Raw genomic sequence first — 55,471 nt, 5'->3', positions numbered from 1 at the left:
GTGATCATGGTGGCGGGCGTGAACGGCGCGGGCAAAACCACTTCCATTGGCAAGCTCACGCGCCACCTGGCCAACGAGGGCGCCACCGTGCTGCTGGCTGCGGCCGACACCTTTCGCGCCGCTGCCCGCGAGCAATTGGCCGTGTGGGCCGACCGCAACACGGTCGACATCATCACGCAGGAAGGCGGCGACCCCGCTGCGGTGAGCTTTGACGCCGTGACCGCCGGCCGCGCCCGCGGACGCGACGTGGTGCTGGTGGACACCGCCGGGCGCCTACCCACCCAGCTGCATTTGATGGAAGAGCTGCGCAAGATCAAGCGGGTGGTGCAAAAGGCCGACGCCACGGCGCCCCACGAGGTGTTGCTGGTGATCGACGGCAACACCGGGCAAAACGCGCTGATGCAGGTGAAGGCGTTTGACGATGCGCTGCAACTCACCGGCCTGGTGATCACCAAGCTCGACGGCACGGCCAAGGGCGGCGTGTTGTGTGCGATTGCGCGCGAAAAACCGGTGCCGGTCTACTTCATCGGCGTGGGTGAAAAGCTGGAAGACCTGGAGACCTTTGACGCCCGCGAATTTGCCCAGGCGCTGCTGAGCTGAGCGAACAGACGCACCGGGCGTCAGCGCTCGTCGTCTGTGTAGTGGCGCCAGTTTTTCATGGCGTTGCGCATGCTGAGCACCTGACGCTCAAAGGTGGGGCAGGCCTTGCACATGGCCATGTGCATACGCAAAGCCAATTGTTCGGCCACAGGCAACGCCCGGTCTTCGCGGGCAATGACCAGCGCCGTCACCTCCTTGCAGGAGCGCATCAGGGGGAGTTTTCTGAGCCAGGCGTTCATCGTGCGGCAAACCAGTTGAGTTCCAGACATTCACGCAAGCGCAGACGGGCGCGGTGCAACTGAACGTACAAGTTGGTCGGCGTCAAACCGAGTTCCTTACAGATTTCTTCGCTGGACAGCTCCAGCCACTCGCGCATGAGAAACAGCCGGCCTTGCACCGCCGGCAACTTGTCGGTGCACGCTTCCAGAATGACAAAAAACTGGCGGCTGTTCAGGTCTTGCTCCGGGTTGCCCCAGTCGGCGGGTTTTTCGGCAAAGTGGCCGTCGCGCTTGAAAGCCATGTGCTCCAGCGGGTCGGTGCTGTCATCGTCTGAGCCACTGTCCAGCACCACCTCGCGCTGCCGCTGGCGCATGGAGTCGATGATTTTGTGTTTGAGGATGCCCACCAGCCAGGTCTTGAGCTGCGAGCGCGCCTCGAACGCCAAGGGCTTGGCCAGGGCAGCCAGCAAGGTCTCGGAAACGGCGTCTTCCGCCCAGGCCTCGTTGCGCAGTTGCAGGCGCGCAAAGCGCATGAGGTAACTGCGCAGGGCGACCAGTTGATGCTCGAATTCGGCGGGTTGATCTTTGTGCATGTGGACGATTTGGAATCGGATGCGAGTGTAAGAAATCGAAGATCTCTGCGACAAAAAGTATTAGTCCTTGAAGGAGATACCCGATGACGCACCCGCATACCGCTCTTGGAGGCCTCCAGCGCCGACAGTTCATGTCGATCGCTTTGCTGTGCGCTGCCGGGCCCGCGGCGGCACAGTTCACGGCACCAGCTGGCACCGCCCTGCCAGCCCTGCAAGGCACCACGGCCGAGGGGCAACCGCTGCAGTTGGCGGCATTTCAAGGCCGCGTGGTGCTGGTGTTTTACTGGGCCACGGGTTGCCCGGTGTGCCGCGACAAAATGAAAGAGCTGCGCGCAAACCTGTTGGGCTGGCGCAGCCAACCGTTCACCTTGATGGGTGTGAACATGGACGCCCAGCGACAGGACTGGCTGGACTACGAGCGCCTGGTGGCCCAGACCACCCCAGCGCCTCAGCGGTTTGCCTCTGTGTGGGCCGGCGGCAGCGACTTCAGTGACACCATGGGTCGGCCACTCCAGTTGCCCAGCGCCCGCCTGATCGACAAACGAGGCCAGTTGGTCGAAGCGTACCAAGGGCGCATACCCGTTGAGGCCTGGGACCGCATTGCCGACGTTCTTTGAAAGACCGAGCATTTTTTTGCATGCCGGTCTGTAAGAACCGCCCGCCCCGACAGACTCACTCCCAACCACCAGGCGCTGCGCCGCAGGCCAGTGGTTTCAACCCCTCCATGGAGTCACTGAAATGAACCAACGCACCCTGATCACCTCTGCCGCCGCTTCGCTGATGTCGCTGGCCCTGCTGTCTTCGCCAGCTTTGGCGCAAACAACCGCCAAAGAGAAGTGCTACGGCGTCGCCAAGGCCGGGCAAAACGACTGCGGCAACCTCGCCGGCACGCATTCCTGCGCCGGCCAGTCCAAAGTGGACAACGACAAAGGCGAGTGGAAGTACGTGGCGGCTGGCACCTGCAAGACGCTGGGCGGTCTGTCGGCAGACGAAGCCAAGAAGGCCATGAAGTCCTGAACCGCCTTCGCTCTTCGAATCAAAAAAAGCCCGCCACCATGACCGCACCCGCTCATCGGACTTCAGCCGCAGCGCCTCAGGTGGGCATCGGTTGGCGGCACACCCATTACGCGGCCTTGCTGGAACAGCAGCCCGCCCTGGACTTCATTGAAGTCCATTCCGAAAACTTCTTCGCGCCCGGCGGTGCTGCGCTCGCGGTGTTGCGCGAAGGCCGCGAGCACTACCCCGTCAGTCTGCACGGCGTGGGCCTGTCGCTGGGCTCTGCTGCGGGCATCGACCCCTGGCACCTCGACCAGCTGGCGCGTCTGGCGAAAGCCATTGATCCGGTGCGCGTGAGCGACCACGCCAGCTTCGCGCGCGGCCCTGGCCAGCACGCGGCCGACCTGCTGCCCGTGCCCATGAGCCACGCGGCGCTCAACGCCCTGTGTGCCAACGTGAACCAGGTGCAAGACCGCTTGCAGCGCACCATCGCGGTGGAAAACCTGTCGGCCTATGTGCGATGGCGAGAAGCCGACATGGATGAACCCGGCTTTCTGAATGCGCTCGCGCAGCGCACGGGCTGCCAGCTGCTGGTGGATGTGAACAACGTGTATGTGAACGCGCTCAACGCGCAACTGCGCGGCGAGACCACAGACCCCTTGGGCGACTGCAGGCGCTGGCTCGACGCGGTGCAACCCCACCATGTGGCCGAAATGCACCTGGCGGGCCATGTGCACTGCGGCGACATCGTCATTGACGACCACGGCAGCCGCGTCCATGAGGCCGTGTGGTCGCTCTACCAGCACGCCGTTCGCCGCTTGGGTGCCGTGCCCACGCTGATCGAGTGGGACATCGACCTGCCCGCGCTTCAGGTGCTGCTGGACGAAGCCGAGCGCGCCCGCACCACGGCCCAGCGCTGCCTGGACGCTGCTGCTTTGCAGGCGGTCACCGCATGAGCGCGCAGGCGCTGCACGCATTGGGCACTCAGCAGCAGGCGCTGCTGCAAGCGCTGCTGGCCAGGCCCGGCAGTGCCCAGGCCCGCGAAGCGGCCGCGCACCTACCCGACTTTCTCGACACGCGCCAAATCCAGACGACACGCGGCCTGGCCGTGTACCAGGCCAACGGCCATGCCATGGCCGAGCGGGCTTTGCTCAGCGCCTACCCCGTGGTGGCGGCACTGATCGGTGCTGACAACTTCGCGCTGCTGGCGCGCGATCTGTGGCACCAGCATCCGCCGCAGCGGGGCGATCTGGCCCAGTGGGGCAACGCCCTGCCCGGCTTTTTGCAGCACAACGCGCAACTGGCCGATGTGCCGTACCTGAGCGATGTGGCGAGCACCGAATGGGCGCTGCACGCAGCCGCTGGCGCCGCCGATATTGCACCCGACCCCGCCAGCTTCTCGCGCCTCGCACATGAAGCGCCCGAAGGCCTGACGCTCATCCTGGCGCCCGGCACCACCGTGGTGTGCAGCGCCTTCCCGGTGGCCAGCCTGATCGGGGCGCATCTGCACGCAACGCCCCGGCTGGACGAGGCCGCCCAGCGCCTGCGCGACGGCCAGGGCGAACACGCACTCGTGTGGCGCCAGGGCCACCGTCCGCGCCTGCAAGGCATTCACCCCAGCGCATCGGCCCTGTTGCAGACGCTGCTGAAAGGTGCCGACCTGACCCAGGCGCTGGACGCCGCCTTCGCTGTGGCCGATTCAACCACCGCCTTTGACTTTTCTGCCTGGCTGAGTGCCGCCGTCGCGGACGCGCTGGTCACAGGCGTGCACAGCCTGCCGCCCACAGTCCAGCCCCAAAAACCCAGCCCATGAGCCCCATCGGCCCATGAATTAAGCTCAGCCAACCCTTTTTCGGAGACCTCACTTTGACAACCTTCAGCCTGTCCCGCCGCGAAATGCTCACGATCGCTGGCAGCGCCACGGGTGCGGCCTTGACACCCGCCTGGGCGCAATCCCCCACCCCCGCCTGGTCCACCCTGGAAAAAGCCGCCCGGGGGCAAACCGTGTACTTCAATGCCTGGGCCGGTAGCGAAACCACCAACGCCTACCTGCAATGGGTGGCGGCTGAGGTGAAAGCCGCTTACGGGATCCAGCTGGAGCACGTGAAGATCACCGACACCGCCGACGTGGTCAAGCGCGTACGGGCCGAAAAAGCCGCTGGCCGCCAGGCCGGTGGCGGCACTGTGGACCTGGTGTGGATCAACGGTGAGAACTTTGCCGCCATGAAGCGCGACAGCCTGCTGCTCGCCCCATGGGCCGAGGCGCTGCCCAACTTCAAATACGTGGACACGGTGGGCAAGCCCACCACCTTGAACGACTTTTCGGTGCCCACCGACGGGCAAGAGTCGCCCTGGGGCATGGCGCAGTTCACCCTGTTTGCCGACAGCAAGCGCCTGCCCCAGCCGCCGCAAAGCATGGCCGAGCTGCTGGCCCTGGCACGGCGCCAGCCCGGGCGCATCAGCTACCCGCGCCTGCCCGACTTCACCGGCACCACGTTTGTGAAGCAGGCGCTGCTGGAACATGTGGCCGACGTCCGCGTGTTGGCCAAACCGCCTGTGGCGGCCGACTTCGCCCAGGTCACCGCGCCGCTGTGGCAGTTTCTGGACGCACTGCACCCGCACCTGTGGCGCGGCGGCAAGCAGTTTCCGCAAAACCCGGCTGCCGTGCGCCAGATGATGGCCGACGGCGAACTGCTGCTGGCGCTCACCTTCAACCCCAACGAACCGGCCAACGAGATCGCGGCCAAGCGCCTGCCGGCCTCGGTGGTCAGCTGGCAGTTCGCCAAAGGCACCATTGGCAACACCCACTTTGTGGCCATTCCGTACAACGCCAAAGCCGCCGCCGGTGCCCAGGTGGTGGCCAACTTCCTGCTTTCGGCCAAGGCTCAGGCGCGCAAGGCCGACATCAGCCACTGGGGCGACCCCACCGTGCTTGACCTGGCCAAACTCCCCCCCGCCGAACGGGCCTTGTTCCCCAGCCAGCCGCTGCCGGGCCAGGTGGCCAAGCCCGCCCCCACGCTACCTGAGCCGCACGCGGCCTGGGTGGAGCCGGTGGAGAAGGAGTGGGCCAAAAGGTACCTGTGACGCCACCTCGCTTGTTTTGGGCAACCGCCCTGCTGCTGATCGCAGGCGGGCCGTTGCTGGCCGTGGCTGCGCTGGCGCTGGCCAGTTTGTTTGACGCCGCTGCCTGGCAAGCGCTGTGGCAAGACCCCCACTGGCTGCACGCGCTGACGCTGACGCTCTGGACCGGCCTGGCCTCCACCGCGCTGGCATGGTGGCTGGCGGCCGCGTTGCTGGCGCAGGGCTTTGTGCGCCAGTCGCTGGGGCGGCTGCTGCGCGGTTTGCCGGTGATGCTGGCCACGCCCCACGCCGCGTTGGCCATTGGTCTGGTGTTTTTGCTGGCGCCCAGCGGCTGGGTGCTGCGGGCGCTGTCGCCCTGGCTCACGGGTTTTGAATTTCCCCCTCCCTGGCCGACCACGCAAGACCCGTGGGGGCTGGGTCTGATCGCGGCGCTCACCGCCAAAGAAGTTCCATTTTTGCTCTGGACCGCCGCCACCCAGCTGCAGCGCGACGACGTGCGCCAGCGCTGGCGCAACGAACACGCGCTGGCCCAGACGCTGGGCTACAGCCCGCAGCGCGCGTTTTGGCGCGTGGTGTGGCCACAGCTGAGCGCGCGCCTGTGGTGGCCACTGCTGGCGGTGCTGGCCTATGGCCTCACGGTGGTGGATATGGCGCTGGTGATCGGCCCAGCCTCGCCGCCCACGCTGGCTGTGCTGGCCTGGCAGTGGTTGCAAGACGCCGACCTGGCCGTGAACGCGCAAGGTGCCGCCGCGGGTGGCGCCCTGGCGCTGGCCCTGTTGGCGGCGGCGCTGGTGTGGCGGGCCCTGCAGAGCTTGCACCTGCGCAGCGGCCAGCGGCTGAACGGCCGGCGCGGTACTGGCTCACAAGCCACCCACAAAGACCCATCAGGCGCTTTGCCCGCCAGCTACCTGCTGCTGGCTGGGCTTTACGGCGCCGTGCTGCTGGCCCTGGCCGTGGGCAGCGTTGCCGGCGTGTGGCCGTTCCCGCAGGTGTGGCCCGAAGCCGTCACCTGGCAGGCCTGGGCACGCGTGTGGGACAGCCGCGACACCGTGGGCACCACGCTCGGGCTGGCGCTGGCGTCTACCGCGCTGGCGCTGGCCTGGAGCGTGGCCTGGCTGGAACTGGCCCCGCGCCACTGGGACACCGCCCTGCGCCCTGTGCTCTACCTGCCGCTGGTGCTGCCCGCCGTGCTGTGGGTGGTGGGCCTGTACAGCCTGGCGCTGCAGTGGCGGCTGGAAGGCCAGTGGCTCGGACTGTTGCTGGCGCACACCGCCATGGTGCTGCCGTATGTGTTGCTGGCGCTCAGCCCGGCCTACCTGGGTTTTGATGTGCGCTACGCCCAGCTCAACGCCAGCCTGGGCCACGGCCCCTGGCATTTTTTGTGGCGCATCAAGTGGCCGCTGCTGCGCCGCGCACTGGCGGCCAGCGCCGCCGTGGGCTTTGCCGTGAGCGTGGCCCAGTACCTGCCCACGCTCTACATCGGGGCCGGGCGTTTCAGCAGCGTCACCACCGAAGCCGTCACCCTGGCGGCCGGCGCGCAGCGCTCGCTCACCAGCGCTTACGCGGGGCTGCAATTTGTATTGCCCGTTCTGGCGTTTGGCCTGGCCGCCTGGCTGGGCGCGCCCCGCCGTTTTAAAGTCACCCGTTCATGACGCTACAGGTCCATATCACACAGCTGGGCAGCGCGCAGCGCGTGCTGTTGAAAGACCTGCGCTTTACCGTGCGGCCCGGCCATGTCCTCACGCTCATGGGCCCCAGCGGCAGCGGCAAAAGCTCGGTGCTGGCGGCCATTGCCGGCACGCTGGACAGCGTGGCCGAAGGCACGCAGGCGCTGCGCGCACAAGCCAGTGTGCGGCTCAACGGCGAAGACATCAGCCAGCGCCCCACCGCACAACGCGGCGTGGGCCTGCTGTTTCAGGACCCGCTGCTGTTTGCCCACCTCACAGTGGCAGAAAACCTGCTGTTTGCCGTGCCACCCGGCCCGCGCGCGCAGCGCCTGGCCCAGGTGCAGCAGGCGCTGGCTGAGGCAGGCCTACAGGGCTATGGCGAACGCGACCCGGCTACCTTGTCGGGCGGGCAGCGTGCCCGCGTGGCGCTCATGCGCGCCTTGCTGGCCCAGCCGCGGGCCCTGCTGCTGGACGAACCTTTTTCCAAGCTCGACGCCGCGCTGCGCGACCAGTTTCGCGCCTTTGTTTTTGAGCACATCCGCGCTCGGCAGATACCGGCGGTGCTGGTCACGCACGACGCTGCCGATGTGGCCGACCCCGATCAACTGATCGCGCTGACCCATGCTGGATAAAGCCATCCAACGGGCGCTGAAGCCGCTCATGACCCGCGCCGCGCGCGGGCTGGTGCGCCTGGGCGTGGGGGCAGACGCGATCAGCCTCGCCGGTTTTGCCGTGGGCATGGGCGCCGCCACGGCCATTGCCTTGCAGCATGACTGGGTGGGCCTGGCGTTGCTGCTGATTTCGCGCCTCATGGACGGGCTGGACGGTGCCGTGGCCCGCGCCACCCAACCCACCGACCGAGGCGGGTTCCTGGACATCACGCTCGACTTTTTGTTTTACGCATCCATTCCGCTCGCTTTCGCCATCGCCGAGCCGGCCCAGAATGCCCTGCCCGCCGCCGTGCTGCTGGCGGCTTTCATCGGCACCGGCAGCAGCTTTCTGGCGTTTGCCGCCGTGGCCGAAAAACGCAAGCTGCAGTCGCTGGCGTTCCCCGACAAAAGCTTCTACTTTTTGGGCGGCCTCACGGAAGCCACCGAAACCATCCTCGCCTTCACCGCCATGTGCCTGTGGCCGCAGTGGTTCCCGTACATCGCCTACGGCTTTGCAGTGCTGTGCGGCATCACCATCGCCATGCGCATCGTGTGGGGATGGCAGCGGTTTGGTTGACGGTGTACGCCTGACACGGGGCATGCGGCGCGCGACCGCAGACGGGTTCAGGGCAGCAATGGCTTGCTTTTGGGCACATCCCGGGTCAACCGCCAGAAGCGCGCGGTGAGCACCACGGCCGCCACCGCCAGACCGCCCACCAAACCCACCCACAGGCCGACCGGGCCCAAGGGGCCGAAAACACCCAGGCCGAGGCTCAGGCCCATGCCAATCACCCAGTAACAAAACACGGTGACGAACATCGGCACTTTGGTGTCTTTGTAGCCGCGCAGCACCCCCATGGCACCCACCTGCAGGCCGTCAACCAGCTGGAACACGGCCGCGAACACCAGAAACTGCGCTGCCACCGCCACCACCTGCGCGTTCGCCGTGTAGAGGCCGGCCAGGAATTCATTGGCGCTCCAGAGCACCCCGGCAGACACGGCCATGAAGCCGGTGCACAGCGCAATGCCCAGGCGGCCCCGGTAGCGCGCCGCCAGCGGGTCGCCCGCGCCCAGCGCCTGGCCCACCCGTACCGTGAGCGCAATGGATATGCCCAGTGGAACCATGAAAGCGATGGAAGCGATGTTGATGGCGATCTGGTGGCCCGCCACCGCGTCGACGCCAAAGCGCCCCATGAGCAGCGCGGTGGCGGTGAACATGCCGGACTCCATGGCCATGCCAATGGAAATGGGCAGGCCCAGGCGCACGATGCGGCCGATGTGCGCCCAGTCGGGCCGGGTCCAGGTCTGGCGCAGCCGGTGCGCGGCGTAGCGCGGTGCGCGCAGGGTGTAGGTAAACAGTGCCAGGCAGCCGAGGGTCTGGGCGATGCCGGTGGACAGCGCCGCGCCGGCACCGCCCATGGCGGGCCAGCCGAAATGGCCGTACATGAACACGTAGTTGCCCAGCACGTTGAGCGGCAGCATCAGGAGCTGGGTCCACAGCATGGGCATGGTGTGGCCCATGGACTCGTTGAGAAAACGCGGCACCAAGTAGAGGCAGGTGAACGGCAGGCTCCAGCCCACCCACAGCAGGTAGCGGCGCGTCTCGCTCACGATCTCGGGCGATATGCCCAGGTGCGGCATGAGCAGGGCCAGAGCGAACAGTGTGGCGATTTGCACCAGCGACAGCCCCAGCGCCAGCCAGAGGCCTTGTCGCCATTCGTCACCGATCAGGTGGTGGCGGTTGGCCCCCACGTGGTGGGCCATGATGGGCGTGAGCGCCAGCATCAGGCCCAGGCCAGCGATGAAGGTGAAAAACCACATGGCCGAGCCCATCGCCACCGCCGCCAGGGCCAGCGGGCTGATGCGCCCAGCCATCACCGTGTCGGCCACGCCCATACCCATCTGCAGCAGCTGCGCGGTGATGACAGGCAAGGCGATGAGGGCAATGGCGCGCAGCTCGGTGCGCGCTTTCAGGAAGCTGGGGGAGATCACGAAGACACAAAAGAAAAAAGGCGCCGCCCCAAAGGGCCACGGCGCCGAACACATTCAAGGATGAAAGGGCTGGACTATACCGGCGCCCGGCGCCCGATCAAGCCAGGCGCCGGGCGCTACGCCGCGTTGCGCTGGCGCAGCACCCACTTTTCCAGCTCCAGCAGCACCAGCACCGCCAGGCCCGCCAGCGCGCACAGCAGCACATCGGCGGGGTGAAGCGCCCGGGTGTTGAACCAGCTCTGCATGAAAGGCGCATAGGTAAACAAAGCCTGCAGCAGCACCACCACACCCACCGCCAGCAGCACCCACGGTGTGCCCTGCACACCCGCCCCGGTGAACGAGGGCGCCTTGAGGTAGCGCACGCTGAACAGGTAAAAAACCTCCATCGCCACCAGGGTGTTGACGGCCATGGTGCGCGCTTCTTCCAGCGAGGCGTCCGTGGACAAGGACCACTGAAACATGCCGAAAATACCCAGCGTGAACAGGGTGGACACCAACACGATGCGCCAGATCACGAACGGACTGAGCATGGCCTCGCCGGGTGGGCGCGGGGCACGTTTCATCACATCGGGCTCGGTGGGCTCAAACGCCAGCACCATGGCCAGCGCCACCGAGCTGACCATGTTCACCCACAAGATTTGCACCGGCATGATGGGCAAGGCCAGGCCCAGCAGCACAGCCGCCAGCAGCGACATGGACTCGCCACCGTTGATGGGCAGCAGAAAGGTGATGGTCTTGCGCAGGTTGTCGTAGACCGTGCGGCCCTCTTCCACCGCGTGGGCAATGGACGCAAAGTTGTCGTCGGCCAGCACGATGGCACCGGCCTGTTTGGCCGCTTCGGTGCCTTTACGGCCCATGGCCACGCCCACGTCGGCCTGCTTGAGCGCCGGTGCGTCATTCACGCCGTCGCCCGTCATGGCCACCACCTCGCCGCGCGCCTGCAAGGCCTGCACCAGGCGCAGCTTGTGCTCGGGGCTGGCGCGGGCAAACACATCGGCGTCCTGCACCACCTGCTGCAAAGCCACGTCGTCCAAAGCCTCGATGTCGGGGCCGGTCACTGCGCGCAGGTGCTCGCCCATGCCCAGCTGCGTGGCAATGGCACTGGCCGTCACGCCGTGGTCGCCGGTGATCATCTTCACGCGAATGCCGGCCGCCCGGCACTGGGCCACCGCCTCGATGGCCTCCTGGCGCGGCGGGTCGATGATGGCCACCAGACCCAGCAGCGTCAGTCCCTCGACGCCGCTGCGGCTGTCCAGCGCCGTGGCGGTGTTCACATGCCCGCGCGCCAGCGCCAGCACTCGGCGCCCAGCGCGGGCTTGCTGATCGATCGCCTGCTGCCAATGCACTTCGTCGATGGGTGCGGCGCGTCCGTCGCCGGCCAGCTGGTGGCTGCACATGCCCAGCACCCGCTCAGGCGCGCCCTTGAGCAGCAGCTCGTGGCCCGCCGGCAGGTCTGTTTCGGTGGCATGGGCCGTGGCCATGTAGCGGTGCTCCGATTCGAACGGAATGCCCCCGGTGCGTGGGCGCTCGCGGGCCAATTCTTGCGGGTCAAGGCCGGCCTTCATGGCCAAGGTCAGCAGCGCGCCTTCGGTCGGGTCGCCCACCAGCTGCCACTGGCCGCCCTCCAGGTGCAGGCTGGCGTCGTTGCACAGCGCTGCGGCCTCGGCCAGGGCCAGCAGTGCCGCCGCTTCGCGAAACAGTTCGGCCGGTTGCAGCTGATGGCCATGGCAACACAGCTTGCCCTCGGGCGCGTAGCCGGCGCCCTCCACGTCGACCACGCGGTCGGCCAGCACCACCTGCTGCACCGTCATCTCGTTGCGGGTCAGCGTGCCGGTTTTGTCGGAACAGATGACCGTGACCGACCCCAGGGTTTCAACCGCGGGCAGGCGGCGGATCACCGCATGGCGGGCGGCCATGCGCTGCACGCCAATGGCCAATGTGATGGACATGATGGCCGGCAAACCTTCGGGGATGGCCGCCACCGCCAGGCCCACAGCGGTCATGAACATCTCGGCCGCCGGCATGCCACGCACCAGCGTGCCAAAGGCAAACAGCGCGGCAGCAGCGGCCACCACGGCGAGCGTGATCCAGCGCGCCAGCTGGGCCATGTTGCGCACCAGCGGCGTGGTCACCTGCTCCACCGACTCCAGCAGGTGGCCAATGCGCCCCATTTCGGTGGCACCAGCGGTCGCCACCACCACACCCCGCGCCTGGCCCTGCGTCACCAGGGTGCCAGCGTAGCCCATGCACAGGCGGTCGCCCAGCGCAGCGTCTGGCTCCACCGAGGCCAGCGTCTTTTCCACCGGCATCGATTCGCCGGTCAGGGCCGACTCATCGACCCGCAGGTTGTTGAGCTGCAGCCAGCGCAGGTCGGCTGGCAGGCTGTCGCCCGAAGCGACCTGCACCACATCGCCGGGCACCAGGTCGGCGGCGTCGATGTCTTTCAGGCGGCCGTCGCGCAACACCATGGCATGCGGGGCCAGCAGGTGGCGTATGGCTTGCAGCGCTTTTTCAGCCTTGCCCTCTTGCAACACCCCAATGAGCACGTTGAACAACACCACCGCCAGGATCACGCCAGCATCCAGCGTGTGGCCAATCAGCGCGGTGACGACCACCGCAGCCAGCAGCACCATGATCAGCAGGTTGTTGAACTGCGCCAGCACCCGCCGCCACAGGCCGGGGCCCTCCACCATCTCCAGCCGGTTGGGGCCGTGTTGCTGCAGGCGCTCGGCGGCCTCTCGGCTGCTCAGGCCCGCAAGCGAGGCGTGCAGCGCAGCCAGCGCCTGCTCGGTTTCGCGGGCATGCCAGGGCACGGCGGGTGCTGATGGGGTTTCGGTGCGGCTCGGTGGTGGTGGCAGGGACATGGTTGCGTGAACCTCTCATGGGATATGAAAACCATACCCCAGTCAGACGCGCCGGCAACCCATGGTTCAGCCAACAGGCGCAGACGTTGACCACGGTCAATGTCTGGATACCGCCCGGACCCAGCGCTGCCAGTCGGCAGGCTCGTCCACATCCCACAGGGCGGGCAACTCCATGCAGCTGGCACCTGCTTCATGCAGACGCTCCAGGGTTTGCTCCAACACCCGTTCGGTGCTCCAGTCGATGCGTTCAAACACGCCGGCCAGCGGGCGCCGCAGGCCCAGCAGCACGTAACCGCCGTCTTCGGCCGGTATCAGCACGGCGTCGTGTGTTTGCAGGGCATCGGCGGCCTGCTGCAGGTGGGCGGGGGTGAGCGCCGGGCAGTCGGTGCCCACCACCAGCCAGGGCATGTGGGGCTGGGCGGCAAAGTGCGCGGCCATGGCCGCCGCCATGCGCTGGCCCAGGTCGCCCGGGGGCTGCGGTTGACACACCACGCCGTGGCGCAGGCGCAGGGCGCGAAAGAAGCGGTGCCGGGTATCGGGCGCGCACCACAGCGTGAGCGGCCCCGTGCTGGCCGAGCGCACGGTGGCCAGGGTTTGCAGGGCAAAACCGCGCTGCGCGCGGGCGGCACCGGCGGCACCCAACACCGGCATCAGCCGCGTTTTGGCCAGGCCGGGCACCGGTGCCTTGGCCACCACGGCCACGCCAGCCGGGGCGCGCGGCGTATAGCCGTAGCGCAAGGCCAGGGCGTGCGGATCGGCCCCGGCGGCATAAGCGGCGCGCAGGCGCCACATCAAAGCAATAGTGCGCCACAGGCCGTGCTGGTCCCAGCGCCGCCCGGCGGTGGTGACGCGCTGCGGCACGCAGGCCGGCGGTGAACAGCGCTTGAGCCGGGCGCTGAGGTCAATGTCTTCCATGAGCGGCAGGGGCGCAAAGCTGCCGAGCGCTTCAAACACGCGGCGGCGCACAAACAGGGCCTGGTCGCCGGTGGCGATGCCACTGAGGCGCGAGCGCAGGTTCATGAACGCAGCGACCATGGGCAGCAAGGGGTGCACGCCGTCGATGCGCACGTCAAAGCGCCCCCAGGCCGCGCCTCGGGCCAACGCGGTTTCTATCAGCCGATCGGCATCGGGCGGCAACTGGGTGTCCGCGTGCAGAAACAGCAACACGTCGGCCCCGGCCCTCGCCGCTGCCGCAGCCCCGGCGTTCATTTGCGCAGCGCGCCCGCGCGGCGCCACCCGCACGGCATCGCACCACGGCTGTGCCGTGGCGCAGGTGCCGTCGGTGCTGCCGCCGTCCACCAGCACCACCCAGGCCCCGCGTGCGCGCAGCGGTGCCAGCGCCTGCAGCCGGGGCTGCAGGGCCGCGCCCTCGTTCAGTACCGGCAACACCACGGCCAGCTTCATGGGCGCAGTGCCTCGTTCAAGGCGTGCAGTTCGTGCAGCAAGCGCTCCACCACGCCGGGGCTGAGGTAGTGGTCCACCCGCTCGCGCACATGGCGCACCAGCTCGGCCTGGCTGCGCTGGACCGACCAGTCTTCGCCGTCACCGCCGGGCTGGGCGGCAGCCCCCTCCAGCACGCGCCACTTGGCGCACCAGGTGAGCGACCACAGTGCCATGGCGCTACGCAAGGGCACATGCCAGGCGGCGGCCGCTTCGGCAGCCGGCCCGGCGGCAGTGGCCCAGTCGCGGTAGAGGCCGGCCACGGCGTCCACGCTGAGCACGGCGTGGGTGTCCACGTCCCAGGTGGTCGAGGTGTAGAGCGTAGCGTGGGCCAGGTCGAGCCCGGGGTGGCTGTAGCGGCATTTCTCCAGGTCCACCAGCATGGCGCGGCCGTCGGCACGCACGATGAAGTTGCCCGGGTGCGCGTCAAACGCGATCAGGCTGCGCGGTGGGCGGGGCGCTGCGGTGCACAAGGCCTTGAGCTGCTGCAGCTGATGCGCCACCGCCTGCGCCACGACCGGCGCCACACGGGCGGCCGGCAGGTGGCTGGCCTGGGCTTCAATCTCGTCGCACAGCGCTTGCAGCGGGTCGGGTGGCCACAGCAACGGCGCCCCGGCGGCGGGGCTGGGCAGTGCCAGCGTGTGCAACGCCGCCAGGCTGCGCGCGATGGCGGGCAGGTCGTGGGGCAGGCGCGCAGGCCGGCCCACCACTTCCTCCACCAGCAAGGCACCGCGTGGCAGGTGGGCGCTGGGCGCCAGCCAGCCGTGCAGCGCGGGCGTGTGGCCGCCGGCGGCGGCGCGCTCGAAACAGGCGCGCTGGTAGGTCAGGTTGTGGGCCGCATCCAGCCCCATCTGGCTTTGTTTGGGGATGCGCGCCAGCAGCCCGGTGCCCACCAGGCGCACATGGTCGTGCGCCAGGCCTTTGTCGGGCAGGGGCTCCAGTGGCTGCTGGGCGCCCAGGTGGTGTGCGTCGGCCAGGGCGGCGCGCAGGGCGCTGCACAGGGCTTGCGTCCGGTTGGGCGGCGAAGGGGCGAGCGCGTTGTGTTTGGAATCCGTGGGGTTCATGGGCTGGGCGCGGTGTGTCGGCAGGGTCCGAGTGTAAGAATGGTCGGCCTGCTGCGACTCACACGCAACAGAACCTACAAGGAACAGTCTTGAATCTCCGCAAAGTCTTACTCCTCATCGCGGTGCTGCTGGGCATCGTGGCCTTTTTTGCCTTGGGGCTGGACCGCTATTTCAGCTTGGCGTTTTTGAAAGAAAGTCAGGCCAGCTTGGCTGCGTTGCGCGAACAGCAGCCGGTGCAACTGGCGCTGGGCTTCTTTCTGGTCTACGTGGCGGTCACCGCGCTCTCGTTGCCCGGTGCGGTCATCGTCACACTGGCGGGCGGTGCCATTTTTGGCCTGGGCTGGGGTTTGCTGCTGGTGTCGTTTGCGTCCAGCATCGGCGCCACGCTGGCTTTTTTGACCGCCCGATTTTTGCTGCGCGACTCGGTGCAAAGCCGCTTTGGTCAGCGCCTGGCCGATGTGAACAAGGGCATCCAGAAAGACGGCGCTTTTTACCTGTTCACGCTGCGGCTGATTCCGGTGGTGCCGTTTTTCGTCATCAATTTGCTGATGGGCCTGACCAGCATGAAGACCCGGACGTACTACTGGGTGAGCCAGCTGGGCATGCTGGCCGGCACCGCCGTGTATGTGAACGCGGGCACGCAGCTGGGCAAGCTCGACTCGTTGCAAGGTATTTTGAGCCCCACGCTGCTGGGCAGTTTTGTGCTGCTGGGCCTGTTTCCGTTGATCGCCCGCAAGATCGTTGAAGCGGTGCAAGAACGCAAGGTCTATGCCCAATGGGCGAGCGTGCGACCCAAGACCTTCGACCGCAACCTGATCGTGATCGGCGCGGGCGCGGGTGGTCTGGTGTCGGCCTACATCGCTGCGGCCGTCAAGGCCAAGGTCACGTTGATCGAGGCGCACAAGATGGGCGGTGACTGTCTGAACTACGGCTGCGTGCCGAGCAAGGCGCTGATCAAGAGCGCCAAGCTCGCGCACCAGATGCGCCACGGCGCGAACTACGGTCTGAACGACACCACGCCCACCTTCAGCTTCAAGGCGGTGATGCAGCGCATCCACGACGTCATCAAAGCCATCGAGCCACATGACAGCGTCGAGCGCTACACCGGCCTGGGCGTGGAGGTGCTGCAGGGCTACGCCAAACTGGTGAACCCGTGGACGGTGGAGGTTGCCCTGAACGGTGGTGGCACGCAGCGACTCACTGCGCGCAGCATCGTGATCGCCGCCGGTGCGCGCCCCTTCGTGCCGCCACTGCCGGGACTCGATGACGTCGGCTACGTGACCAGCGACACGCTGTGGGATGAGTTCGCCAAGCTGGACGAGGTGCCCCGGCGCCTGGTCGTGCTGGGCGGTGGCCCCATCGGTTCGGAACTGGCGCAAAGCTTTGCCCGCCTGGGCTCGCAGGTGACGCAGGTGGAAATGGGCGCGCGCATCATGGTGCGCGAAGACGAAGAAGTGAGCGCGCTGGCCAAGGCCTCGCTGGAGGCCGATGGTGTGGCGGTGCTGACCGGGCACAAGGCGCTGCGCTGCGAGCTGGTGAACGGCGAAAAGACCCTGGTGGTGGAACACGGCGGGACTGAAAAGCGCATTGCGTTCGACCAGTTGCTCTGCGCCGTGGGCCGCGTGGCGCGCCTGACCGGCTACGGCCTGGAAGACCTGGGCATTCCGACGAACCGCACGGTCGAGACCAACGAATACCTGCAGACGATCTACCCCAACATCTATGCCGCCGGCGACGTGGCCGGGCCCTACCAGTTCACCCACGTGGCCGCGCACCAGGCCTGGTACGCAGCGGTGAACGCGCTGTTCGGCGACTTCAAGAAGTTCAAGGCCGACTACTCGGTCATTCCCTGGGCGACCTTCATCGACCCCGAGGTGGCGCGCGTGGGACTGAACGAGCAGGAAGCGAAAGAAAAGAACATTCCCTACGAGGTCACCAAATACGGCATCGACGACCTGGACCGCGCGATCGCCGACAGCGAGGCCCACGGCTTCGTCAAGGTGCTCACTGTGCCGGGCAAAGACACCATTTTGGGCGTCACCATCGTTGGCACCCACGCAGGCGACCTGCTGGCCGAGTACGTGCTGGCCATGAAACACGGGCTGGGCCTGAACAAGATCCTGGGCACCATCCACACCTACCCTACGCTGGCCGAGGCCAACAAGTACGCGGCCGGTGAGTGGAAGCGCGCCCACCAGCCGCACCAGTTGCTGGCCTGGGTGAAGAAGTTCCACGACTGGAAGCGCGGTTGAACCCGACCGCACCAACGGAGTCCACACCCCATGCACCCACGCCGCCACTTCATCACCCTGCTCGCTGCTGCACTGACCGTGCCGCTCGCGGCGCAAGCCCAAGCCGGTTTTGACCACAGCCACGCCGCCTGGAACGCCCTGCTGAAAAAACACGTGCGCTGGTTGCCCGACGGCAAACAGTCGCGCGCCCACTACAAAGGCTTTGCCGCCGACCGCGCCGCACTCAAAACCGTGCTGGACGCCATGAGCGCCGTGCCCAAAGCCAGCTTTGAAGGCTGGAGCCGGCCACAGCAGATGGCTTTTTTGATCAACGCCTACAACGCCTTCACGGTTGAGCTGATCCTGACGAAATACCCGGATCTCAAGTCCATCAAGGAACTGGGTTCGTTTGTGCAGTCGGCCTGGAAAAAGAAGTTTTTCACCCTGCTGGGTGAAGAGCGCCACCTGGACTGGATCGAACACGAGCAGCTGCGCCCGCGCTACAACGAGCCGCGCATCCACGCCGCGGTCAACTGCGCCAGCATCGGCTGCCCGGCGCTGCGAGACGAAGCCTTCACCGCCGACAAGCTGGACGCGCAACTGGAAGACGGCATGCGCCGTTTCATGGCCGACCGCACGCGCAACCGGGTGCAGGGCAACCAGGTGGCGGTGAGCCAGATCTTCAAGTGGTTCAAGGAAGATTTTGAAAAAGGCCACGGCGGCTTCAAGCAGGTGGAAGACGTGTTTGCCGCCTACGCCGAGCTGCTGAGCAACCAACCTGCCGAGCGGGCCGCGTTGAAAGCGAAGACCCTGCGCGTGGGCTTTCTCGACTACGACTGGTCGCTCAACGACACCGGGCGATGAGCACACGCACGCTGCTGGCGCTGTGTGCGCTGTGGCCCTTGGCTGCGGCCGCCCAAGCGTTACCACCCCTGCTGAAAGCCGACGGTGCGCTCAACCCGGCCTGGCGTTTTGTGGGCTTTCCCAAGAAACACGCCGACCTACCGGCCACGCGCTTCGAAGCGGGCACCGTAGACGGCCAGGCTGCCCTGAAGGTGAGCACCGCGTCGTCGTACGGCACGCTGGTGCACGACCCCAAAGACGCGCTGCCAGCCCAACTGCAGTGGCGCTGGCGGCTGGACCAGCCGCTCAGCGGCGGCAAAGCTCCACCCGACCTGCTGACCAAGGCCGGCGACGACGCGGCGCTCAAGGTCTGCGTGATGTTTGACCACCCGCTGGAGCGCGTGCCATTTGTCGAGCGCACCGTGCTGCGCTTGGCCCGCAGCGTGAGCGGCGAGGCCCTGCCAGCGGCCACGCTGTGCTACGTGTGGGACAGCGCCGCGCCGGCGGGCCTGCAAGGCGCCAACCCCTACACGCGGCGCGTGCGCTTCATCAGCCTGCAAGGCCAGGGCGCCGCCCTGGGCCAGTGGGTCACCGAAACCCGCGACGTGGCCCAAGACTTCGCCACGCTGTTTGCCGACGAACTGCCCGCCAACGCCAGCGCGCCCCGCGTGAACACGGTGCTGATCGGCGCGGACAGCGACAACACCGCCAGCCGCAGCACCGGCTGGGTGGCCGGTCTGCGCTGGCTGGCTGTGGCGCCCTGACGCCAGGCAACCGTTTGGTTGTCAGCAGCCCCATGCCGCTGGCGGGCTGGGGCACCCGGCGGCCCACATGGGCGACAGCCCATAAAATTCCCTCGCATCTCAAGGCGGTTCGCATGGACCGACACTCCACCGACCGACCACACCGACATGCCCACCACACCATCCACGCGCAAGCTTCCCTTGCTTCTTTTGGCTGCCGTTTTCTCGCTACCGGCCCACACGCAAACACCGGGCGCGCCCGCCCCACAGCCGCACCCGTGGGAGGTTCCGACACCCCGCCTGGAAGCCGAGGCCTATTTCACCAACCTGCAAGATGGCGACAAGATCGAGACACCGTATCTGCTGAAGTTTGGACTCTCGGGTGGCTGGGGGCTGGCGCCCATCAGCAGCTCGGCACGGACCAAAAGCGGTCACCACCACCTGCTGATCAACCGCGACCTGCCCCTGAATTTCAAGCAAGCGCTGCCCTTCAACGAGCAATACATCCACTTTGGCAAAGGCCAGATGGAAACGGTGTTGAACCTGGCCCCCGGCACCTACACCCTGCGCATGCTGCTGGCCGATCAAAACCACCTGCCCCACTTCGTTTACAGCAAACCGGCCAGCATCACCGTCACGAAAAAGAACGCCACCGACCCGAAGCTTCTCGCGGTCAAAGGCATCAGCGTGGCGGTCAATGGGGGCGCTGAGGTTCGGCGGCCCTTCCGTGTGCAGTTCCATGCTTCGGCGCTGAACGTGGCGCACCAGTCGCAACAGGAAAAGGACACCGGCCACTTTCGCCTGACCGTCATACCCCGCAGTGGCGGCACCCCCGCGGTGATGAATTTCAACCAGGGGCAGACCGAAACCTGGCTCTCGCCGCCCGTGGGCAACTACGACCTGAAACTGGAACTGCTGGACAACCTGAACCCCGGCCAAACGCTCACGGCGGCCGTGAACACCAGCGTCACGGTGCGGTAACGGCAACGAGCGCTGGCTGGGTTCAATGTTTGGCCGGCACCGTGGCCTTGGCCGCAGCCTCAAACCCGCCCTTGGCCTTCCACTCTTCCATGCCGCCTTGCAAGATACGCAGGTTGTCCCAACCCGCCACGCGCAGGGCAAAACCGGCCTGGGCCGACAGCGAGCCGGTGTTGCAATAAATCAGCACCGGCTTGTCTTTGGGGATGGTGTTGCGCTTGGCCAGCACCTGGCGCCAGTCCATGTTGATGGCGCCCGGAATGTGGCCCTTGGCAAACTGGCCGGCATCGCGGGCGTCGATGACGATCATTTTTTTCCACTCGTCGGCCGGAATTTGCTCGGCAAAAATCACGCCGCCGCCGTAATCCACAAACTCCAGGTAGGCCTCCATCTCGTCCACGGCAAGGGCCTTGTTGTCGGCGTGTGCCAGCGGTGCGGCGGCCAGCACGGCGGCAGCCAGGGCGGTTTGAAGAAAGCGGTTCATGTTCAGGGCTCCATGCAGGTGGCACGGACAGCGCCACGGAGCACTAAATATAAGCGAACAATGATTTATTGATCCGATCGCTTTCCCGCACAGCCGCCCGACCCGGCTCAGCAGCCGAGCACAGTGGCCAGGTCGGTCAAGTCGCGGGCGTGCAGTGTGTTGCTCGGGTCGGGCGACACGTCTTTGGGCTGCGCAGCGCCGAATTCGAGCGGGCGCTCAATGTAGGCCGTGCCCAGGCCGCAGGCGCGAGCGGCAGCCAGGTCATCCTGGTGGGCAGCCACCAGCATCACGTCGGCGGGCGCCACGTCAAAGGTGTGGGCCACGCCCAGGTAGGTGCGCGGGTCGGGCTTGTAGGCGCGAAACACCTCGGCCGACAAGATGCAGTCCCACGGCAGCCCGGCGCGTTTGGCCATGTTCGTCAGCAACCCAATGTTGCCGTTGGACAGGGTGCAGAGGGTGAAGCGGGTCTTGAGCCGCGTCAGCCCTTGCACCGTGTCGGGCCAGGGGTCCAGGCGGTGCCAGACGCGGTTGAGGTGCTGGCGCTCGGCCTCGCCCAGGTGGTCCAGGCCAAAGCGAGGCAACAGACCGTCCAGGATGAGCCGGTGCAACTCATCAATGCGCGTCCAGCCCAGCTCACCCGAGCGCACCCGCGCCATGGCCGGCTGGTAGCCCGCACGCCAGGCGAGCGCGAAGGCGTCAGCGTCCACCGCCGGGTACAGCGCCTGCACCTCGCGTTGGATGCTGCCGTGCCAGTCGACCACGGTGCCAAAAATGTCAAAGGCCAGGATGTGTGGTGTTTGCATGGATAGACCCGATCTGGACAGCGAATGTGTGTTGAACAATCAAACAAGCTCGGCCAGCACCCCCAGCAGCGCTGCCCGCTCGGCATGGGGCGAAAACAGCGGTGCCCGGGCGGCGCATTGGGCCTGCAGCGATGCCAGCGCGCCGCCTCCTTGAGCAGGCTCGCTGCGGCAGCGGCGTAACAGGGCCACCAGCGCGCCAGCGTCGCCGGGCGCAAAGTAGCCCGCGTAGCCGCTGCCCAGCATGCCCACATTGCCCGGCACCCGCGAGGCCAGCACCGGCGTGCCACACAACACCGCTTCCATGATGACGTGGGCGCCGCCTTCCATGCGGCTGGGGTGCACCAGCAGGTGTGCGCGCTGGATGCGCCCGCGCGTGGCGGCGTGCGGCTGCCCGCCGAGCCAGCGGTAGTGTGGGCAGTCGCGCTGGGTCTGGCGTGCAGCTTCACCCAGGGCCGGGTCCAGCGCATGACCCACATGGTCCAGGTAAATCCCCTCGTCGGGCTGAATCCGGCGCGCCGCTTCAAACAGGGTTTGCGGCGATTTTTCTTCCCGCAGGTGGCCCACCATCACCGCGCGCAGGTGCGCGTGGGTTTTGGGCAGTGTCTGGCGCGCGGTGCTGGACTGAAACACCACGCGGCACTTGCTGCGCAGGGCTTCGGGCAGCTCGTGCGGGCCTTGCTCTTGCAGCACAACGAGGCGGTGCGCCAGCGCCAAAGACTGCTGGGCACTGGCATCGGTGGCAATGTCGCGGTAAAGGTCGGTGCCGGTGAGCGCCAGCACCAGCGGTTTGGCCGGGTAGGCCTTTGCCCAGGCGGCCACCGAAGCGGCCGAGCGGCGCGCGTGCAACGCGAGCAAGATGTCCGTGCCGTCGTCGGTGGTGGTTGAATCGGGCCACTGTTTGGCCAACCGAACCCGATAATGGCCCGCCAGCATGTGCGCCCAACGGCGGGCGGTTTGCCAGTTGCCGTTGTTGGCGTCGGCCAGAGCCGGCGTGACGATACAGAGTGAAGGTTTTTTCATGGGAGCAGTGAGTGTCTGACATTGTGTTCGAACCCACCGGGGAAGCCGAACAAGCCCGCTGCGCGGGCAAGGCTGCGCTGGCCCTGGCGCTCACCGACGCCCGGGCGCGCACGCTGGCGCTGTTTGACGCCTACGAAGCTGCGCTGGGCGCTGGCTTGCGCGTGCCTTGCACCCCCGAGCTGAACCTGCCGTTGTGGGAACTGGGCCATGTGGGCTGGTTTGCCGACTGGTGGTTGGCCCGCAACCCCGAGCGCCAGCGTGGCCTGCAAGCCAACCCCCACGCAGCGCGCCACCCGGCCCGGCAAGCGCTGCGCGGGCTTGACGTGGACAGCCTGTTCAATTCCAGCACAGTAGCCCACGACCTGCGCTGGGCCTTGAACCTGCCCTGCGCCAACGAACTGCGCACCGACCTGACCGAGAGCCTGCAACACACGCTGGCGCTGCTGGAGGACGCGGAAGAAACCGACACCGGCCTGTATTTCTTTCGCCTGGCGCTGTTCCATGAAGACATGCACGCCGAAGCGGCGGTGTACATGGCGCAAAACCTGGGTTTTGACCCGGGCCTTGGCGCAGGCGTGGCCAGCGCCGGAACAGCCAACACCCCAGCACTGCACACCATGGCCGTGCCCGCCACCACCTGGCAACTGGGCCGCAGCGGCCCAGGCTTTGCGTTTGACAACGAGCTGGGCGTCCACCCGGTGGCGGTGGACGCGTTTGAGATCGACGCGCGTGCGGTGACCTGGGCGCAGTACCTGCCGTTTGTTGAAAGCGGCAGCGCGGCACAGCGCACTTTTTGGAGCGAAGCCGGCTGGGCCTGGCGCAGCCGCACGGGCGCTGGCGTGCCGCGCTACCTGCGGCGCACCGACCAAGGCTGGGAACAGCTGCACCACGGCCAGTGGCAGCCGCTGGACCTGAGCGCCACCGCCTGCCACCTCAGTGCTTTTGAAGCCCAGGCCTGGTGCCAATGGGCGGGGCGGCGCCTGCCCACCGAAGCCGAATGGGAACTGGCCGCGCACACGCTGCCCGGCTTTGCCTGGGGCGCTGTGTGGGAATGGACGGCCAGCGCCTTTGCACCCTTCCCCGGCTTCACGCCACACCCTTACCTGGACTATTCGGCACCGTGGTTCGACGGGCGCCCGGTGCTCAAAGGCGCCAGCCCCGCGACGGTGGCTCGCATGCGCCACCCGAAATACCGCAACTACTTCACGCCCGAGCGCAACGACACCGTGGCGGGATTCAGGAGTGTGGTGGCTTGAGTGGTGGTGCTCGCGCCCCCTCTGGGGGAGGGCTGGGGAGGGGGCTCTTCACCCGGCTTTTCGCTGTCGGCTGCGGTTTCTCACGTTCGCCCCCGTCCCAACCTTACCCCAGAGGGGGAAGGCGCCAAGCGGGATCAGGGGGAACGAATTGACGCGTTTACACAGGTGCCCAAAAAACACTGAACCAACCCTTCTCGTCCGTCCAGTGGCTGGAGGCGCCAAAACCCGCCTCGCGCAGCAGCGCGTCGAAGTCTGCGGGCTGCCATTTGTAGGAGTTTTCGGTGTGCATCTGCTCGCCGTCGGCAAAGGTGCGCTCGCCGCCGGGCCAGCGCACAGTTTGCGTGCCCGCCGACTGCAAATGCATTTCAATGCGCGAATCGGTTTCGTTGAAAAACGCCACATGGCGCCAGCGCGCGGGGGCGAAGTCGGTGCCCAGCAGGGCGTTGGTGTGCAGCAGCAGGTTGCGGTTGAAGGCAGCGGTCACGCCCAGCGGGTCGTCGTAGGCGGGCTCCAGGACGGCCTTGTCTTTCACGCGGTCCACGCCGATCAGGATGCCGCCGCCAGGCCCGCCGGCGGCGCACACCGCATGCGCTTGGCGCAGCAGAGCCAGCGCTTCGGTGGGGTTGAAGTTGCCGATGCTGGAGCCCGGGTAGAACACGCAGCGCGCCGCGCTGGCCGCCCCCTGAGCGGCCAGCCAGTCGGTGGCTGCGGGTGGCAAAGCCAGCTCGGCAGAAAAGTCCATACCCAGACCCAGCATGGGCAGGCCGGTGTGGCGCTGCTGTAGCGGGCCCATGGTGTCGCGCAGGTAGTCCACCGAAATGTCCACCGCCACATAAGCGGCCGGGCGCAGCACCTGGAACAGGCTGGCCGCCTTGGCGCAGCTGCCAGCGCCCAGATCCACCAGCACCGCTCCCGAAGGCACCTGCTGCGCCAGGGCCTCGCCGTGCTCGCGGAAGATGGCGGCCTCGGTGCGGGTGGGGTAGTACTCGACCAGCTCGGTGATGGCGTCGAACAGGCGCGAACCCAAGGCGTCGTAGAAAAACTTGGGCGCCACATGCGCGGGCTGCGCCTGCAGGCCAGCAGCCAGTTCGGCGCGCACAGCGGCGTGGTTGGTTTGGTGCAACTGCACAAAAGAGGGAGCAACGGATGGGTGGTGCATGGGTGCTGGGTAGGGTTGCAGGGGCGCAAAGCGTTATCGGCGTTATAAACCAGCGCGCCATCAGAACTGGGTCGAACGGGCCGGACGCTTCTTACAGGGACATATCCCAAGGCCCCTCAAAACCAAAACGTCGCTGTTGCGCGGTTTAATACAGGCCTCTCATCCCTTTTTATCGGATACCCATGCAAGCCACTTTCTCCCGCACCAAGCGCGCACTCTTGACCTGCGCCGTGCTCGCCGCAGGCACCGCCTTCACCGGCCTGGCCCAGGCGCAAAACGTCTTCCGCGTCACCACCATCCCCGAAGAAGCCGCCACCGAGCAGGTGCGCAAGTTCACCCCGCTGGCCAACTACCTGGAAAAAGCCCTGGGCGTGAAGGTGGAGTTCACCCCGGTGAGCGACTACCCCGCCGCCGTGGAAACGCTGGTGAACAAAAAAGTGGACCTGGTGTGGTTTGGCGGCTTCACCTTTGTGCAAGCCAACCTGCGCTCGGGCGGCAAAGTGGTGCCCCTGGCCCAACGCGAAGAAGACACGAAATTCCAGTCGGTCTTCATTGCCAAGACGGACTCGGGCATCAAAAGCCTGGCCGACATGAAGGGCAAGCAGATTTCCTTTGGCTCGCAAAGCAGCACCTCGGGCCACCTCATGCCCCGCAGCTTTTTGCTGCAAGCCAACATCAACCCGGAAAAAGATTTCCGCCGCATCGCTTACAGCGGCGCACACGACGCCACCATCGCTTCGGTGGTGAGCGGCAAGGTGGACGCGGCCGCGCTGGACATCACCGTGTGGAAGAAGTTTGTGAACGAAAACAAGGTGGACACACAAGCGGTGAACGTGTTCTTCACCACGCCGGGTTACTTCAACTACAACTGGTCGGTGCACGCCGACATGCCGGCCGCCATGCAGGCCAAGGTGAAAGCCGCCCTGCTGGCGCTGGACCCAGCCAACCCCGAGCACGCCGAAATCCTGCGTCTCAACCGCGCCACGCGCTACATCGCCACCACGCCCGAGAACTACAAGGGTCTGGAAACCGCTGCACGCAGCGCCGGCCTGCTCTGACCTGAACCCGAAGCTTCGTTTTGAAGATTGAACTGCTGGGCGCCAGCGCGCGCCACCCGGCCGCCCGCCCCGGGGCGGCGCCCGCGCTCAAAGGCTTGAACCTGCAACTCGCGGCTGGCGAACAGGTGGCAGTGATCGGCCCGTCAGGCGCCGGCAAAACCACGCTGCTGCAGGTGCTGGCCTGTGCCATGCCACCCACGGCGGGCACGCTGGCGCTGGACGGCGTGAACCCCTGGCAACTGCGGCGCAGCGCTTTGCAGCGCCTGCGCGGCGGCTTGTTTCTGGCACCCCAGGTGCCGCCGCTGCCGCCGCGCCAGCGTGTGGTCACGGCGGTGCTGGCCGGGCGTTTGCCGGCCATGGGTTTGCTGGCCAGCCTGCGTTCGCTGTTTTATCCCGCTGACATTCCCGCCGCGTTTGACGCGCTGGACCAATTTGACCTGGCCGACAAGTTGTTTGAGCGGGTCGACCGCCTCTCGGGCGGCGAGCGCCAGCGCGTGGGCCTGGCGCGCGCGCTGCTGGCGCCAGCCCGGCTCTGGCTGATTGATGAGCCGTTGTCCGCCCTCGACCCCACCCGCTCGCGCCAGGCCATCAGCACCTTGCTGGCGGGCGCGCGCGAACGCGGCACCGCCCTGGTGGCCACGCTGCACCAGGTGGACGTGGCGCTGGCGCACTTCCCGCGCATCATTGGCCTGCGCGACGGCGCGCTGGCCTTTGACCTGCCCGCCGCCGAGGTCACGCGCGCACGCCTGGCCCGGCTGTACGACCAGTTTGAACACGAACTGCGCGGCGATGCCCCCGCAGCCCCGCTGGACGCACCAGACCCCGGCCCGCAGCCGGTGGTGATGCACTGCAGGTAACCATGAGCCCCACCGCGCCGCTTCGCGTCACCCCCCGGCCAGGGGGGCGCAGCCAGCAACCCGGCCAAGCCGGTTCTGCGGCTGCTGCTGGGTAAAGGCGCCCCTCCATGGCTGAATTGCTTCTTCATCCTGCCCCCACCCGCGACCCGGCCTGGCTGGGCCGCGTGTTTTGGGCCAGCCTGTGCCTGGTGCTGCTGTGGCCGCTGGGCGTGGCCACCGAGTTCAAGCCCTGGGTGCTGCTGGAGCCTGAGAACGTCAAGATCAGTGCGCAGTTCATCGGCAGTTTCTGGCCGCTGGTTTTTGATGCCGAATTTCTGGCCATGGTCGCGCGCGAAACCTGGCGCACCGTGGCCATGGCCACCGCGGGCGTCACGCTGGCGCTGGTGGTGGCGGTGCCGCTCACGCTGCTCAACACGCGGGTGCTGTCCATTTCGGCGCTCTCGGGCCGCATGGCGCGCGGGCCTTACTGGCTGCGCCAGAGCGTGCGCTGGTTGCTGATTGTGTTGCGCAGCATTCCCGAGCTGGTGTGGGCGCTGGTGTTTGTGCGCGTGGTGGGCCTGGGGCCCACAGCGGGCGTGCTCGCCATTGCCCTCACCTACGGCGGCATGCTGGGCAAGGTGTACGGCGAGATTCTGGAAAGCGGCGAAACCCACGCGACTGAGACGCTGCTGCGCAACGGCAGCGGGCGCCTGCAAGCGTTTTTTTACGGCTTGCTGCCCACCAGCGCGGCCGAACTCACCAGCTACACCGTGTACCGCTGGGAATGCGCCATCCGCAGTTCGGTGGTGCTGGGGTTTGTGGGCGCGGGCGGCCTGGGGCAGCAGCTGGACAACTCCATGAAAATGTTTGAAGGCGGCGAAGTGGCCAGCATGCTGCTGGTGTTCATCGCGCTGGTGGCGCTGGCCGACCGGGTGAGCGCGTGGCTCAGGAAAGCACTCGGATGACCCGACCCCGCGCCGCCAACGACACCCACAAGCTGCCGCCGCCGCTGTTTGACGCGCGGTGCAAGGCCTGCTGGTTCACGGCTGCCCTGCTGGTGTTGGTGGTGGCCAGCTTCTGGTCGCTCGACCTGCAGTGGGGCCAGTTCTTTTCAATGGACGCGGCACGCAGCATGGGCCGCTTTCTGGCCGAGTTTTTTCCGCCCGACACCTCGCCCGAGTTTCTGAGCAAAGTGGCACTGGGTGCCTGGGAAACGCTGGCCATGTCGGCCCTGGGCACGGTGCTGGCCGCTGGGGCCGGGCTGGCGCTGGCGCTGCCGGCCAGCCGTCTGCACCAGGACGACACCGCCTGGGCCCGCGCGCCCACCCGCCTGGTGCTGAACGCGCTGCGCAGCATCCCCGAGCTGGTGTGGGCCGCGCTGCTGCTCATTTCTGCCGGACTGGGCCCATTTGCCGGCACGCTGGCGCTCGCCTTTCACACCACCGGCGTGCTGGGCCGGCTGTTTGCCGAGGCCATTGAAAACACACCGCCTGGCCCCGGCGCGGCGCTGCGGGTGCAAGGTGTGGGCAATTTCAGGGTGTTCGTTTATGCCACCTTGCCGCAGGTGCTGCCCCAGCTGATGAGCTACACGCTGTACCGCTGGGAAAACAACATACGCGCCGCGGCCGTGCTGGGCGTGGTGGGCGCAGGCGGCCTGGGCCAGTTGCTGGCGTTTCACATGGGCCTGTTTCAGATGAACAAGACCGCCACCATCCTGGGCGCCATGCTGCTCATGGTGGCGGTGGTGGACGCAGCCAGCCACACGTCGCGCCGGCTGCTCACGCGCTGAACCCACGCCACACCGCCCATGGCCCTGCCGCTGCTCACCCATAGCCAAGCCTGGGCCCTGCTGGGGCTGGCCATTTTGATGGAGGTGGCGGGCACCACCTCGATGCGCCTGGCCGAAGGTTTCACGCGGCTCACCCCTTCGGTGATGATTTTTGTTTTCTACGGCATTTCCTTTGGCCTCAACACCATGATCATCCGCACGCTGGGCTTGAGCGTGGTGTACGGCGTGTGGTCTGGTGTGGGCACGGTGCTCACCGCGCTGATCGGCATTTACTACTTCAAAGAGCCGGCCACAGCCATCAAGATGGTGAGCATCGGGCTGATCGTGATCGGGGTGATGGGGCTGCATTCGGCCTCGCGGCTGCCTGCCGCATGAGGTTTCTGCCATGACCACCCTGCAACACAACCATCCCAACGAAACCGCGCAACGCTTTTTGGCCATCCGCGCCCAGACGCGGGCACTGGCAGCGCCCTTGAGCGAGGCCGACTGCCAGGTGCAGTCCTTACCCGATGCCAGCCCAACCAAATGGCACCTGGCCCACGTGACCTGGTTCTTTGAGACATTTGTACTGGAACCATTTGAGCCGGACTTTCAGCCCTTTCACCCGGCTTTTCGCGTGCTGTTCAACAGCTATTACCAGGGCGTGGGCGATCAGCACCCCCGGCTCCAGCGCGGCCTGATCACGCGGCCCAGCCTGGCCGAGGTGCTCGCCTACCGGGACAACGTGGACGCACGCATCACCGCGCTACTCACCAGCGGCGCCGAAAGCGCTGAACTGCTCGAGCGGGTGGCCCTGGGCCTGCAACACGAACAGCAGCACCAGGAGCTGCTGCTGACCGATATCAAGCACCTGCTTTCATGCAACCCGCTGGCGCCCATGTACCGCTCGCCCTGTGAACAGGTGAGCGCAGCGCCAGCGCCGCATGCCTGGGTGGGCTCTGCAGGCGGTGCCGCCACCGTGGGCCATGGTGGCGACGGCTTTTCTTTTGACAACGAGGGCCCGCAACATGCTGTGTTGTTGCCAACCTATGCGCTGGGCAACCGGCTGGTGACGCACGCCGAGTGGCTGGCCTTCATGGCCGATGGCGGCTACGCCCACCCGCGCTGGTGGATGGCCGCCGGCTGGGACTGGGTGCGCACCCACGGTGTGGCCGCACCGCTGTCTTGGCAGCAGGACGGCAACCCGGCGCTGCTCAGCGGCTGGACCCAATTCACCCTGCACGGACGGCTGCCCATCGACCCGCACAGCCCGGTGGTCCATGTCAGCTGGTTTGAGGCCGACGCGAATGCGCGCTGGCGCGCAGCACAAGACAGCGAACCGATCCGCTTGCCCACCGAAGCCGAATGGGAACACGCCGCGCAGTCGCTGGGCGAAGCGCTGCAGACACGGGGCAACTTTCTGGAAAGCGGCGCCCTACACCCCTTGCCGCAGACGCGCACCGATGCCGGGCTGCAGCAGATGGGCGGTGATGTGTGGGAATGGACCGGCAGCAGCTACCTGCCTTACCCCGGCTTCCGCGCCTGGACCGGTGCCGTGGGCGAATACAACGGCAAGTTCATGGTGAACCAGATGGTGCTGCGCGGCGGCTCCTGCGCCACACCGCGCTCGCACATCCGCACCAGCTACCGCAACTTTTTCCCCACCGAAGCGCGCTGGCAGTTCAGCGGCCTGCGCCTAGCAAAAGACCTGTGAGCGAGGCTTCAGGCGGCGTGCAAAGCACGCAGCGCCGTGGCCTGAGACAGGGTGTGCTGGTAGCCCGCTTCGATGGTGCGCTCACGAAATTCGAGCGACATACCGGCCCAGTAACCAAAGTCGGGCTTGAGCACGAGGTCGGCCAACGCGCCGTCGGCGTTCACCAGCGCCTGCTTGCGCAGGTCGTCGGCGTGGTAGCGCTCGGCGCCCTGTGGGGTTTGGGTGATGTGGGCCGAGGCGTCCACCGCCAGCACGCGCTGGGCGCCCAACGCGCGCGCCACGCGCACCGGCAGCGGGTTGATCCAGTCGGCGTCCACGTATTGCTGCCCCCGGATGCGCACGGGCGCAAACTGGCCTTCAATAGCGGCTGAAGCCTGCACCGCCAGGCCGACGTCGCCGGCGGTAAACGCGACCGCCACACGGCCGGTGCGCCGCGCCGCAACGCAGGCCATGGGCACGGGCATGGCTTCGAGCCGCTGCACCGGGCAGCGCTCGCGCACCAGCCCGGCAATGGCGCTGCCGCTGAGGTAGCCGTCGCCCCCCAGCGCCAGCCGCAGCAAGCGCCAGGGCTGCAGTTCCAGCGCAAGGGTTTCAATTTCGCTGGCACGCAGACCGGCCGCACACAGACTTCCCAAGAGCGCACCGGCGGAGGCGCCCACGATGAGGTCGGGCGCCAGGCCCAGTTCTTCCAGCGCCTTGAGCACGCCCACATGCACAAAGCCTCGCGGCCCACCGGAGCTGAACACCCAGGCCGTGCGCACCGGCTGGCGCAGGGGCTCGGCGCGCGGTGCGTCGGGGCCGTTGTGGTCTTGGTCGGGTCTGAAACTGCAGCCCGCCAGACCGGCCATGCCGGCTGCAGCGGCCAGCACAACGTGGCGTCGCAGCATCGGCATGGCGGGCTCTTGGGGCCGGGCCGTCAGGGCTGGCGCGCTTTGGCTTCGGCCACCGCCTTGGCCAGCGCTTCGCCGCTTTGGTAGTGCGGCACGCGCACCACCATGCGCTTGGCGCGTTGCACAAAGCTGTTGCTGCCTTTGACTTCTTCGTTCCAGTATTTTTCAGCCAGCGCCAGGTTGGCTTTTTCATCGAGTTCGAAGCCGTCTTTGCTGCCCTGGCCGCCAAAGATGTAGAGCTTGCCGTCGATCAGCTTCCAGGTGTCGGCGTCGCCGCCCCAGGGGATGCCATACACCACGCCGTTGGCGCAATAGCCGCCGTACTGCGGCAGGTACCGCGCAGGGGCTTGGTCAAACGCGGCCTTGTGCTCGGCACTGGCGAAATAAAAGCTCACGCCCTCGTAGGTGCTCTTGAAGGACGGATTGCCCTGCACATAGGCGTTTTGGGTGAAATAGGCCACCACGTCGGCGCCCTTGAGCATGACGCGCGCATCGGGCGGTATCTCGACCGCGTTGACGGGCTTGAGCGTGGACGATGGGTTTTGGGCCGACATGGCACCACAACCAGCCAGCGAGAACAGGCCCAGTGACAGCGCAGCGGCCACAAGCGGGCGTTGCAGGTGGTGAAGAGCAGAGGTTTTCATGCGGGGATCTCTTGGTTGCAAAGGGGGGAAAGCGGCGGGTGCGTGGGCGCCGGTGCCGCAGCATTGTTGAGAGCCGGAAGGGGTGGCGCGGGTTCCTGGCAGGGTGCGGGCCAGCCCAGCAGCGCGCTCGCAGCGGTGCAGCGCTGGTACAGATCGGCCTGGTCGCGCCCGCCCAGGTGCAAGATGCCATAGCGGTAACTGCCCAGCCACTTGAAGTCGCGTTCCATGGAGCCGCGCGGCTTGGGGTAGGCAAACAGCAGCGCGTCGGGAAACGCTTGAGCCAAGGCTTGCCGGCGGTGGGCGTCGGGCATGGCCACGGGCTGCAGGGCATCGAACACACGGTAGACAAAGCTGGGGGCCGCACCGGCCGTGGGCGCTGTGCGCGGCACGCTGGCCGGGTCTTGTCCGTGGGCCAGCGCCAGCGAAACGGCGTGCAGATCGAGGCCTTGTGTGCGCAGGTAGAGGTCGGAAAACTGCGCGGCCATGCGCGGGTTGAACTCGATCACCGTCAGCCGGTCGGTGGGTGCGTCGTAAAAAAACTCCATGTTGAACAAGCCGTGGGTGAAGCCCACGGTCTGCAAAAAGCGGCACGCCACGTCCAGCGCCCGGGCCTGCACGCTGGCCGGCAGCTTGCTGGGCAGTTCAAAGCGCATGAAGGCCTGGGTGTTCGGGTACATCACCGCGTCCACCACGCCAATGGCGTGCACGTCGCCGTTGAAAACGTAACCGTCCAGATTGAACTGATCGGCCTGCACCGGCGCTTCCAGCAGCATGCGGTGGGCGCTGGGCAACCCGGGCCCCAGGCGCTGCTGCGCCATGCGTTCAAACGGCTCCACCAGGCGGCGGATCACCCACAGCTCCCAGGCGCCAAAGCGGGTGTGGCCGTGCAGTTCGGCGTGGTTGCGCACCTCGCGCGCCAGCACGGAAAAAGCGGCCTTCACCGGCTTGACGAACCGCGGGTACGCAATGCCCGGTGGAATGGGCGCGCCGTATTCGGCGTGCAACAAGTCGAATTCGAGGTTGGCCTCGGGCGCCACGCGCTGCAGCACCTGGCGCGCGTGCAGCTTGTGCTGGCAAGCCAGGATGGCGGCCACCGGCGTGCCGGGCCAGCCCATGCGCTCGGCCAGCAAGGCGGCAGCCAGTGCACCAAACTGCTCGTGGTTGGAGGTGACCGCCGTCCAGCCCTTGGCCTGGGCTTGACGGGCCAGGCGCTGCACGAAGCGGGCCATGTCAAACCAGGCCAGGCGCGCGTTGCTGGGAAAAGAAAACAGGTCAAACCCCGCCTCGTCAAATGCCATGCCCCGCGCAGCGCCAGCGCGTTGGTGGCCCACAGCGTCCCAGTCGTAATTGAAAAGCAGCAGGGTGCGTGGGCTTGAGGACATGCGGTCAGCGGGAGGGTATGGATACACCAGGGGGTAGTTTAGTCAGACGGCTGACCTCCCCGCTCCACTGGCACGCCACAGTATGTCGCACCACCGTCCTTTTTCTTACAGGGCAGTCCTGCCGGTCCTACCGGGGCACCAGGCGCAGCAGTTGGCCGTTGCGGTCGTCGGTCACCAAATAGATGAAGCCGTCGGGGCCTTCGCGCACATCACGCACGCGCTGGCCCAGGTCGGGCAGCAGCTTGTCTTCCTTCACCACGCGGGCGCCGTCCAGCTCCAGGCGAGCCAGGTAGCGAAACTTGAGCGAACCCACCAGCAGGCTGCCCTGCCAGGCTTTGCCGTAGCGCTCGCTGGTCACAAACGCCATGCCCGAGGGCGCAATGGACGGCGTCCACTGGTGCAGGGGTTGTTCCATGCCAGCTTTTTCGGTCAAGCCCTGGCCAATGGTGCCGCCGCCGTAGTTTTCACCGTAGGTGATGACGGGCCAGCCGTAGTTTTTGCCGGCCTCGGGGCGGTTGATCTCGTCGCCGCCCTGCGGGCCGTGCTCGCTGACCCACAAACGGCCGTCCGGCCCGAGCGTGGCGCCTTGCGGGTTGCGGTGGCCCAGACTCCATATTTCGGGCAGGGCGCCGGGGCGGTTGCGAAACGGGTTGTCGGGGTGGGCGCTGCCATCGGGCCGGAGTCGCACCACCTTGCCATGGTGGTTGTCCAGCGTCTGGGCGTCATTCATGCGCTGGTAGCGGTCGCCCAGCGTGAGGAACAGGCTGCCGTCGCCCGCTTGCACAATGCGGCAGCCAAAGTGCAACCGGCTGCTGAATTTGGGTTGCTGGCTGAAGATGACCTTGACGTTTTCCAGCCGGGTGGCGTCGGCAGACAGGCGGGCCGAAGCCAGTGCGGTGGAATTGCCGCTGCCCTGTGCCGCCGGCTCGCTGTAGCAAAAGTACAGCACACGGTTGCGGGCAAAGTCGCGATCGGTGATGAGGTCCAGCAGGCCGCCCTGCCCCACCGCGTCCACGGTGGGCACACCGGCCACGGGCTCGCTCAGCGTGCCGTTGGGCGCCACCACGCGCAGGCGCCCCGGCCGCTCGGTCACCAGCATGCGGCCGTCGCCCACGAAGGCCACCGCCCAGGGGTTTTGCAGGCCACTGGCCACCACCTCGGTGGTGACGCGCGTGGGCTGGGCTTGCACAGCGCCCGCGCTGAGCAAGCCCGCGCACACGGCCACAGCGGCAAAGAGCTGGCCTTTGCAGGCAGCGGGCCGTGCCGAGGATTCAGAGCGGGTGAGGCGTTTCAGCATGAGGGATCTCCTTGGGGTGCGAGTACACAGCTTACCCATGGAGGGGCCCGCTGGCGCGGGGTTCCCGCAAGCCCCCAGGAAAAACAAACGCTGAACGGCGTATCGTGCCGTCGGCGGTGTCAGACGCTGGGCAGGCCTTCCAGCAGATCGGCCAGTTCGTCGGCGTGCTCTTCTTCCACCGCCAGGATCTGCTTGAGCAGCACGCTGGTGGTGGGGTCGTCGGTGCCCAGGTACTTGATCATGTCGCGGTAGCTGTCGATCGCAATGCGCTCGGCCACCAGGTCCTCCTGGATCATCTCGGACAGCGTCTCGCCGGCCACGTATTCGGCATGGCTGCGGGCACTTAGGGTGTCAGGAGAAAAGTCGGGCTCGCCGCCCAATTGCACGATGCGTGCGGCCAGCTTGTCCGCATGGCCTTGCTCTTCGATTGAATGGGTTAGAAACTCGGCACCCACGCTTTGCCCGTGGATGCCGCGCGCCATGAAATGGTGGCGCCGGTAGCGCAGCACACAGACGATTTCGGTCGCGAGCGCTTCGTTCAGCATCTTCAGCACACGGCTGCGGTCGGCGCTGTAGCCTGCGGTGACGGCACCGCGGCCCATGTGCTGGCGGGCTTGCTCCCGCAGGGTGGTTACGTCGGTGAGGGTGTGCTGGGTGGTCATGGGTGGGTTTCCTTGCGTGGGTTGTGCGGGTGGTGCGGCTCAGGCAACCGGCCTCATTGCTTGATCGTCAGCTCGTTTTTGACCGACGCAGCGCCCTCGGCCGCCCTGGCGATGCGCACGGCCTGATCGATCTGGCCCTGGTTGTTCACAAACCCGCTCAGCTGCACTTCACCGTTGAAGGTAAGCACGCTGATGTCAAAGCTCTTGATGTCGGCGTCGGCCAGCAGCGCCGTTTTCACAAGGGTGGTGACCACGGTGTCGTCGATTTTTTCACCCACCGTGGTCGACACACCCTTGAGGCTCAAACCATTCTCCACCTCGGTCACCCCCGACACACTGCGCGCCACGGCCAGCGCTTGGTCAATCTGGTTCTGGCTGTCGACAAAGCCACTGAGCTTCACCACGCCCTTGCGGGTTTCAACCTGCAAGTCAAAGCTTTTCACCAGGTCATCAGACACCAGCGCCGAACGGACGCCGGAGGTGATGACGGTGTCGTCCACCTGGGTGCCGATGGTGATGTCGGGCACCACGGCGGGCGGTGTTTCAACCGCCTTGCTGCAGCCCACGGCCAATGCGGTGGCCAGACCGAGGGTGATCAGAAGTAAGGGGGCGCGTATTTTCATGGGGCTCCTGGTGTGCAAAAAAACAGAAAGACAACGGTTCGAGACGCCCGGCAACGCAAGCGGGTCAGAGCACCTGCGATGCGCCGTGCTCTGGGGTTGTCGCTGTGGGCACGTTAGCTCGGCATGCCTTTCACGTCTGTGCGCCAGCAGACCCAAGACACATGCCCCAGACAACAGGAGGCGCCGCCAACAAAGCCACGCGGGAACCTCAACCGTCAACCCGTGGGCGCCGAGCGGGTGTTACGCTATTTGTCGAGGTGCTCAGGTTCCCAGGCCAAGCACCCGCACACCGGTCTTGCATCCACCACGGAGATAGCTTTTGGCATTCGAACCAGAAAACTCTGAACCGGCCAGCGACACCCCGCTGCAACAGATTGCGGCGTGCATTCCCGGCGCCTTCGTGCAAACCCGCATGGACCCAGCGGGGCAGGACCGCATCGCCCACATCAGTTACGGCTGTGCCGCGCTCTGGGAACTGGACAGCGCAGCCTTGATGAACAGCGTGGGCTTGCTGCGCAGCATGACCGAACCGCACGATGTGCCGCGCTTGCAGGCGTCCATCGCGTCCGCTGCTTCTTCGGGGCAGGACTGGTCGTTTGAATGGCGCATCACCACCCCATCAGGCCAGCGCAAATGGCTTCGCGGCGTGGGGCAGTGCCGGCTGGAAGCCGACGGTGCCGTGGTGCTGAACGCCTTTGTGAGCGACCTGACCGACAGCAAGCGCGGGCAGCAGGCCATGCTGGAGAGTGAGACGCGGTTTCGCCAGCTGCTCGAAGACATTCCCAATGTGTCGGTACAAGGCTACGGGCTGGACATGACCACCCGCTACTGGAACCGGGGCTCTGAGCATTTGTATGGTTACACCGCACAAGAGGCCATCGGTACCCCGCTGACCGATCTCATCATTCCGCCCAACATGCGCGAAGCGGTCGCGGGCGCGGTCGCAGAAATGACCCAGTCCGGCCGTTCCATTCCCTCCGGTGACCTGACCCTGGTGCGCAAGGATGGCTCACCGGTGGACGTGTATTCCAGCCACGTCTACCTGGACATCCCCGGGCGCGAACCCGAGTTCTATTGCATCGACTTTGACCTGACCGAACGGCGCAACGCCGAGGCCTTGCGCGCGCAGCTGGAACTGCAACTGCGCGAGAGCCAGAAGATGGAGGCCCTGGGCACGCTCGCGGGCGGCGTGGCGCACGACTTCAACAACATCGTGGCCGCCATCATGGGCAACACGGCGCTGGCGCTGGACGACATACCCGCGCAGCACCCGGCCTACGTGAGCCTGCTCGAAATACGCAAGGCCAGCCACCGCGCGCGCGCCCTGGTGCAGCAGATTCTGGCCTTCAGCCGGCGCCAGGTGATGGCGCGGCAGGTGATCAGCCTGCTGCCCGTGGTGGACGAGTCGGTGCGCCTGCTGCGTGCCACGCTGCCGGCGGGCGTTGTGCTGCGGGTGCACTGCGCGCCCGACACGCCGGCGGTGCTGGCCGACGCCACGCAGATCGAGCAGGTGTTGCTCAACCTGTGCACCAACGCCTGGCAGGCGGTGCAAGACACCCCGGCCGGCGCGGTGGACGTGACCCTGTCCCGCCACGCCAGCCTGCCGCCCGAAGCCGGCCCAACCACACCGCGGCCAAACCCCGAAGCCTGGGCCTGCCTGCGCGTGAGCGACAACGGCATGGGCATGGACGAGGCAACCCGCGCGCGCATGTTTGAACCGTTTTTCACCACCAAGCCGCCCGGCAAAGGCACGGGTTTGGGGCTGGCGGTGGTGCACGGCATTTTGCGCGACCACCAGGCCGTGTTGGATGTGCGCAGTGCGCCGGACCAAGGCTCCACCTTCACGATCTACCTGCCCGCCGCACCGGCCAGCGAGAGCATGGGGCTGCCCGAACCGATGGCCGAAAGTCCGCGCGCCAGGCCGCCACACGGCTCAACCGCCCCCGCGAAGCGGCCCCATATCTTGTATGTGGACGACGACGACATGATCGTCTTCCTGATGCAGCGTCTGATGGAACGGGAGGGCTACCGCGCCTCGGTGTTCACCGATGCGGAGCAAGCACTGAGCGCGATCCGTGCGCCCGGTGCCACGTTTGACCTGGTGATCACCGACTACAACATGCCCGGCATGTCGGGCCTGAATTTGACCCGCGTGGTGCGGCAACTGCGGCCGGCGTTGCCCGTGGCCATCACGTCGGGCCACATCACGGAAGATCTGCAACAGCAAGCCCGCGCCCTTGGCGTGAGCGAGCTGATCTACAAACCCAACACCGTGGAAGAGCTGTTTGCGGCGGTGGACCGATTGGTGCGGCATATCGTGCCGGGCGCCACACCGGCCTGAGCGCTCAGCCCAGCGGTCGCTCAACCCAGCAGCGCGGCCAACCCGCCGTCGGCCTCAAACCGCTGGTTGCGGTAGATCAGCCGCGTGGGGCCTGGCCACACCCGTTCGGGCACGCTGTGGCGCGGGTCGCCGGGGTAGCAAATCACGCGGCAACCGGCTTCGTCAAACGGTTCGGGCGCAATCAATGCGGGCAGGCGGCTGCGCGCAGCGGCCAGCACCTGGGCCACACTGCCCAGGCGGCTGAACTGGCTCAGCGTCATGATCTGCGGTGGCGCCAGGTCGATCTCGCCCGCCCAGTAGCGTTCCAGCCCGGTGCGCGGCGCCAGCCACACGGCCTCGGTGGTTTCAAAGGTGCAGTGCTCAGTGGCCTGGCCGTGCGGCGCGGCGGCCACAAAAAACCGGGTGTCAAAGCGCTTGTTGGTGACCGAGGGCACGCGCGGCGTGATCCACCGCGACCAGGGCACCAGGCTGGAAGCGGCCAGCGGCAGGCCCAGCTGCTGCAGCGCGCCAGCAAAACCCAGGCCTGCCAGCGTGTGCGCCCGCACCTGCTGCACCAGGCCGGGTGCAGCCGCCACCTGACCCAACAACAGGCCGCACTCTTCAAAGGTTTCGCGCAGCGCAGCCACATGCAGGCCCAGGGCGGTGGGCAGGTCCAACCCGGGCTCGCCCAGGCCGTGCAGCAGCGCGTGCGCCGGTTGGTCGAGCGCCGCGGGGTCCACCTGCTGGTCGGCCGCATCGAGCTTGCCACCGGGGAACACATGCACCCCACCCAGCACGCCCGAATTGCCGTGCCGGCGCACCAGCAACACCTCCAGCCCGCTGGGGCCATCGCGCACCACCATCACAGTGGCAGACGGCACGGGCGGCGTGAGCACGGTGTCGGAATTGATCGGTATGGCCATGCGCGCATTGTCGTGCGGCAGGGCCCGCGGCCTTGGCACGCGCAAGACAGGTGGGCGGCATTCACCCCGGCCACACAGGGGCAATCGCCTGGCCGTGGCGCCCACTCTGGCAACTGGAAACAATGCACAGGCCAGTATGTTCTGGCCGTGTTGGAGTTTTGTCATGAAAAAGTTGTTGTTGTCTTGCGCGCTGGTGTTCTCGGGCGCGGCCATGGCACACGGTTGCCCCGGCGAAATGAAAGCGATTGATGCCAAGCTGCTGACCAAGCCCGCACTGGCTGCAGCCGACCAGGAAAAAGTGACCGCGCTGCGCAGCGACGGCGAGCGCCTGCACAAAGCGGGTGACCACGCCGGGTCCATGAAAGCGCTGGGCGACGCCAAGAAGATCCTGGGCCTGTAAACTCCGCCCGCCTGGCCGGTGCACGACGCGCACCGTGCCGGGGGGTCTTTGCTGAAGATCTGAAAACACGCGTCCGGTGGGTTGAAAGGCCCACGCCATTGCTAGGGGTGCCTCGAAAGTTTCGGGGCTGAGAAATACCCTTTAAACCTGATCTGGGTCATGCCAGCGTAGGGAAGCAAACACCGCCTCACGGCGCGTGCCCGCATCACCGCACCTGACATGCCCGCTTTTTACAAGGCCGCTGTATGTCATTGCCCGCTGATTGCGCCCCACCCGCGCCAAACCACCCCGCCCGCCTTTCGCCCGCCGACCTGTGGGCTGACGTGCAAGCCGTGCGCCAGCAAGCGCCGCTGGTGCACAGCGTGACCAACTTCGTGGTGATGAATTTCAACGCCAACATGCTGTTGGCCGCGGGCGCCTCGCCCATCATGGCCCACGCAGTCGAAGAAGTGCCCGACATGGTGGCCATCGCCCAGGCCGTGGCGGTCAACATCGGCACGCTGGACGCGCAGTGGGTGCCGGCCATGGCGCTGGCGCTGCAAACCGCGCGGGCGCTGGGCAAGCCGGCCGTGCTGGACCCAGTGGGCGCCGGGGCATCGGCCTACCGCAACCGCACCCTGGCGTACCTGCTGGCGCAAGGCCGACCCGGCATCATCCGGGGCAACGCCTCGGAAATTTTGAGCCTCGCCGGCGTGGCGGGCGCGTCGCGCGGGGTGGACAGCGCGGTGGCTTCCAGCGACGCGCTGCACAGTGCGCGCGCCTTGAGCGAGCAGTTCAACTGCGTGGTGTGCGTGTCGGGCGAAAAAGACTATGTGCTGGGGCCAGCGGGCGCCTGCGCCGTGCTGGCCAACGGCCATCACTGGATGACCCGCGTGACCGGTGTGGGCTGCTCGGCCAGCGCGCTGGTGGCGGCATTTGCGGCGGTGCAGCCCAACGCCTTGCGGGCCTGCACATCGGCCATGGGCTTTCTGGGTGTGGCGGGCCAGCTGGCTGCGCGCCTAGTGGCGGCACAGGGCGGCGGCGTGGGCAGCTACGCCGTGGCCTTGCTGGACGCGGTGGACCAGCTCAGCGAAGCCGATTTTCTGGCCACCCTGAGCCTGCAGGAAGGCCAGGCATGAAGCCACACCACCTGCGCGCCCAACTGGCGCTGTATTGGGTGACCGACCCCGCGGGTATGTTGGAAGCCACCTGGCTGCAACAGGTGCAAGCCGCCGTGCGCGGTGGCGTGAGCTGCGTGCAGCTGCGCAGCAAAACCGCCAGCACCCGCGAGCTGGTGCGCTGGGGCCATGCGCTCAAAACACTGCTGGCCCCGCACGGCGTGCCGCTGGTCATCAACGACCGGCTGGACGTGGCCCTGGCGGTGAACGCCGCGGGCCTGCACCTGGGCCAGAGCGACCTGATGCCCGCCGATGCGCGGCGGCTGATGCCCGCCCACATGTGGCTGGGCTGGTCTATTGAACAGCTGGACCAGCTGCAATTGGCGCGGGTACAACCGGTGGACTACCTGGCCATCAGCCCGGTGTTTGCCACCCCCACCAAGGGCGACGCCGCCGAGCCGCTGGGGCTGGCGGGTTTGCGCTGGGCGCGCCAGCACACCGCTTTGCCACTGGTGGCCATTGGCGGCATGCACGCCGGCTGCCTGGCCGAGGTGGTGGCCGCTGGCGCCGACAGCGTGGCCGTGGTGCGCGCCATCAGCGACGCAACCGACCCCCAGCACGCAGCGCAGGTGCTGCGCAGCCTGGTGGACGGCGCGCTGGCGGCCCGTGCGGCCCAAACGCAAGCGCGTACCGAATCGGCAAACGAACCAACACCGCGCCTCACCGTGCCCCGCGTGCTGTCCATCGCGGGCTCCGACTCGGGTGGCGGCGCGGGCATTCAGGCCGACCTGAAAACCATTGCCGCGCTGGGCTGCTTTGGCACCACCGCCATCACCGCCGTCACCGCGCAAAACACCCTGGGCGTGAGCGGCATCCACGCGCTGCCCGCCGAGTTTCTGGCGCGCCAGATCGACGCCGTGCTGACCGACATCGGTGCCGACGCCATCAAGATCGGCATGCTGCACGACGCCGCCGTGGTGTCGGTGGTGGCGCAGGCGCTGGGCCGCCATGCGGTGCGCCATGTGGTGCTGGACCCGGTGATGGTGGCCACCAGTGGCGACGTGTTGATGGCGCCCGACACCATGGGTGTGCTGGTGGAAAAGCTGCTGCCGCGGGTGAGCCTGGTCACACCCAACCTGGACGAACTCGGCCTGCTGTGCGGGCAAACCATCACCACCGAAGCGCAGGCGCTGGACTGCGCACAACAGCTGCTGCACCGGGGTGCGCGGGCCGTGCTGGTGAAGGGCGGGCACCTGCCCGGCGACACCGTGGTGGACACGCTGGTGGACGCCCAGGGCGTGCGGCTGCGGCTGGCCGCCAAGCGCATTGCCACCCACAACCTGCACGGAACGGGCTGCACGCTGTCGTCGGCCATCGCCTCGTTTCTGGCGCGCGGCTGCTCGCTGGACGAGGCCGTGACCCGCGCCCACGCCTATGTGCGCGCAGCCCTGCACGCCTCGCGCCAGATTCACTGGGGCCAGGGCCACGGCCCGCTCAACCACACCCACGCCCCCGTGGCGCTCATTACCCAACCGGAACCCCACCATGCTGCTTGATTCTTCCCCCATCCTCGTCACCGGCGGCGCGCGCGGCCTGGGCGCTGCCATTGTCCGCAGCCTGCACCGCCACGGCGCGTCGGTGATCATCAACTACCACCAGAGCGAGCAGGCCGCCCACGCCCTGGTGGCCGAGCTGGGTGAACGCGCCTGGGCGCTGCAAGCCGATGTGCGCGACGCCGCCCAGGTGCAGGCCCTGGTGGCGCAGGCCCAGCGCCTGGCCGGCCAGCCGCTGGCGGGCGTGGTCAACAACGCGCTGGTGGGCTTCTCGTTCAACGGCGACGCCCGCGACAAGCTCGACACCATCCGCTGGGAAGCGTTTGACGCCCAGCTCCGGGGCGCGCTGCAGGGTGCCTTGAACACCTTGCAAGCCTGTCTGCCAGGCTGGCAGGCACGCGGCGGCGGCAGCGTCGTCAACGTGGGCACCAACCTGTTTCAAAACCCGGTGGTGCCCTACCACGACTACACCGCGTCCAAAGCCGCGCTGCTCGCCCTCACCCGCACCGCAGCACACGAGTGGGGCCCGCACGGTATCCGGGTCAACATGGTCTCAGGCGGGCTGCTGCGCACCACCGACGCCAGCCGCGCCACCCCCGACTTTGTGTTCGACCTGATCGCGGGCCAGACGCCGCTGCGCCAGGTGACCACGCCCGAAGACTTTGCCGACGCCGTGGTGTTTTTCATGAGCGGCCTGAGCCGCGCCGTGACCGGGCAAAACCTGGTGGTGGATGGCGGGCTGGTGATGAACTGAGCCTGCTCAACCTCAGTCGGGAAATACCAGCCGGGCCACAAGCCCGACGCGCAGGCGTCAAGCACAACCGCGCCCTGCTGATTAAGATGCGGGCGGACCGCCCCACCCCAACAGGAGACAACCCCATGTTTGACACCGCGATTGCTGGCAGCTTGCCCAAACCCGCCTGGCTGGCCGAGACCGAAAAACTCTGGCCGCAGTGGAAGGTGCAAGGCGCCGAACTGCAGCAAGCCAAGGCCGACGCCACGCTCTTGTGGATCAAGGCGCAAGAGGACGCCGGGCTGGACGTGGTGGGCGACGGCGAGCAGGCGCGCCAGCATTTTGTGCATGGCTTTCTGGAGCAGGTGGAAGGCATCGACTTTGAGAACAAGGTCAAGATGGGCATCCGCAACAACCGCTACGACGCCATGGTGCCGCAGGTGGTGGCGCCGCTGCGCCTGAAGGGCCGGGTGCACGCGTTTGAAGCCCAGCTGGCCCGCGCCCACACCAAGAAAAAACTCAAGTTCACCCTGCCCGGCCCCATGACCATTGTGGACACCGTGGCCGACCGCTTTTATGGCGACAAAGTGAAGATGGCTATGGCCTTTGCCGAGCTGCTGAACCAGGAAGCGCTGGCGCTGCAGGCCGACGGCGTGGACATCATCCAGTTCGACGAACCGGCCTTCAACGTCTACATGGCCGAGGCGGCCGACTGGGGCGTGAAGGCGCTGGAGCGCGCCGCGCAGGGCCTCACCTGCACCACCGCCGTGCACATTTGTTATGGCTACGGCATCCAGGCCAACGTGGACTGGAAACAGACCCTGGGCGAAGAATGGCGCCAGTACGAACAGGTGTTTCCGGCACTGGCCAAAAGCAGCATCCAGCAGGTGAGCCTGGAGTGTTTTCACTCGCACGTGCCGCCCGACCTGATGAAGCTGCTGGAAGGCAAAGACGTGATGGTGGGCGTGATCGACGTGGCCAGCGACGTGATTGAAACACCCGAACAGGTGGCCGACACGATTGGCCTGGCGCTGCAATACGTGCCCAAAAAACACCTGATCGCCTGCACCAACTGCGGCCTTGCCCCCATGAGCCGCGAGGTGGCCCTGGCCAAGCTGGACGCCCTGGCCAAAGGCGCCGCCCTGGCCCGCCAGCGCTACGGAGACTGAGCCATGCCCTCCCCTCTGCCCAGAGCGGAACCGGCCGACCTGGGCCTGTGCCCCGAACGCACCCAGCGGCTGGTGCAGGCGCTACAAGCCGAGGTGGACCGTGGCCGGCTGCCCGGCGCGGTGGTGCTGCTGGCGCGCCACGGCCGCGTGGCCCTGTTTGAGAGCCTGGGCCAGCGCGACCCGGCCACCGGTGCGGCCATGGCCCGCGACGCGGTGTTCCGCATTTATTCCATGACCAAGCCCGTGGTGTCGGTGGCGGTGATGATGTTGGTGGAACAAGGCCGCCTGCTGCTGAGCGACCCGGTGGCCAGGCACCTGCCCGAGTTCAGCGGCCAGCAGGTGGCGGTGGAAACCGCAGCCGGACTGCAACTGCAACCGGTGGCCCAACCCGCCACTGTGCAAGACCTGCTGCGCCACACCGCCGGCCTCACCTACGAATTTCTGGGCGAGGCCCCCGTGCAGCGGCTTTACGCGCAGGCCGAGATGGGTTCACGCGAGCGGAGCAACGCCGAGTTCAGCCGCACCCTGGCGGCCCTGCCCTTGTTTCGGCAACCGGGCACCGAATGGGCCTACAGCCGCGCCACCGACGTGCTGGGGCGGCTGGTGGAAGTGGTCACCGGGCAGACGCTGGGCCAGCACCTGCGCGAATGCATTTTTGAGCCGCTGGGCATGGTGGACACCGCGTTTGTGGTGCCCGAGGCCGACCACGGCCGGCTGGCCGAGCCCTTTGCACACGACCCCGACGGCGGCGTGCCGCTGCGCGTGCTCGACCCGCGCCAAGCGCCCGCCCTGGAAAGCGGGGGCGGCGGACTGATGTCCACCACCGCCGACTACGCGCGTTTTTTGCAGTGCCTGCTGAGCGGCGGAGAACTGGACGGTGTGCGCCTGCTGGGGCCACGCACGGTGGAATTCATGACCGCCGACCACCTGGGCAGCATCCCCAGCCATGACCCGCTGCTGCCGCCCGGCCACGGCTTTGGCCTGGGTTTTGCGGTGCGCACCGCCACCGGTCTGGCCACCATGCCTGGCTCGGTGGGCACCTACCACTGGGGTGGCATTGCGGGCACCACCTTCTTTGTGGACCCGGCCGAAGACTTCTTCGGCATTCTCATGACGCAAGCGCCTAACCAGCGCGACCACTACCGCCTGCTGTTTCGTACGCTGGCTTACGCGGCGCTGGTGGACTGAGGCGCGGGCTTCGCTGGCGGCTGCCAGCGAAAAAACACGGGGTACACCTTTTCCACCACCGGACCGTTGAAGTCCCAAGCCAGGCACTGGCCCAGGTGCATGGGCGGGCGGCCGTCAGCCGGTGGGGCAAACGAGGCCGAGCGGGTTTGAAACGCTGCGGTGGCCAGGTTGAACAGCAGTTCGCGCAGGTGGGTGCAGCCCTGCACGCCGCCCAGGTGGCGCTCAATGGTTTTGCGCCAGCCGCGGCCCAGCGTTTCGCCCACCAAGCCTTGCATGGGCGGCACGGCCTGCGGGCAGGGGTCGTGCGGGTGGGCGTCCATGGCCACCGCGATGTCGCGGATCACCATGTCGTCGTCCAGCGTCACGCGGATGTGCATGTGGTGGATGGCTTCGTGCGGCGCCCATTCGCCCTCGCCTTCAATCTCGAACGCATGGGGCTTGCTGTCGTGCATTTCGCCTTCAATGTCCCACAAACCGTCTTCGCGCTGAAACCCCCGGTATTCGACGCGGCGGGTGTGCATGGGCTTGCGGGGCTGGGGGGTGGGCAATGGCAAAACGGAACCTCGGTGAAACAACGTAGGGGTTGATTTTCCGTGATTCAGCCCCTGGGCGCAGGCCCGGGGTGTCACCTGGGGTTGGGAGCGCTCAGAGCACACCCCGCGGCTCAAGCCAGCTTGCGCAGGTCGCTCAGGTGCTCGGGCACGCTGAAACGCACCTCGTCGCCCCAGGCGTCGTCAATGAGCACGCGGAAAAACAGGCGCGACACGCGGGCGTGGGCTTTGCGGTCGGGTGTGGCGGCGTTCCAGAAGCAGTGCCAGATCACGGGCAGCCTCAGCACCAACCAGGCCAGCGCGGCGTGGCCGGGCAGCGGCGTCACGCCCACGCGGGCCGCGCCCGCCTCGCCCAACAGGCGCACCAGGTACACCCGCGGCGCCAGGCCCAGCCCCAGCCAGCGCAGCGGCCACGGCAGCAAGCGCCGCATCATGCGCAGGTCGGCCTGGGTCAGCGTCACGCCGTGCGGGTTGTCTTGAGCCGGGCTGAAGGCCTGGGCGGCATAGGCTTCGCAAAACGCGCGCCCCTCCTGGGGTGAAACCGGCATCCATTCGGGGCGAATGCCCTGCAACAGACCGTACATGCGCCACAGGTGAAAGTAGTCGTCGGCCTCGTCTGGCGACAGGGCCACGCCCAGCGCGGCCAGACCGTCGATGACGTGCACCGAAAACGTCATGGTCGTGAACACCATGTCGAGCTGGCTCACGGGGGTACCGAAGTTCGCCTCAAAACCGGGGTTTTTCTCGCGCACGATACGGCGCACACCGGCGTGCAGCAACCGCAGTTTTTGGGCAGTGACCACGGCCCGCCCACCCGGCACAAACGCCCCCGGCGCCGAGATGTTGACCAGCATCTGCAGCACGCCCAGCGCGCGCCGGTAGGGGCGCTCTTCGAGGTTGTGCGTCATGTGCAAAATATTGGCCAGCCGGGGGGCCGCGTAGCCCGACGGCAGGCTTTTGAGCAGCAGCACCACGGCGCACAGCGTGGCGTTGTCCAGCATCACCTGTGCACCGCGCTGGATGCGCTGCGGGTCCACCCCGGGCGGCAGCTCGCGTGTGGCGTGTGCAAAATCCAGCAGCGGGCGCGGGGCGTCGGGCGGCATTTCTGCGTCGTCGGCGGCAAACGAGCGAAACGCCGCGCTGATGCGCGAGAGCATGCCGTGCACCGAAGCCGCTTCGGCCACGGTGGCATCGGCCAGCTCGTCGCCGCAGCGGCTCATGGTGTTCAGGCGTTCGGGTGTCCAGGGGGTCATGGTGGGGTGCACCTCAGGTGGCCCGGCAAGCAAACTGCACCAGGGCGCCCTGGCACGGCCCGACCAGCCACCAGGCCAGCAGCACCGAAGGCAGCATCCACACACCCGCCAGCACGCCCAGCCACAGGCTGAAGGGCCAGGGCCGCGCCACCGCCTGGCGGTGCATCCACACCAGCGGCAAAGCGAGCAGAAATTCGGCCACGATCACATACAGCGGCGCGTTCCAGAGCATGGGGGTGTTGACGTAGGTCCAGTACCCCGCGTCGTGGGCAAGGTGCTCGTACAGCGGAATGCTGCTGCCGCCCAGCAAAGCGCACAGCACGGTGGCGCGCACCAGTGACATGCGTTGCAGCAGCCAGCCACCCACCACCCCAATCTGCGTGAGCACAATTGTCCAGGCCAGCGGCATGTACAGCGGCGATTCCCACACCATGGGCTCGCCCGGCGGGTAGAGCAAGGTGGCGGTTTGGGCCACCAACCAGGCGTCGGTGGCCGTTTCAAGCCAGCCTGCCACAAAGCCAATGATCAGCCAGCGGGTCAGCACCGGGTCTCGGCGGTAGGCCGTCCAGGCCACCAGCAGCACCAGGGTGAAGGTGGTGCTGAGCAGCGCAAAGCGTGGGCCAGCCTGGGTCAGCGCGCCGAAGGTGTTGCAGCCGGCCACCAGCAGCATGGTGGCCACCACGAACCGCATGCGCAGGGGGTCTTCGGTGGTCATGCCGGGTTGCTTTCGTTGTGCTTCAGGCCCGCCAGGCTGGCCAGCGCTCGGTCACGCCAAGCGAGCGCGCCCAAGGCTTCGGCTACGGCCACTGCGGTTTGCAGGCCGCTGAACGCCTGCGAATGCAAGCCCTGGGCAGCCAGCGCCAAGGCGCGCAGCCGATGCAGCTCGGGCTCCCAGCAGCGTTCGCCGGTGCTGGCGCCCAGCAGCCCGGCTTCGGCGGCTTGCAGCGCGCGCTGCGGGTCGTCAGCGGCCAGCCAGGCATCGGCCTGGAGGGCTTGAAACAGCGGGCGCAGATTGTGCGCGCCGGTGGCACACCAGGCCTCCAGGCCGCGCTGCATCTGGTCGATGCCGGGCTGTGGTGGCCCTTGCATGGCAAGGCCCCAACCGTGCAACACCGCGCCCATCATTTCCCAGGCGTTGAAGGCCTGCTCTTCAGCAATCAGCATGCCGCGCCCAGCCGAGGCGCGGGCGCCAGCAGCGTCGCGGTTGAGCGCGGCCAGCAGCGCGTCGGCACACCACAGAAACGCCGCGTCGTAGGGCGCCAGGGCGGGAGCCATGCCGCGCAGGCGGGCGGCGCCAGCCTCAGCGGCTTCGCGCTCGCCCATGAGCCAGCAGGCGAGCATGTCAAATGCGTGGCACATCACACCCGGGTCGTGCACACCGCGCACGCTGCGGGCGGCGTGCTGGGGCAGGCTGAACAGCGCCTTGCCCTGGGCAAACTGGGCGCGAGCGGCCACCAGTTCGCCCTGGTAAAACAGGGTCATGCCGGTGGTGGCGGCGGCCACCAGATGCGGCATGGGCTGCGTGGCGTCGCGGGCCAGCGCGCCCAGCTGGCCGCTGATGGTGCGGGCGTCGTCCACATGACCACGCATGAGCTCGTAGGCCCACAGCCCCCACAACGGCACCAGCAGCTTGGGCGTGCTGCCCATGCGCTCGCACAGCAGGCGTGCCCGCGAGTAGGCCTGTTCGACTTGTGCATCGAGCACGCCGTGCACGGTCATCAAGGCGGGCGCCAGCACCAGTTGAAGCTCCAGTTCACACGCCAGCGCGGCGGGATCGGTACTGGCGTCGCCTAGCAGCTGCAGCGCTCGCCGGGCGTGGGCCGCGGCCTCCAGGCAGGCCGAACGCGACAGCGCCCGCTGACCCGCCCTCAGCCAGTGACCCAGCGCGGTTTGCGCCTGGCCGGCTTCGGTGTAATGGTGGGCCAGGACCTCGGGCTGGCGGCCTGCGGCGTCGGGGTCTTGGGCCAGCAGCGCTTCGGCAGCGCGCAGGTGGCAAGCCTGGCGGGCGCTGCGCAGCATCGAGTCGTAAGCCGCGTCTTGCAGCAAGGCGTGGCGAAAGGCGAACGACTCACCGCCGCCTTCAGACAGCGGCGTGAGCATGTGCGCGTCGACCCCGCGCTGCAGCGCTGCGGTCAGGGAACCGTCATCGAGCCCACTCACCGCGCGCAGGCGGCCAAGCCCGAACTTGCGGCCGATCACGGCCGCCTGCTGCAGCACCTGTTTGGCCGGCCCCAAGCGGTCGAGGCGGGCCAGGGTTTGCGCTTGCAGCGTGGCGGGTATTTCTTCACCGCCGGTTTCCAGGGCGCAGCGGGTGAGCTCTTCCAGAAACAGTGGATTGCCTTCGGCACGCGCCACAATGCGGGCCACCGCGTGCTCGTCCAGCGCACGCCCGCGGTCCAGCGCATGCACCAGGGCGCGGGCCTGGGTGGGCGCGCAAGGCTCCAGCGCCAGCCGCTCCAGACGGCCATCGCCCGCCCAGTGCGGGGCAAACTCGCTGCGCGCGGTCAGCAGCAGCATGAAGCCGGGGTCCAGCGGCTGGCTGGTCAGGCGGCTCAGCCATTCCAGCGTGGTCGGGTCGGCCCAGTGCAGGTCTTCCACAATCAGCAAGGTGGGGCGCAGGGCCGCCCCAGCGCGCACCACCGCCGTGCCGGCGGCAAAGGTGCGCTCGCGCTGCGCCTGGGCGCTCAGGGGCAATGCCGCGTGTGCTGCGGGCAGCTGGAGGCCCAGCAACGCAGCCAGCGGCGCTAGCGCGGCGGCGTCGGTCATGCCAACACCAGCCAGCAGTTGCGTCAGCCCGGCCAGGCGTTCAGCGGGGGGCGCGTTGGGCGCCACGCCAAGGGCACCCGCCAGCAACTGGGCCAGCGGCGCAAAGGGCGAATGAATCTGGTGGGCCACACAGCGCACCAGCCACACGTTGGCACCGTCGCGGGTGGCCTGCAGGCGCAGCTCTCGCGCCAGGCGCGTCTTGCCAATGCCGGGCTCACCGCTGAGCAGCAAACTTTTGCCCGCCGCACACCGCCCCGCCTGCCAGCGCGCGCGCAGCAAGTCGAGTTCGGCGGTGCGCCCCTGCAGCGGGGCTTGACGGCCAACGGCCAGGTCGTCGTCGGTGCTGCCTTGGCGTGGGCCCGTCACCTGGTACAGCCGCAGGGGCGCCGCAAGCCCTTTCAGGGCCCGCTCGCCAAGGTCGACACACACAAACTGCGTCTGCAACACGCTGTGCGTGGCCGCGCTGATCAGCACCGCGTTGGGTGGTGCCAGTGCCTGCAAGCGCGCGGCAATGTTGGGGGTGTCGCCCATCGCGAGGTACTGACGCTGGCCACCGCTGCCCACCTCGCCCATGACCACCGCACCGGTGTGCAAACCCACCCGCACCCGCAGCGCCACACCGCCGGGACGCACTGTCAAGGCACCCACGGCGGCCACCATGTCCAGCGCCGCCTGTGCGGCGCGGGCGGCATCGTCTTCGCCTGCGAGCGGATAGCCAAAGTAAGCCACGATGCCGTCACCCAGCAGCTGCGCCACATGGCCTCGGTGGCGGCGAATGGCGTCTCCCGCAGCCTGCTGGTAAGCACCGAGCAGGGTGTGCCAGTCTTCCGGGTCCAGCTGTGAAGACAGCTCGACGGAACCCACCAGGTCGCCAAACAGCACGGTCAGGCGTTTGAAGTCGGGTGCGATGGGGCTCAACGATTCGATCAGGCGGCTGCCACACTGGTTGCAAAACCGGGCGTTGCTGGCGTTGGCATGCTGGCATTCGGCACAGGGCCGGGACAGGTCGGGGGTATCGCTGGTCATGGCTGGTCATGGTTTGCTTGCGTCAAATCGGACCTGCGGATGCAGGCAGGATGCCAACAGCCAACCTTTCGCATGTGTTGTGATGAAACCGGGAAACATCTCGGGCAGCGTGGGGTGCCTTACCTGCCCCGTCGGCGGGCATAGCAAGTATCGTGCCCCGCCCGCCTTCTGAAATACGGAGAATCCCCGTACCGCATGGGAAAAGATGCGCACACGATCCATTTTTCGGCCAGCAGCCCAGCCGATCGCTGGCCCAAGCTTGCCATGCAACCCACACAAAATGCCTGAAGCCATGTCCCCCTATTGGTTGATGAAATCAGAGCCCGACGAATGCTCGATCGACGACGCCCTGGCTGCCCCCAACGCCACCGTGCCCTGGACCGGCGTGCGCAACTACCAGGCCCGCAACTTCATGCGCGATGCCATGCAGGTCGGTGACGGCGTGCTGTTCTACCACTCCAGCTGCGCCGAGCCGGGCATCGTGGGGCTGGCGCGGGTGGCCTCAGGCACCCGGCCTGACCCGACACAGTTCGACCCCGCTTCGCCCTACTTTGACGCCAAGTCACCCGCCGACAAGCCGCGCTGGCTGTTGCTGGACGTGCAAGCCCTGAAGAAAACCCGGCTGATCGGCTTGCCCGAACTGCGCGCCACGCCCGAGCTGACCGACATGGTGGTGCTGCAGCGCGGCAGCCGCTTGTCCATCACGCCGGTGAGCGCCGAACACTGGCGCTTCATCACCCAGCGGCTGCTGGGCGACTGACCCCACGCCCCAACGCTTTTTCGTCTTGTCAAGCCGGGCGCGGAGCAGGCACCGTTTTCGCGATGCGCTCCCAGTCCCGCAGCGCTTGCTGCAGCCGGTTCCGGGAATTGGGGTGACCGTCGCTGAACGCCGCGACCAGCCGCTTTTTCAGCGCCTCACTGGGCGGCGCAGCGGCGGTGGTCTTGAGCTGGTCGATCACCAGCATCACGGTTTGAAAGCTCCGGGACTGCACCGCCAGCTCCAGCATGCCCTGCCCGCTGTCGGTCAGGTCGTGGACGTTGGCGCCGTGTTCGATCATGTACTTGAGCACACCGGCCTTGCCCCCCAGGCAGGCCCAATGCAAAGGCACCAGCCCGCCTTCAAGCCGGGCGGTGAAGTTGGCGTCGGGCGCAAGGCATTCGGGGGCCAGCGGCCAACCCGATGCTTTGATCATTTGCTGGTGTTTCCAATCGGACATGGGATGTGCAGGGCCTTGTGTGTTCTGGGGGCTTTGCAGTCTCTCACATGGTCGGAAGCCTTGAGGCAGCGAAGCATCGCCCACCTCAGCTTGGCCCCCTTCAGTAACCGATTTGCTGAATTCAACCAGGAAGCTTAGGCTGAACGAAAGGATCTCTCGTCATGAAATGCCCATCCTGCGGCGCGGCCAAGCTGGTGCACGACACCCGCGACATGCCCTGCACCTACAAAGGCGAGACCACCGCCATACCGGCCGTGCCTGGCGACTGCTGCTCCGCTTGCAGCGAAGCGGTGCTGGGCGCCGGGGTCGCTGCCTCGTGAGCGCGGCCATGCTGGACTTCAACAAATAAGTGAACGCCACCATCGTGGACCCGGCCTTCATCGTCAACGTGCGCAAGAAGCTGGCGCTGGACTAGCGCGAAGCGGCCGAGATATTCGGTGGTGGGGTGAACGCATTTTCCCGCTACGAAAACGGCAAGACCAAGCCGCCGCTGCCGCTGGTGAAGTTGCAGTGGGTGCTGGACCGGCACCCGGAGTTGCTTACGGATTTACGCTAGATTCGAATACAAATTTCAAGGAGGATCAGGGGATGCATTTACAGCGATTTGCACTACTTGCTTTTTCTGTTTTGGTCATTGCCGGCTGTACCAGAAAGACGAATCATGGTGACTTCAATCAAGAGGCAATTTGCACTGCGGCAATTGCCACGATCATGAGCCAATCACCGTCAATCATTCGAGCGGAAAAATTCTCCGAGAAGGTGACATCTCTGTCGTATGTCCGACCTGCAGACGGCAGCCATTGGGACTATCGATGCATGCTTGAAGGTGATCGGATCGTCTGGGCCAGTGGAAACGGGCGGTGGCGAAACAGCGGTTCAGATGAAGTCGTTTCGTTTCTAGTCAAAGGGAAGACTCTGAGCATTTCCCAGCGGTTTAGTGACAACTCATCGGACACAAAGGCTTTCACATCTGAAAGCTTGGGAGCCAGCAAACCAGTTCAGTGAAAATCCCGGCTCTCCGTGGCCAGCCGGCCCAGCATCGGCGTGAGGTCTTCCAGGTGGCCGGCGATGAGGTTGCAGACCTCGCCCTCGCGCTGCCACACACCGTGCACGGCCATGAGCCTTGAACGTGTGAGGGCATTGCGCTGGCGTTCGCGCAGGGCTTTCCAGACGATGACTTGCACCACACCGGTTTCATCTTCCAGCGACACGAAGACCACGCCGTTGGCGGTGCCGGGTTGCTGGCGACCGGTGACGATGCCGCAGGCGCGCACGAGGCGGCCGTCGGGGGCGTCTTTCAAGGCGGCTGCGGTCATGAAGCGGCGCGCTTGCAGGCGATCGCGCAGCAGGGCCAGCGGGTGGCTGCGCAAGGTGAGGCCCAGGCTGGCGTAGTCCCACACAATGGCTTCACCTTCGGGCGCTTCGAGCAGGTCCAGCGCATCTTCATCCACCGGTGCTTCTTTCAAAAGCGCGGGCGGGGCTTTGAGGGCGGCGGCGTCCCAGACTTGCTGGCGGCGGTGGCCGCTGAGGCTCATCAAGGCGTCGGCGGCCGCGAGTTGCTGCAGGGTCTGCTTGTCTAGCTGGGCGCGGCGGGCCAAGTCTTCGGCGTCGGTGAACGCTGCGTCTTCGCGGGCTGCAACGATGCGTTGCGCTTCGCTGCGCGAGAGGCCGCTGACCCTACACAGGCCCAGGCGCACGGCGGGCAGGGTGAGCCGTTCGGGCTGAGCTTGTCGAAGCCCTGAATTCCGATCGTCCTGAGCTTGTCGAAGGGCAGGCTCAGGACGAACGGGTGAGGCTTCCAGCGTGCAGTCCCAGCCGCTTTCCATCACATCCACCGCGCGCACCTCGACACCGTGGCGCACCGCGTCTTGCACGAGCTGGCTGGGGGTGTAGAAGCCGAGCGGCTGGCTGTTGAGCATGGCGGCCAGAAACTCGGCTGGGTGGTGGTGCTTGATCCAGCAGCTGGCGTACACCAGCAGCGCAAAGCTGGCGGCGTGGCTTTCGGGAAAGCCGTAGCTGGAGAAGCCTTTGATTTGCTCGACCACGCGCTGCGCAAAGTCGGGCTCGTAGCCGCGCTCGGCCATGCCGCTGAGCAGGCGGTCCTCATATTGGCCCAGGCCGCCCTTGCGCTTCCAGGCGGCCATGGCGCGGCGCAGGCCGTCGGCTTCGCCGGGCGTGAAGCCGGCGGCAATGATGGCGATCTGCATGCACTGCTCTTGAAACACAGGGATGCCCAGCGTGCGGTGGAGGGCGGCGTCCAGACCTTTGGGGTAGTCGATGGGTTCTTTGCCCTGGCGGCGGTTCAGGTAGGGGTGCACCGCGCCGCCCTGAATGGGGCCTGGCCGCACCAGCGCCACTTCAATCACCAGGTCGTAAAAGCAGCGCGGGCGCAAGCGCGGCAGCATGCTCATTTGCGCGCGGCTCTCGATCTGGAACACGCCCACGGTGTCGGCGGCGCAGATCATGTCGTAGGTGCCTGGGTCTTCGGCGGGGATGTCCTGCATCTGAAACACATGGCCCTTGCGCTGGCCGATGAAGTCGAGCGACTTGCGGATGGCGGTGAGCATGCCGAGCGCGAGCACGTCCACTTTCAAGAGGCCCATGGCGTCGAGGTCGTCCTTGTCCCACTCGATGACGGTACGGTCAACCATGCTGGCGTTTTCAATCGGCACCATGCGCGAGAGCGGCATCTGTGTGAGTACAAAGCCGCCGGTGTGCTGCGACAGATGGCGCGGAAAACCCATGATCTGACCGGTGAGCACGAGCAGCTGGCGCACGGCCAGGCTGTCGGGGTCAAGGCCCACTTCGCGCAGGCGCTCGGGCTCGATGGCCTGGCGCCCGTCGCGCCAGTAGAGCTCGCGCGCGAGCTTGTCCAGGGTGGCTTCGGCAAAGCCCAGCGCTTTGCCCACGTCGCGCAGGGCGCTGCGCGGGCGGTAGCTGATGACGGTGGCGGTGAGCGCGGCGCGTTCGCGGCCGTATTTGGCGTAAAGGTACTGGATCACTTCTTCGCGCCGCTCGTGTTCAAAGTCCACATCGATGTCAGGCGGCTCGTTGCGCTCTTTGGAAATGAAGCGCTCAAACAGCACTGCGGTGCGCGCCGGGTCCACTTCGGTGATGCCCAGGCAGTAGCACACGGCGCTGTTGGCCGCCGAGCCACGGCCCTGGCACAAGATGTGTTGCGAGCGGGCAAAGGCCACGATGTCGTAGACGGTGAGAAAGTAGTGCTCGTAACCCAGCTCACCAATGAGCGTCAGCTCGTGCTCGACCTGCTGCTGCACCTGGTCTGACGCACCCGCGGGCCAGCGCCGGCCCATGCCCTCGTAGGCCAGGCGGCGCAGGTAGCTGGCCGGCGTTTCGCCCGGCGGCACCACTTCGCTGGGGTATTGGTAGGCCAGTTCGTCGAGCGAAAAGTGGCAGCGCTCGGCGACCTTCAGTGTCTCGGCCAGCAAGGGCTCGGGGTAACACTGCGCCAGCGCCAGGCGCGAGCGCAGGCGTTGCTCGGCATTGGGCGCGAGCGCTTGGCCGCAGGCGGTGAGCGGCTGGCCGAGGCGGGTGGCGGTCAGCACGTCTTGCAGCGCCTTGCGCGAGCGCAGGTGCATGTGCACGTCGCCCACGGCCACCAGCGGCACGGCGGTGAGCTCGCTGCTCTGGCGCAGCCGGTGCAGGCGCATTTCGTCGTCTATCAGGCGCAGCTGCTCCACGCCGAGCCAGCAGCGGCC

At 67.0% G+C, this 55,471-nt stretch carries 52 protein-coding genes, 2 pseudogenes and 1 riboswitch (2 of these 55 cut by a window edge); of the genes and pseudogenes, 31 read left to right on the top strand and 23 right to left on the bottom strand.

The features are described from left to right. On the top strand, positions 1-600 hold the 3' portion of the coding sequence (ftsY, locus tag AC0GNR_RS05440; RefSeq protein WP_472899988.1) for a signal recognition particle-docking protein FtsY. 510 nt of this gene lie to the left of the window's left edge; only the last 600 of its 1,110 coding nucleotides appear in the window; its start codon lies off the left edge, out of view; the stop codon is at positions 598-600. 20 nt (positions 601-620) lie between these two features. Here ftsY and AC0GNR_RS05435 read toward each other — a convergent pair whose 3' ends face one another. Together AC0GNR_RS05435 and AC0GNR_RS05430 are read right to left on the bottom strand one after the other, a co-directional pair. Next, a complete protein-coding gene (locus AC0GNR_RS05435; RefSeq protein WP_472899987.1) occupies positions 621-809 on the bottom strand; it encodes a zf-HC2 domain-containing protein in 189 nt (62 codons plus the stop codon). A gap of 26 nt (positions 810-835) precedes the next feature. Further along, a complete protein-coding gene (locus AC0GNR_RS05430) occupies positions 836-1,411 on the bottom strand; it encodes a sigma-70 family RNA polymerase sigma factor (protein ID WP_472899986.1) in 576 nt (191 codons plus the stop codon). Between the two features lie 131 nt (positions 1,412-1,542). On the opposite strand from AC0GNR_RS05430, the gene AC0GNR_RS05425 reads away from it, so the two are divergent. The 8 genes from AC0GNR_RS05425 to AC0GNR_RS05390 all read left to right on the top strand — a co-directional run bounded on the left by AC0GNR_RS05425 (position 1,543) and on the right by AC0GNR_RS05390 (position 8,382). Continuing rightward, positions 1,543-2,028 (top strand): TlpA family protein disulfide reductase, encoded by a 486-nt coding sequence (locus tag AC0GNR_RS05425; protein WP_472899985.1) that lies wholly within the window; start codon positions 1,543-1,545, stop codon positions 2,026-2,028. Between the two features lie 121 nt (positions 2,029-2,149). Beyond that, positions 2,150-2,428 carry a BufA1 family periplasmic bufferin-type metallophore gene (locus tag AC0GNR_RS05420; RefSeq protein WP_472899984.1) on the top strand — a complete coding sequence of 93 codons (279 nt, stop codon included), beginning with the start codon at positions 2,150-2,152 and terminating at the stop codon, positions 2,426-2,428. A 38-nt stretch (positions 2,429-2,466) separates the two neighbouring features. Continuing rightward, entirely contained in the window at positions 2,467-3,363 is an 897-nt protein-coding gene (gene bufB, locus AC0GNR_RS05415) for an MNIO family bufferin maturase (protein ID WP_472899983.1), read from the top strand. After that, the gene (locus AC0GNR_RS05410) at positions 3,360-4,220 is read left to right on the top strand and encodes an HvfC/BufC family peptide modification chaperone (RefSeq protein WP_472899982.1); all 861 of its coding nucleotides are present in this window, start codon (positions 3,360-3,362) and stop codon (positions 4,218-4,220) included. The genes bufB and AC0GNR_RS05410 overlap by 4 nt, the downstream gene beginning before the upstream one ends. A 53-nt stretch (positions 4,221-4,273) precedes the next feature. Beyond that, entirely contained in the window at positions 4,274-5,491 is a 1,218-nt protein-coding gene (locus tag AC0GNR_RS05405; RefSeq protein ID WP_472899981.1) for an ABC transporter substrate-binding protein, read from the top strand. Beyond that, on the top strand, positions 5,488-7,140 hold the full coding sequence (locus AC0GNR_RS05400) for an ABC transporter permease (protein WP_472899980.1): 1,653 nt from the start codon (positions 5,488-5,490) through the stop codon (positions 7,138-7,140). Before AC0GNR_RS05405 ends, AC0GNR_RS05400 begins: the two co-directional genes overlap by 4 nt. Then, positions 7,137-7,787, top strand: coding sequence for an ATP-binding cassette domain-containing protein (locus AC0GNR_RS05395; RefSeq protein WP_472899979.1), 651 nt, complete (start codon positions 7,137-7,139; stop codon positions 7,785-7,787). The genes AC0GNR_RS05400 and AC0GNR_RS05395 overlap by 4 nt, the downstream gene beginning before the upstream one ends. Beyond that, positions 7,777-8,382 (top strand): CDP-alcohol phosphatidyltransferase family protein, encoded by a 606-nt coding sequence (locus tag AC0GNR_RS05390; protein ID WP_472899978.1) that lies wholly within the window; start codon positions 7,777-7,779, stop codon positions 8,380-8,382. Before AC0GNR_RS05395 ends, AC0GNR_RS05390 begins: the two co-directional genes overlap by 11 nt. 47 nt (positions 8,383-8,429) lie before the next feature. On the opposite strand, the gene AC0GNR_RS05385 is transcribed toward AC0GNR_RS05390, so the two are convergent. From AC0GNR_RS05385 to AC0GNR_RS05370, 4 genes are all read right to left on the bottom strand, one after another. Continuing rightward, positions 8,430-9,797 (bottom strand): MATE family efflux transporter, encoded by a 1,368-nt coding sequence (locus tag AC0GNR_RS05385; protein ID WP_472899977.1) that lies wholly within the window; start codon positions 9,795-9,797, stop codon positions 8,430-8,432. 116 nt (positions 9,798-9,913) lie between these two features. Continuing rightward, positions 9,914-12,661, bottom strand: coding sequence for an HAD-IC family P-type ATPase (locus AC0GNR_RS05380; RefSeq protein ID WP_472899976.1), 2,748 nt, complete (start codon positions 12,659-12,661; stop codon positions 9,914-9,916). Between the two features lie 96 nt (positions 12,662-12,757). Continuing rightward, complete coding sequence (locus AC0GNR_RS05375; protein ID WP_472899975.1) at positions 12,758-14,065, bottom strand: TIGR04283 family arsenosugar biosynthesis glycosyltransferase; 1,308 nt, start codon at positions 14,063-14,065, stop codon at positions 12,758-12,760. Then, positions 14,062-15,165 (bottom strand): phosphotransferase family protein, encoded by a 1,104-nt coding sequence (locus AC0GNR_RS05370; RefSeq protein ID WP_472899974.1) that lies wholly within the window; start codon positions 15,163-15,165, stop codon positions 14,062-14,064. The genes AC0GNR_RS05375 and AC0GNR_RS05370 overlap by 4 nt, the downstream gene beginning before the upstream one ends. Before the next feature lie 89 nt (positions 15,166-15,254). Between AC0GNR_RS05370 and AC0GNR_RS05365 the strand changes: the two genes are divergently transcribed. The 4 genes from AC0GNR_RS05365 (at position 15,255) to AC0GNR_RS05350 (ending at position 19,963) form a co-directional block, all read left to right on the top strand. Next, positions 15,255-17,417, top strand: a complete 2,163-nt coding sequence (locus tag AC0GNR_RS05365; RefSeq protein WP_472899973.1) for an FAD-dependent oxidoreductase — start codon at positions 15,255-15,257, stop codon at positions 17,415-17,417. Positions 17,418-17,447: 30 nt separating this feature from the next. Beyond that, the gene (locus AC0GNR_RS05360) at positions 17,448-18,260 is read left to right on the top strand and encodes a DUF547 domain-containing protein (protein WP_472899972.1); all 813 of its coding nucleotides are present in this window, start codon (positions 17,448-17,450) and stop codon (positions 18,258-18,260) included. Then, a complete protein-coding gene (locus AC0GNR_RS05355; protein ID WP_472899971.1) occupies positions 18,257-19,003 on the top strand; it encodes a DUF3047 domain-containing protein in 747 nt (248 codons plus the stop codon). The genes AC0GNR_RS05360 and AC0GNR_RS05355 overlap by 4 nt, the downstream gene beginning before the upstream one ends. Before the next feature lie 147 nt (positions 19,004-19,150). Then, a complete protein-coding gene (locus AC0GNR_RS05350; RefSeq protein ID WP_472899970.1) occupies positions 19,151-19,963 on the top strand; it encodes a DUF4399 domain-containing protein in 813 nt (270 codons plus the stop codon). Positions 19,964-19,985: 22 nt separating this feature from the next. Here AC0GNR_RS05350 and AC0GNR_RS05345 read toward each other — a convergent pair whose 3' ends face one another. From AC0GNR_RS05345 to senB, 3 genes are all read right to left on the bottom strand, one after another. Beyond that, positions 19,986-20,444, bottom strand: coding sequence for a rhodanese-like domain-containing protein (locus AC0GNR_RS05345; RefSeq protein WP_472899969.1), 459 nt, complete (start codon positions 20,442-20,444; stop codon positions 19,986-19,988). 107 nt (positions 20,445-20,551) lie between these two features. Then, positions 20,552-21,247 (bottom strand): haloacid dehalogenase type II, encoded by a 696-nt coding sequence (locus AC0GNR_RS05340; RefSeq protein ID WP_472899968.1) that lies wholly within the window; start codon positions 21,245-21,247, stop codon positions 20,552-20,554. A gap of 39 nt (positions 21,248-21,286) precedes the next feature. Further along, on the bottom strand, positions 21,287-22,267 hold the full coding sequence (gene senB / locus AC0GNR_RS05335) for a selenoneine biosynthesis selenosugar synthase SenB (RefSeq protein WP_472899967.1): 981 nt from the start codon (positions 22,265-22,267) through the stop codon (positions 21,287-21,289). Positions 22,268-22,278: 11 nt separating this feature from the next. On the opposite strand from senB, the gene senA reads away from it, so the two are divergent. Then, complete coding sequence (gene senA / locus AC0GNR_RS05330; protein WP_472899966.1) at positions 22,279-23,523, top strand: selenoneine synthase SenA; 1,245 nt, start codon at positions 22,279-22,281, stop codon at positions 23,521-23,523. A gap of 157 nt (positions 23,524-23,680) precedes the next feature. Here senA and egtD read toward each other — a convergent pair whose 3' ends face one another. Beyond that, positions 23,681-24,682, bottom strand: a complete 1,002-nt coding sequence (egtD, locus tag AC0GNR_RS05325; RefSeq protein WP_472899965.1) for an L-histidine N(alpha)-methyltransferase — start codon at positions 24,680-24,682, stop codon at positions 23,681-23,683. Positions 24,683-24,864: 182 nt separating this feature from the next. Here egtD and AC0GNR_RS05320 point away from each other — a divergent pair, with 182 nt between their 5' ends. From AC0GNR_RS05320 to egtB, 6 genes are all read left to right on the top strand, one after another. Further along, complete coding sequence (locus AC0GNR_RS05320; RefSeq protein WP_472899964.1) at positions 24,865-25,740, top strand: putative selenate ABC transporter substrate-binding protein; 876 nt, start codon at positions 24,865-24,867, stop codon at positions 25,738-25,740. Positions 25,741-25,760: 20 nt separating this feature from the next. After that, a complete protein-coding gene (locus tag AC0GNR_RS05315; RefSeq protein WP_472899963.1) occupies positions 25,761-26,597 on the top strand; it encodes a phosphonate ABC transporter ATP-binding protein in 837 nt (278 codons plus the stop codon). Positions 26,598-26,704: 107 nt separating this feature from the next. After that, positions 26,705-27,541 (top strand): PhnE/PtxC family ABC transporter permease, encoded by an 837-nt coding sequence (locus tag AC0GNR_RS05310; RefSeq protein WP_472899962.1) that lies wholly within the window; start codon positions 26,705-26,707, stop codon positions 27,539-27,541. After that, positions 27,538-28,365 carry a phosphonate ABC transporter, permease protein PhnE gene (gene phnE / locus AC0GNR_RS05305; protein ID WP_472899961.1) on the top strand — a complete coding sequence of 276 codons (828 nt, stop codon included), beginning with the start codon at positions 27,538-27,540 and terminating at the stop codon, positions 28,363-28,365. The genes AC0GNR_RS05310 and phnE overlap by 4 nt, the downstream gene beginning before the upstream one ends. Positions 28,366-28,383: 18 nt before the next feature. Continuing rightward, a complete protein-coding gene (locus tag AC0GNR_RS05300; RefSeq protein WP_472899960.1) occupies positions 28,384-28,740 on the top strand; it encodes a DMT family transporter in 357 nt (118 codons plus the stop codon). 10 nt (positions 28,741-28,750) lie between these two features. Further along, complete coding sequence (gene egtB, locus AC0GNR_RS05295) at positions 28,751-30,058, top strand: ergothioneine biosynthesis protein EgtB (RefSeq protein ID WP_472899959.1); 1,308 nt, start codon at positions 28,751-28,753, stop codon at positions 30,056-30,058. A gap of 8 nt (positions 30,059-30,066) precedes the next feature. On the opposite strand, the gene AC0GNR_RS05290 is transcribed toward egtB, so the two are convergent. The 6 genes from AC0GNR_RS05290 to AC0GNR_RS05265 all read right to left on the bottom strand — a co-directional run bounded on the left by AC0GNR_RS05290 (position 30,067) and on the right by AC0GNR_RS05265 (position 35,556). Next, positions 30,067-30,951: a patatin-like phospholipase family protein gene (locus tag AC0GNR_RS05290; protein ID WP_472899958.1), complete on the bottom strand. Its 885-nt coding sequence runs from the start codon at positions 30,949-30,951 to the stop codon at positions 30,067-30,069. 23 nt (positions 30,952-30,974) lie between these two features. After that, positions 30,975-31,592: a YHS domain-containing (seleno)protein gene (locus tag AC0GNR_RS05285; protein ID WP_472899957.1), complete on the bottom strand. Its 618-nt coding sequence runs from the start codon at positions 31,590-31,592 to the stop codon at positions 30,975-30,977. Further along, on the bottom strand, positions 31,589-32,974 hold the full coding sequence (locus AC0GNR_RS05280) for an ATP-grasp domain-containing protein (RefSeq protein ID WP_472899956.1): 1,386 nt from the start codon (positions 32,972-32,974) through the stop codon (positions 31,589-31,591). The genes AC0GNR_RS05285 and AC0GNR_RS05280 overlap by 4 nt, the downstream gene beginning before the upstream one ends. Positions 32,975-33,101: 127 nt before the next feature. Beyond that, positions 33,102-34,271 (bottom strand): PQQ-dependent sugar dehydrogenase, encoded by a 1,170-nt coding sequence (locus AC0GNR_RS05275; RefSeq protein ID WP_472899955.1) that lies wholly within the window; start codon positions 34,269-34,271, stop codon positions 33,102-33,104. Positions 34,272-34,390: 119 nt separating this feature from the next. After that, complete coding sequence (locus tag AC0GNR_RS05270) at positions 34,391-34,933, bottom strand: ferritin-like domain-containing protein (RefSeq protein ID WP_472899954.1); 543 nt, start codon at positions 34,931-34,933, stop codon at positions 34,391-34,393. A gap of 53 nt (positions 34,934-34,986) precedes the next feature. Further along, positions 34,987-35,556 (bottom strand): BON domain-containing protein, encoded by a 570-nt coding sequence (locus AC0GNR_RS05265; protein ID WP_472899953.1) that lies wholly within the window; start codon positions 35,554-35,556, stop codon positions 34,987-34,989. A 319-nt stretch (positions 35,557-35,875) separates the two neighbouring features. Between AC0GNR_RS05265 and AC0GNR_RS05260 the strand changes: the two genes are divergently transcribed. Further along, positions 35,876-37,897, top strand: a complete 2,022-nt coding sequence (locus tag AC0GNR_RS05260; protein WP_472899952.1) for a hybrid sensor histidine kinase/response regulator — start codon at positions 35,876-35,878, stop codon at positions 37,895-37,897. A 20-nt stretch (positions 37,898-37,917) separates the two neighbouring features. Here AC0GNR_RS05260 and AC0GNR_RS05255 read toward each other — a convergent pair whose 3' ends face one another. Beyond that, positions 37,918-38,799, bottom strand: coding sequence for an NUDIX hydrolase (locus AC0GNR_RS05255; RefSeq protein WP_472899951.1), 882 nt, complete (start codon positions 38,797-38,799; stop codon positions 37,918-37,920). A 163-nt stretch (positions 38,800-38,962) separates the two neighbouring features. On the opposite strand from AC0GNR_RS05255, the gene AC0GNR_RS05250 reads away from it, so the two are divergent. The 7 genes and pseudogenes from AC0GNR_RS05250 (at position 38,963) to AC0GNR_RS05220 (ending at position 44,939) form a co-directional block, all read left to right on the top strand. Beyond that, a complete protein-coding gene (locus AC0GNR_RS05250; protein ID WP_472899950.1) occupies positions 38,963-39,199 on the top strand; it encodes a hypothetical protein in 237 nt (78 codons plus the stop codon). 93 nt (positions 39,200-39,292) lie between these two features. Beyond that, positions 39,293-39,390: riboswitch (TPP riboswitch) on the top strand. A 54-nt stretch (positions 39,391-39,444) separates the two neighbouring features. Beyond that, a complete protein-coding gene (gene thiM, locus AC0GNR_RS05245) occupies positions 39,445-40,317 on the top strand; it encodes a hydroxyethylthiazole kinase (RefSeq protein WP_472899949.1) in 873 nt (290 codons plus the stop codon). Next, positions 40,314-40,916 (top strand): annotated as a pseudogene (gene thiE / locus AC0GNR_RS05240) (thiamine phosphate synthase); the annotation flags it as partial. The gene thiM and the pseudogene thiE, both read left to right, overlap by 4 nt. A 105-nt stretch (positions 40,917-41,021) precedes the next feature. Beyond that, positions 41,022-41,852 carry a bifunctional hydroxymethylpyrimidine kinase/phosphomethylpyrimidine kinase gene (gene thiD / locus AC0GNR_RS05235; protein ID WP_472900052.1) on the top strand — a complete coding sequence of 277 codons (831 nt, stop codon included), beginning with the start codon at positions 41,022-41,024 and terminating at the stop codon, positions 41,850-41,852. Continuing rightward, entirely contained in the window at positions 41,842-42,603 is a 762-nt protein-coding gene (locus AC0GNR_RS05230) for a 3-oxoacyl-ACP reductase (protein ID WP_472899948.1), read from the top strand. The genes thiD and AC0GNR_RS05230 overlap by 11 nt, the downstream gene beginning before the upstream one ends. Positions 42,604-42,728: 125 nt before the next feature. Beyond that, positions 42,729-43,751, top strand: a complete 1,023-nt coding sequence (locus AC0GNR_RS05225) for a methionine synthase (protein ID WP_472899947.1) — start codon at positions 42,729-42,731, stop codon at positions 43,749-43,751. A 3-nt stretch (positions 43,752-43,754) separates the two neighbouring features. Next, entirely contained in the window at positions 43,755-44,939 is a 1,185-nt protein-coding gene (locus AC0GNR_RS05220; protein WP_472899946.1) for a serine hydrolase domain-containing protein, read from the top strand. Here the strand turns inward: AC0GNR_RS05220 and AC0GNR_RS05215 are convergent. The 4 genes from AC0GNR_RS05215 to AC0GNR_RS05200 form a co-directional block, all read right to left on the bottom strand. Next, positions 44,918-45,460 carry a DUF2889 domain-containing protein gene (locus AC0GNR_RS05215; protein ID WP_472899945.1) on the bottom strand — a complete coding sequence of 181 codons (543 nt, stop codon included), beginning with the start codon at positions 45,458-45,460 and terminating at the stop codon, positions 44,918-44,920. The genes AC0GNR_RS05220 and AC0GNR_RS05215 overlap by 22 nt on opposite strands. 143 nt (positions 45,461-45,603) lie before the next feature. Continuing rightward, complete coding sequence (locus tag AC0GNR_RS05210) at positions 45,604-46,743, bottom strand: oxygenase MpaB family protein (protein WP_472899944.1); 1,140 nt, start codon at positions 46,741-46,743, stop codon at positions 45,604-45,606. Positions 46,744-46,756: 13 nt separating this feature from the next. Further along, positions 46,757-47,458, bottom strand: a complete 702-nt coding sequence (locus tag AC0GNR_RS05205) for a DUF6989 domain-containing protein (protein WP_472899943.1) — start codon at positions 47,456-47,458, stop codon at positions 46,757-46,759. Next, positions 47,455-50,535 (bottom strand): adenylate/guanylate cyclase domain-containing protein, encoded by a 3,081-nt coding sequence (locus AC0GNR_RS05200; protein WP_472899942.1) that lies wholly within the window; start codon positions 50,533-50,535, stop codon positions 47,455-47,457. Before AC0GNR_RS05200 ends, AC0GNR_RS05205 begins: the two co-directional genes overlap by 4 nt. A 292-nt stretch (positions 50,536-50,827) precedes the next feature. Between AC0GNR_RS05200 and AC0GNR_RS05195 the strand changes: the two genes are divergently transcribed. Then, on the top strand, positions 50,828-51,295 hold the full coding sequence (locus AC0GNR_RS05195) for an EVE domain-containing protein (protein WP_472899941.1): 468 nt from the start codon (positions 50,828-50,830) through the stop codon (positions 51,293-51,295). 28 nt (positions 51,296-51,323) lie between these two features. Here the strand turns inward: AC0GNR_RS05195 and AC0GNR_RS05190 are convergent, their stop codons facing one another. Next, the gene (locus AC0GNR_RS05190) at positions 51,324-51,752 is read right to left on the bottom strand and encodes a hypothetical protein (protein WP_472899940.1); all 429 of its coding nucleotides are present in this window, start codon (positions 51,750-51,752) and stop codon (positions 51,324-51,326) included. A 161-nt stretch (positions 51,753-51,913) separates the two neighbouring features. Here AC0GNR_RS05190 and AC0GNR_RS05185 point away from each other — a divergent pair. Both AC0GNR_RS05185 and AC0GNR_RS05180 read left to right on the top strand, forming a co-directional pair. Continuing rightward, positions 51,914-52,308, top strand: a pseudogene (locus AC0GNR_RS05185) (type II TA system antitoxin MqsA family protein). A gap of 32 nt (positions 52,309-52,340) precedes the next feature. After that, entirely contained in the window at positions 52,341-52,757 is a 417-nt protein-coding gene (locus tag AC0GNR_RS05180) for a hypothetical protein (RefSeq protein ID WP_472899939.1), read from the top strand. Here AC0GNR_RS05180 and AC0GNR_RS05175 read toward each other — a convergent pair. Beyond that, positions 52,751-55,471: the 3' portion of an error-prone DNA polymerase gene (locus AC0GNR_RS05175; protein WP_472899938.1), read on the bottom strand. 468 nt of this gene lie beyond the right edge of the window; only the last 2,721 of its 3,189 coding nucleotides appear in the window; the start codon falls outside the window, past its right edge; the stop codon is at positions 52,751-52,753. The two genes, AC0GNR_RS05180 and AC0GNR_RS05175, sit on opposite strands and share 7 nt — an antisense overlap.

The sequence above is a fragment of the Hydrogenophaga sp. LT287 genome (assembly GCF_055702805.1).
This window is presented reverse-complemented; position numbering and strand designations above follow the sequence as displayed.

Excerpts from the sequence above, each read along its gene's own strand:
- AC0GNR_RS05435 (WP_472899987.1), bottom strand. The coding sequence starts at position 809 with ATGCGCTCCTGCAAGGAGGTGACGGCGCTGGTCATTGCCCGCGAAGAC.
- AC0GNR_RS05430 (WP_472899986.1), bottom strand. The coding sequence starts at position 1,411 with ATGCACAAAGATCAACCCGCCGAATTCGAGCATCAACTGGTCGCCCTG.
- AC0GNR_RS05425 (WP_472899985.1), top strand. The coding sequence starts at position 1,543 with ATGTCGATCGCTTTGCTGTGCGCTGCCGGGCCCGCGGCGGCACAGTTC.
- AC0GNR_RS05420 (WP_472899984.1), top strand. The coding sequence starts at position 2,150 with ATGAACCAACGCACCCTGATCACCTCTGCCGCCGCTTCGCTGATGTCG.
- bufB (WP_472899983.1), top strand. The coding sequence starts at position 2,467 with ATGACCGCACCCGCTCATCGGACTTCAGCCGCAGCGCCTCAGGTGGGC.
- AC0GNR_RS05410 (WP_472899982.1), top strand. The coding sequence starts at position 3,360 with ATGAGCGCGCAGGCGCTGCACGCATTGGGCACTCAGCAGCAGGCGCTG.
- AC0GNR_RS05395 (WP_472899979.1), top strand. The coding sequence starts at position 7,137 with ATGACGCTACAGGTCCATATCACACAGCTGGGCAGCGCGCAGCGCGTG.
- AC0GNR_RS05390 (WP_472899978.1), top strand. The coding sequence starts at position 7,777 with ATGCTGGATAAAGCCATCCAACGGGCGCTGAAGCCGCTCATGACCCGC.
- AC0GNR_RS05380 (WP_472899976.1), bottom strand. The coding sequence starts at position 12,661 with ATGTCCCTGCCACCACCACCGAGCCGCACCGAAACCCCATCAGCACCC.
- AC0GNR_RS05375 (WP_472899975.1), bottom strand. The coding sequence starts at position 14,065 with ATGAAGCTGGCCGTGGTGTTGCCGGTACTGAACGAGGGCGCGGCCCTG.
- AC0GNR_RS05370 (WP_472899974.1), bottom strand. The coding sequence starts at position 15,165 with ATGAACCCCACGGATTCCAAACACAACGCGCTCGCCCCTTCGCCGCCC.
- AC0GNR_RS05360 (WP_472899972.1), top strand. The coding sequence starts at position 17,448 with ATGCACCCACGCCGCCACTTCATCACCCTGCTCGCTGCTGCACTGACC.
- AC0GNR_RS05355 (WP_472899971.1), top strand. The coding sequence starts at position 18,257 with ATGAGCACACGCACGCTGCTGGCGCTGTGTGCGCTGTGGCCCTTGGCT.
- AC0GNR_RS05350 (WP_472899970.1), top strand. The coding sequence starts at position 19,151 with ATGCCCACCACACCATCCACGCGCAAGCTTCCCTTGCTTCTTTTGGCT.
- AC0GNR_RS05345 (WP_472899969.1), bottom strand. The coding sequence starts at position 20,444 with ATGAACCGCTTTCTTCAAACCGCCCTGGCTGCCGCCGTGCTGGCCGCC.
- AC0GNR_RS05340 (WP_472899968.1), bottom strand. The coding sequence starts at position 21,247 with ATGCAAACACCACACATCCTGGCCTTTGACATTTTTGGCACCGTGGTC.
- senB (WP_472899967.1), bottom strand. The coding sequence starts at position 22,267 with ATGAAAAAACCTTCACTCTGTATCGTCACGCCGGCTCTGGCCGACGCC.
- egtD (WP_472899965.1), bottom strand. The coding sequence starts at position 24,682 with ATGCACCACCCATCCGTTGCTCCCTCTTTTGTGCAGTTGCACCAAACC.
- AC0GNR_RS05320 (WP_472899964.1), top strand. The coding sequence starts at position 24,865 with ATGCAAGCCACTTTCTCCCGCACCAAGCGCGCACTCTTGACCTGCGCC.
- AC0GNR_RS05310 (WP_472899962.1), top strand. The coding sequence starts at position 26,705 with ATGGCTGAATTGCTTCTTCATCCTGCCCCCACCCGCGACCCGGCCTGG.
- phnE (WP_472899961.1), top strand. The coding sequence starts at position 27,538 with ATGACCCGACCCCGCGCCGCCAACGACACCCACAAGCTGCCGCCGCCG.
- AC0GNR_RS05300 (WP_472899960.1), top strand. The coding sequence starts at position 28,384 with ATGGCCCTGCCGCTGCTCACCCATAGCCAAGCCTGGGCCCTGCTGGGG.
- egtB (WP_472899959.1), top strand. The coding sequence starts at position 28,751 with ATGACCACCCTGCAACACAACCATCCCAACGAAACCGCGCAACGCTTT.
- AC0GNR_RS05290 (WP_472899958.1), bottom strand. The coding sequence starts at position 30,951 with ATGCCGATGCTGCGACGCCACGTTGTGCTGGCCGCTGCAGCCGGCATG.
- AC0GNR_RS05285 (WP_472899957.1), bottom strand. The coding sequence starts at position 31,592 with ATGAAAACCTCTGCTCTTCACCACCTGCAACGCCCGCTTGTGGCCGCT.
- AC0GNR_RS05280 (WP_472899956.1), bottom strand. The coding sequence starts at position 32,974 with ATGTCCTCAAGCCCACGCACCCTGCTGCTTTTCAATTACGACTGGGAC.
- AC0GNR_RS05275 (WP_472899955.1), bottom strand. The coding sequence starts at position 34,271 with ATGCTGAAACGCCTCACCCGCTCTGAATCCTCGGCACGGCCCGCTGCC.
- AC0GNR_RS05270 (WP_472899954.1), bottom strand. The coding sequence starts at position 34,933 with ATGACCACCCAGCACACCCTCACCGACGTAACCACCCTGCGGGAGCAA.
- AC0GNR_RS05265 (WP_472899953.1), bottom strand. The coding sequence starts at position 35,556 with ATGAAAATACGCGCCCCCTTACTTCTGATCACCCTCGGTCTGGCCACC.
- AC0GNR_RS05255 (WP_472899951.1), bottom strand. The coding sequence starts at position 38,799 with ATGGCCATACCGATCAATTCCGACACCGTGCTCACGCCGCCCGTGCCG.
- AC0GNR_RS05250 (WP_472899950.1), top strand. The coding sequence starts at position 38,963 with ATGAAAAAGTTGTTGTTGTCTTGCGCGCTGGTGTTCTCGGGCGCGGCC.
- thiM (WP_472899949.1), top strand. The coding sequence starts at position 39,445 with ATGTCATTGCCCGCTGATTGCGCCCCACCCGCGCCAAACCACCCCGCC.
- AC0GNR_RS05230 (WP_472899948.1), top strand. The coding sequence starts at position 41,842 with ATGCTGCTTGATTCTTCCCCCATCCTCGTCACCGGCGGCGCGCGCGGC.
- AC0GNR_RS05225 (WP_472899947.1), top strand. The coding sequence starts at position 42,729 with ATGTTTGACACCGCGATTGCTGGCAGCTTGCCCAAACCCGCCTGGCTG.
- AC0GNR_RS05220 (WP_472899946.1), top strand. The coding sequence starts at position 43,755 with ATGCCCTCCCCTCTGCCCAGAGCGGAACCGGCCGACCTGGGCCTGTGC.
- AC0GNR_RS05215 (WP_472899945.1), bottom strand. The coding sequence starts at position 45,460 with ATGCACACCCGCCGCGTCGAATACCGGGGGTTTCAGCGCGAAGACGGT.
- AC0GNR_RS05210 (WP_472899944.1), bottom strand. The coding sequence starts at position 46,743 with ATGACCCCCTGGACACCCGAACGCCTGAACACCATGAGCCGCTGCGGC.
- AC0GNR_RS05205 (WP_472899943.1), bottom strand. The coding sequence starts at position 47,458 with ATGACCACCGAAGACCCCCTGCGCATGCGGTTCGTGGTGGCCACCATG.
- AC0GNR_RS05200 (WP_472899942.1), bottom strand. The coding sequence starts at position 50,535 with ATGACCAGCGATACCCCCGACCTGTCCCGGCCCTGTGCCGAATGCCAG.
- AC0GNR_RS05195 (WP_472899941.1), top strand. The coding sequence starts at position 50,828 with ATGTCCCCCTATTGGTTGATGAAATCAGAGCCCGACGAATGCTCGATC.
- AC0GNR_RS05190 (WP_472899940.1), bottom strand. The coding sequence starts at position 51,752 with ATGTCCGATTGGAAACACCAGCAAATGATCAAAGCATCGGGTTGGCCG.
- AC0GNR_RS05180 (WP_472899939.1), top strand. The coding sequence starts at position 52,341 with ATGCATTTACAGCGATTTGCACTACTTGCTTTTTCTGTTTTGGTCATT.